Genomic DNA, 57,671 nt, shown 5'->3' on the forward strand with positions numbered 1-57,671 from the left:
CCGCAGCGGGACGTGGGCGGCAATGTCGCGTTCGGGCTGCGGATGCACGGCGCCGGTAGGGCCGAACAGCGGGGGCGAGTACAGGAGTTGCTCGACCTCGTCGGGCTGCCCGGCGCCGCCGAGCGGGCCGTCGGTGCGCTCTCCGGCGGTGAGCAGCAGCGCGTCGCGCTCGCCCGCGCGCTCGCGCCCCGGCCCCGCCTCCTCATGCTCGACGAGCCGCTCGGCCAGCTCGACCGGTCGCTGCGCGAGCGCCTCGTCGTCGAACTGCGCCAGTTGTTCGGTGAGTTGGGCACCACCGTGCTCGCCGTCACGCACGACCAGGGCGAGGCGTTCGCGCTCGCGGACCGGGTCGTCGTCATGCGGGACGGGCGCATCGCCCAGTCCGGCACGCCGCTCGACGTGTGGCGGCATCCGGCCGACGAGTTCGTGGCCCGTTTCCTCGGCTTCGACAATGTCGTCGAGGCGACCGTCTCGGTCTCGGGCGACGCCGCGGACACCCCGTGGGGCAAGGTGCCGGTCCCGCCGGGGGCGTCGCAGGGCCCCGGCAAGATCCTCGTACGGCCCACGGGCGTACGGCTTGTCGACGCCGCCGATGCCCAGTTGACCTGCACCGTCGCCGCCCGCACCTTCCGCGGGACGCACGTGGCGCTGCATCTTCAGCCCGAGGACGCGCCCCGGCTCGAGGCGGCGTGCGCGCTGCGGGAGGCGCCCGAGCAGGGTGCCGAGGTCGGGGTGGCCTTCGACGCCGCCGAAATTGTGGTGCTGGGCGGGGGACCGGCTACGTAGGGTCGGCGCATGACGACACCCGCGCGGACCCCTGAAAGCGCGCTCTCCCACGACCGCTTCTGCGCCGAGATCATCGCGCAGAGCGACCTGTTGAGGGGGCATCTGGACGGCGCCGACCTCGCCGTGACCGTACCGACCTGTCCCGACTGGACCCTGCGCGAGCTCGTCGGGCATGTGGGCCGCGCCCACCGCTGGGCCGAGGCGATGGTGCGCACCCGGGCGATCGAGGGGCTGGACGAGGACGACCTGCCGGACCGCGCCCCGGCCGACGACGACCCCGCGACGCTCGGCGCCTGGCTCGCCGACGGGGCCCGGCGCCTCGCGGACACCCTGCGCGCGGCGGGGCCCGACACCGCCTGCTGGAGCTGGGCCTGGCAGCATGATTCCGGTTTCTGGGCCCGCCGGATGGTGCACGAGACGGTGGTCCACCGGGCGGACGCGGCGCTCGCGGCCAAGGCCGACTACGACGTGGCGCCCGAGATCGCCGCCGACGCGATAGACGAATGGCTGCGGATCGTGCGCTACGTGCAGGACATAGACGCCCGGGACTCGGCACAGGAGCTGAAGGCCGGCGGCCGCACCCTGCATCTGCACGCGACCGACGCGGCACCGGAGTCGGCCGCCGAGTGGCTGATCGAGCTGGGCGACGAGGGGATCGTCTGGCGGCGCGAGCACGCCAGGGCCGATGTGGCCCTGCGCGGCCCGATGACCGATCTGCTGCTCGCGTTCTACCGGCGGCAGCCCCTGGACTCCGGGCGGGTCGAGGTGCTCGGTGACCGCGCGCTGCTCGACTTCTGGCTGGAGCGGGCCACGTTCGGCTGAGCCCGGGCACCGGCTCCCGGCATGCGGGAGGGGCCGTACGAGGCGCATGCCCCGTACGGCCCCTCCCGTACTGCTAGTTCTGGGCCGCGCCGCGCTTGCGCAGGGCGAAGACCACACCGCCACCGGCGACGACGAGCGCCGCCGCGATGCCGGCGAACAGGCCGGTGTTGCTGCTGGCGCCGGTCTCGGCGAGGTCCGAACCACCGGCCGGGGAGGCCGAGTTGTCCGGGGCCGGGGCCGCGGCGGACTCGGTCTCAGGGGCCGACGGGGCCGGCGTGGCGGACTCGACCGGTGTCGAGGTCTCCGGGGCCGGGGTCGGCTTCTCAGTGACCGGCGGGGTCGGCTTCTCGGTGACCGGCGGGGTCGGCTTCTCGGTGGCGCAGGCCGTCCCCGGGGTGGTGACGCCACCCTTGATGTCGTCGTCGACGTCGTACTTGTCGGTCTTCACGTGGACGCGGTACTGCGTGTTCGGCGCCCAGTTCTGCTCGAACGTGATGGTGGCGCCCTCGCGGGTGCCCTTCACGACCTGGCTGCCGAGGTCCTTGCCGGCCGCGTCGAAGAGCGTGACGGTCGCCGGCGTGCCGGAGGCGTCGACGTCCGTGACGGTGATGACGCCCTTGTCACCGACGCAAGAGGCCTTGGCGCTGAACTCGCTGATGTTGCACGCCGAAGCGGTACCGGCGACGCCCAGCGTCAGCGCGGTCGCGGCAGCCGCCACACCGGCGAAACGGGCGGCGCGTGCGGATATACGGGGGGTTACGGACACGGTTGTCCTTCACGGGATCAGTGCAGAAAAAGATGAGGTGCCGCGAGGGGAACGCGTAGCTCCCGCCTCAGCACCCTCACGGTCCCCTCACGTTTACAAGTGGGCATGACGCAGCGTCAATACGGCAAGAGGTTTAAGACGCCACTCTTGACCTGTACTTGACCTTACGTGGCTCAGACAAGGCCTGGTCGATCTTCATATGGCCCGGATCCGCTCCAGCGCCTCGCCCGCCTCCTCCACCGAGTCGACGAGCGCGATGCGCGACTCCATCGACCGGCCGCGCGCGAGCGCCCGCAACAGCGGCCAGGCGGGCAGGGTTTCGGTCCAGTGCTCGCGGTCGACCAGGACCATCGGGGTCGGCTCGCCGCGCGACTCGTAGTAGTTCGGTGTGGCGTTGTCGAAGATCTCCTGCACCGTGCCGGCCGCGCCGGGCAGGAAGATGACGCCCGTGTTCGAGCGGGCGAGCAGGCCGTCCTCGCGGGTGGCGTTGGCGAAGTACTTGGCGTGGTGCGTGGCGAACGCGTTGGGCGGCTCGTGCCCGTAGAACCACGTGGGAATGCCGACCGACGCGCCGCCCTCCGGCCGGCGTGAGCGCACCTCGAAGGCGGCCGCGGCCCAGTCCGTGACCGACGGCGTGAACGACGGGTGCTTGGCGAGGATCCGCAGCGACTCGTCGAGGACGTCGTCGGCGAGCGGGGCGGCGTACGCGCCCAGATTGGCCGCCTCCATCGCGCCCGGACCGCCGCCCGTCGCCACCGTGAGCCCGGCGCGCGCGAGGGTGCGGCCGAGCCGGGCCGCGCCCGCGTACTCCTCGGTGCCGCGCGCCATCGCGTGGCCGCCCATGACGCCCACCACGCTTGCACCGGCGAGGAGTTCGTCGAGGGCGTCGGAGACGGAGTCGTCGTGGACGGCGCGCAGCATGGACGCGAACACGTCACCGTCGGCCTTCGTCCGCTGGAACCAGGCGTACGCGCGCGCGTCCGGCGTGCCCTCGTACCCGTCGGGTCCGGACAGGCCGTCGAAGAGTTCGGCGGGCGTGTACAGATGGCCGCGGTACGGGTCGAACGGCAGCCCCCGGACCGGCGGGAAGACCAGCGCCCCCGCGGCCCTGAGACGGGCGTCCACCGCCGGGTCCATGGGGCAGCCGAGGAAGACGGCGTCCGCGACGTCGGCGGCGAGCAGCTGGTCCGTGCGCCGCGTCAGGTCGACGGCCTGCACCCGGTGCCCGGCGAGCGTGCCGCGGGCGGCGAGGACCGCGTCGAACTCGGCGAGCGTCTCGATCTCGCGGTCGGGGGTGACGGCGGCGCCGCGGGGGGCCGGTACGGATGACGGTGTTGCTGAGGTCGGCTGCACCCGCCCATCTAAGCACCGCGGCAACCGCCCCCCGGGGGCCGGTGGTTGCTCAGCTCTCGATGGCCGACGGGTCCATCCAGGCGACCTCGAAGGTGTGGCCGTCCAGGTCGTCGAAGGCGCGCCCGTACATGAAGCCGTGGTCCTGCTTCTCGCCGGACTCGGTGCCGCCCGCCGCGACGGCGCGGTCCACCAGCTCGTCGACCTTCTCCCGGCTCTCCGCGCTCAGGGCGAGCATGACCTCGCTGTGGCTGGTGGAGTCGATGATCGTCTTCTTGGTGAAGCCCGCGTACTTCTCCTTGGTCATCAGCATCAGCACGATGGTGTCGCTGATCTCCACGGCGGAGGCGGTCTCGTCCGTGAACTGCTTGTTGATGGTGTAGCCGAGCTCGGTGAAGAACTTCTTCGAGGCATCCAGGTCGTTCACGGCCAGGTTCGCGAAGATCATCTGCTGGTACATGGGGCCCGTCGCCTTCTGTGTGTCCGTCGGTGAGGTCTTGCGCGTCACGCAGGATTAGCGCGTTACGCAGGATTAGACGGACCCCGGGCCCAGAAATCATCGCCAAGTCATCAGGAAATCAGAGGAATGGCCGAAAGTTCCGCGACGGCCCAGGTCAGTGGCGTGAAGACGAGCAGCAGTGCGCCCGCGCGCAGGGCCGCGGCGGCGCGCAGGGACACCGCGGGAGCGCCGAGGCGCAGGAGCGCGGTGGTGGTGTGCCTGCGCGCCTGGCGGGCCTCGACGGCCGCGGTCAGCAGGGTGGCGAGCGTGCAGCCGATGACGAGCACCGCGCCGAGCGCCGTCAGCGGGCCGAGCCCGGGGGCCGACTCGGGGGCGTGCCCGTACAGCACGTTCGCCGCGTACGCGCCCGAGGCCACGGCGCACACGACGCCGACCGGGCGGCCGATGCGGTGTGCCTCCTGCTGGAGCACGCGCCCGGCGAGCAGCCGGACCGCGCCGGGGCGCACGGCCTGCAGCGCCCATCCGGTCAGGTAGGTGAGGCCGGGTCCGGCGAGCGCCAGGCCGAGCGCGGTCAGCGCCCAGCCGGCGAGGACCGCGCTGGGGCTGCCACCGAGGCCGCCCGGCATCCGCAGCCCGTCGCCCGCGCCGGCGCGCGCGGCGTACGTCTCCACGGCGAGCCCGGCGGCGAGCAGCGCGACGCCCCAGGGCAGCCCGGTCGGCGCGGGGACCGGTTCGGCGAACAGCTCCTCGGGCTCGGCCGGGGACGTCTCGGCCGCCCTGGCCGCTCCGCCGTACCGGCCGCCGCCCTTCGTGGGCGCCGCGGACCTCTGCGGGCGCAGCACGACCGCGCTGGCGCCGGACGCGAGCAGGGGGACGAAGGTGAGCAGCGTGAGCGTGGCGGGCAGTGGCAGAGGCCGGTCGGCCGCGAGCAGGCCGCGCGCCGCGCCGTCGAACGGGAGCCCCGAGAGGTCGCCGCGCAGATGCAGGAAGAACAGCAGGGCGAGGAGCGAGCCGAGCGTGCACGCGATCGCCGTGGAGATCGCGGCGAGCAGGGTGAGCCGGGCCGGTCCGAGGCCGACGGCGGAGAGGCCGGAGCGTGGCTTCGTGCCCGGGTCGGAGCGGGCGACGGCGACCGCGAAGTACACGGTGGCGGCGAGCGGCACGGCGCACCACAGGAGCCGGGCGGCGGCGCCGCCGGCGGCCTCGGGGTGGCCGAGGGCGTGGCCGAGCGTGCAGAGCAGCAGGAAGCCGGTGCCCGCGGAGGCGGCGGCCACCAGGAGTCTGCGGAGCTGCACCAGCGGCCGGCCGCCGCGTACTAGACGGAGAGCGAGCACTCGGTGAGCCCTTCCGGACCGGCGGCCGCGGTGGGCAGCTGCACGGTGGTGACGCGGCGCCCGTCGAGCAGCGGCACCGTGCGGTCGGCGTGCGCGCTGACCTCCGGGTCGTGCGTGGCCAGGACGACGGTGATGCCGTGCGAGCGGGCCGCCGCCGTCAGGGTGCGCAGGACATGGGCGCGGTCGGCGCGGTGCAGGGTCGCGGTCGGCTCGTCGGCGAAGACCACGTCGGGGGCGTGCACGAGGGCGCGGGCGATGGCTACGCGCTGGCGCTCGGCCATCCGCAGCGCGCCGGGCCGCTTGCGGGCGAGGTGTCCGACGTCGAGCCGCTCCAGCCACTCCTGGGCGGCGTTCTTCGCGGCGCGGCGGCCGGTGCCGCGCAGCATCAGCGCCAGGGCCGTGTTCTCCCAGGCGTTCAGCTCCGGGACCAGGGCGGGCTCGGGGTCGATCCAGCCGAACCGGTCGCGGCGCAGGCGTTCGCGTACGAGGGTGCCCATGGTGTGTACCGGGGTGCTGTTGAACCACACCTCGCCCTGTTGCGGCAGGAGCTGGCCCGACAGGCAGCGCAGCAGTGTCGTTTTGCCCGCGCCGCGCGGGCCGTTGACGGCCAGGGTCTCGCCCTCGCGGACCTCGATGGAGACGCCCGTGAGCGCGGGGGTGCCGTTGTGCGAGACGTGCAGCGTGCGTGCCCAGAGCACGTCGTTGTCCGGCGGGGCCACCATGGCGTACACCTCGGTTCGGATCAGTTGTGCCGGGAAGGGGTTCCCGTCCCCCGTACGTCCCGTTCCCCCGTACGGGGGAACGAAGGCGGGGCCGATCGGTTACAGGCACGTTAGGTATTCCGGACGATATGGCTGGAAAAGACGCGGCCCGGCCGCGCCCATCTCACTCGGATGGGCGCGGCCGGGCCGTGGAGCGGGGCTGATCAGATCTTCGTCCAGGCCTCCGTGAGCACCTGGCGGACGATCCCCTCGATCTCGTCGAACGTCGACTGGTCGGAGATCAGCGGCGGGGAGAGCTGGATGACCGGGTCGCCACGGTCGTCGGCGCGGCAGTACAGGCCGTACTCGAAGAGCTTCTTGGAGACGAAGCCGTACAGGACGCGCTCGGACTCCTCGTCCGTGAACGTCTCCTTGGTGGCCTTGTCCTTGACGAGCTCGATGCCGTAGAAGAAACCGTTGCCGCGGACGTCGCCGACGATCGGCAGGTCGTGCAGCTTCTGCAGCGTCGTCAGGAAGTTCGCCTCGTTGTCGAGCACGTGCTGGTTGAGGCCCTCGCGCTCGAACAGGTCGAGGTTGGCGAGGCCGACGGCCGCGGAGACCGGGTGGCCACCGAAGGTGTAGCCGTGCAGGAAGGTGTTGTCGCCCTTGTAGAACGGCTCGGCGACGCGGTCCGAGACGATCGCGGCGCCGATCGGGGAGTAGCCCGAGGTCATGCCCTTGGCGCAGGTGATGATGTCGGGGACGTAGCCGAACTTGTCGCAGGCGAACATCGTGCCGAGGCGGCCGAAGGCGCAGATGACCTCGTCCGATACGAGCAGCACGCCGTACTGGTCGCAGATCTCGCGCACGCGCTGGAAGTAGCCGGGCGGGGGCGGGAAGCAGCCGCCCGCGTTCTGCACCGGCTCCAGGAAGACGGCCGCGACCGTCTCCGGACCCTCGAACAGGATCTCCTGCTCGATCTGGTCGGCGGCCCAGCGGCCGAACGCCTCGGGGTCGTCGCCGTGGATCGAGGCACGGTAGATGTTGGTGTTCGGCACCTTGTGCGCGCCCGGGACGAGCGGCTCGAACGGGGCCTTCAGCGCCGGGAGCCCGGTGATGGACAGGGCGCCCTGCGGGGTGCCGTGGTAGGCCACCGCACGCGAGATGACCTTGTACTTCGTGTGGTTGCCGGTGAGCTTGTGGTACTGCTTCGCCAGCTTCCACGCGGTCTCGACGGCCTCGCCGCCACCGGTGGTGAAGAAGACCTTGTTGAGGTCGCCCGGCGCGTAGTGGGCCAGGCGCTCGGCCAGCTCCACCGCCTTGGGGTGGGCGTACGACCAGATGGGGAAGAAGGCCAGCTCGGCCGCCTGCTTGGCGGCGACCTCGGCCAGCTCGCGGCGGCCGTGCCCGGCCTGGACCACGAAGAGCCCGGCGAGACCGTCGAGGTACTTCTTGCCCTGGTCGTCCCAGATGTAGGTGCCCTCGCCACGCACGATGGTGGGAACGGGCGCGTTCTCGTACGACGACATGCGGGTGAAGTGCATCCACAGGTGGTCGTACGCGGTTCGGCTGAGGTCCTTGCTCACGGCTATCGGGTTCCCCACATATAGGTCTGCTTCTTGAGCTTGAGGTAGACGAAGCTCTCGGTGGAGCGCACTCCGGGCAGGGCCCGGATGCGTTGGTTGATGACCTCCAGGAGGTGGTCGTCGTCCTCGCAGACGACCTCCACCATCAGGTCGAACGAGCCCGCGGTCAGCACCACGTACTCGCACTCCGGCATGGCCGTCAGCGCGTCCGCCACGGGGTCGAGGTCGCCCTCGGCGTGGATGCCGACCATCGCCTGGCGCCGGAAACCCACGGTGAGCGGGTCGGTGACGGCGACGATCTGCATCACGCCCTGGTCGAGCAGTTTCTGCACGCGCTGGCGCACGGCCGCCTCGGAGAGGCCCACGGCCTTGCCGATGGCGGCGTACGGGCGCCTGCCGTCCTCCTGGAGCTGCTCGATGATGGCGAGGGAGACGGCGTCGAGAGGCGGGCTGCCGCCGCTCCTCGAACGGGGTCCCTTGGGGTCTGCGCTGCGACTGGCCACGGCCTCACTCTGCACGAGGACTCGACAGTTCCGCAAGCCCGAACCGAGGTAATCCGTTGTCTGCGGAGTTCATAGTCACGGATTTCGTAGGTGAGGGTGGGTGGGGGGTGTCGAATGCGTCGATGTACCGCTTAGGGTGGGTGTCTCAAGCAGTGGACATGTCTTCACCTGTCTGTCTTCACCCATCCGCAAGGAGGCCGGTCAGTGACCACCAGTGAGCTGCGTCGTCTGCGCAACTACATCGACGGGGAGTTCCGGGACGCCGCCGACGGCCGGACCACGGAAGTGGTCAACCCGGCCACCGGTGAGGCGTACGCGACCGCGCCGCTGTCCGGACCGGCCGACGTCGACGCCGCGATGGCGGCGGCCGCCGCCGCGTTCCCGGCCTGGCGCGACCTGACCCCGGCCGAGCGGCAGAAGGCCCTCCTCAAGATCGCCGACGCGTTCGAGGAGCGGGCCGAGGAGCTGATCGCGGCCGAGGTGGAGAACACGGGCAAGCCGATCGGGCTCACGCGGTCCGAGGAGATCCCGCCCATGGTCGACCAGATCCGCTTCTTCGCGGGCGCGGCCCGGATGCTGGAGGGCCGCGCGGCCGGCGAGTACATGGAGGGCCTCACCTCCATCGTCCGGCGCGAGCCGATCGGCGTCTGCGCGCAGGTCGCGCCGTGGAACTACCCGATGATGATGGGCGTGTGGAAGTTCGCCCCGGCGCTCGCCGCGGGCAACACCGTCGTCCTCAAGCCGTCCGACACCACCCCCGCCTCCACGGTCCTGATGGCCGAGATCATCGGCTCGATCGTCCCCAAGGGCGTCTTCAACGTCGTCTGCGGCGACCGCGACACCGGCCGCGCCATGGTCGAGCACAAGACCCCCGCGATGGCCTCCATCACGGGCTCCGTGCGCGCGGGCATGCAGGTCGCCGAGTCCGCCGCCAAGGACCTCAAGCGGGTCCATCTGGAGCTGGGCGGCAAGGCGCCGGTCGTCGTCTTCGAGGACACCGACATCGCCAAGGCCGTCGAGGACATCTCGGTCGCGGGCTTCTTCAACGCGGGCCAGGACTGTACGGCCGCCACCCGCGTCCTCGTCCAGGAGTCCATCCACGACGAGTTCGTCACCGCGCTCGCCAAGGCCGCCGCCGACACCAAGACCGGCATGCCGGACGACGAGGACGTGCTCTACGGCCCCCTCAACAACCCCGACCAGCTGGCGCAGGTCTCCGGGTTCGTCGAGCGGCTCCCCGCCCACGCCAAGGTCGAGGCGGGCGGCCACCGCGTCGGCGAGAAGGGCTTCTTCTACGCCCCGACCGTCGTCTCCGGCCTCAAGCAGGACGACGAGATCATCCAGAACGAGGTCTTCGGCCCCGTCATCACCGTCCAGTCCTTCACGGACGAGGCACAGGCCACCGAGTGGGCCAACGGCGTCGACTACGCCCTCGCCTCCTCGGTGTGGACCAAGGACCACGCGCGCGCGATGCGCATGTCCAAGGTCCTCGACTTCGGCTGCGTCTGGATCAACACCCACATCCCGCTCGTCGCCGAGATGCCGCACGGCGGCTTCAAGAAGTCCGGCTACGGCAAGGACCTGTCCGGCTACGGCTTCGACGACTACACGCGCATCAAGCACGTGATGACGTCGCTGGACGCGTGAACCTCACCTACCGCGAGGTGGGCGCGACCCTGGCGGAGGACACCGGACTCCCGCCGGGATACGCCCACTTGGACCGCCGCGTCCGGCTCGGCTCGGGGCAGGAATGCTTCGAGCGGGCGGGCGCGGCGGTCCTGTCGTGGGGAGCGCAGCGCGGCGCGGGCCTGTCGGTGACACCCGGCGACGACGTCCGTGAGGGCGCGGACGTCGTCCTGCGCCTGCTCGGGCTGCGCATCCCGTGCCGGGTGGTACGGGTCGTCCGCGACGCCACCCGCATCGGCTTCGCGTACGGCACCCTGCCCGGCCACCCGGAACGCGGCGAGGAGGCGTTCCTCGTGGTCCGGGACGCGGACGGTTCCGTATGGTTCCGCATCCGGGCGTTCTCGCGCCCTGGGCGCTGGTACACGCGGATGGCCGGACCGGTGGCGCGGCTCGTGCAGGGGTGGGCGACCCAGCGGTATCTGCGGGCGGTCGCGAAGGAGTGCCGGGGCGAGCGGTGAGGCGTGCGCGGCCTTGACCGCAGCGCGGCAGCGGCAGGGGGCCGGGGGCATGTGCCGCCCCGGCCCCCTGCCGCTGACGGCCTCGGACCTCGGACCCCGGCTCTCAGCCGAGGTACGTCAAGTCCTCCGCGGTCAGCTCCAGGCGCGCCGCCTCGGCCCAGTGCGTCATCTGCTCCGGGCCGCGGGCCCCCGCGATCGCCCCGGTCACCCCGCGCCGCGCCAGTGCCCAGGCGATGGCGGCGGAGCCCACGGCCACCCCGTGGCGGTCGGCGACCGTCCGCAGGCGCTCGGCGATCGTGAGGTTGCGGTCCAGGTCACGGGTGAAGTCAGGGTGACCGGCGCGCCAGTCGCCGGCGTCGAGCGAGGCGGCCCGCTCCTTGGTGAACGTGCCGGACAGCAGCCCGGAGTGCAGCGGCTGGTACACGATCACCCCCGTGCCGTGGTCCGCGGCCCAGTCGATCTCCGGCTCGGCGGAGCGGTTGATCAGCGACAGGGGCGGCTGGACCGCGTCGACCGGGGCGACGGCGGCGGCCGCCGCGAGCTGCGCCGGGTCGTGGTTGGACAGGCCGATGGCGCGGACCTTGCCCTCCTTCTTCAGATCGGCCATCGTCCGCCAGTACTCCTCAAGGGGCGTGACCGGCCAGGCGGCCGCGTCCTCCACCTCCTCGCCGTCGCCGTCCCAGTCGAGCCGCGCCCCCGTGTCCGGCCAGTGCACCTGGTAGAGGTCGATCGCCTCGACGCCGAGCCGGCGCAGCGAGTCCTCGACCTCGCGGCGCACGCTGTCGGGCCGCATCACGCGGCGCGGGGCGACGGCCGGGTTCTCCGGGTCCCAGACCAGGCCGACCTTGGTGAACACGTACGGCCGCTCGCTCGCGGGAAGTTGGGCGAGCGCCTTGCCGACGACCTCCTCCGAGTGGCCGAGCCCGTAGACCGCCGCCGTGTCGATCCAGTTGACGCCGAGCTCCACGGCGGCGTGCACCACGGAGATCGAGCGGGCGTCGTCCTGCCCGCCCCAGGAGAAGCGCCAGCCGTCGCCACCGAAGGACCAGCTGCCGAGACCGATGGTGGACAACCGCATTCCTGTGGAGCCGAGTTCACGGCGCGGGAAACCGTCGCCGACAGAGCCGGCAGTGTTGACAGTCATCGTCTTACGTCCTTAGTTCGCTCGTTCGTTCGTCCGTACTGTGCGGGGCGCTGTCTCCCCGCTGACGAGACGACTCTGCGCCCCGGGCGACACCCTCTGACAGGCACACCTGAGAGGGGGGAAAAAGTTGACCACCCTCGGTACGGCGCTAGCGGCGATACTCGGCACCATGGACGCAACCGTCGAACGCCGAACCGAACTCAGCCAGTTCCTGCGCAGCCGCAGGGCCCGTCTGCGCCCCGCCGACGTCGGCCTCGTCGCATACGGGCAGCGGCGCGTGCCGGGCCTGCGCCGCGAGGAGCTGGCGCAGCTCGCGGGGGTCAGCGTCGAGTACTACGTACGCCTGGAGCAGGGCCGCAACCCGCACGTGTCGGACACCGTCCTCGAAGCCGTCGGCCGCGCCCTGCGCCTGGACCCCGCCGAACAGGACCACCTGCGCAACCTCGCCCGGCCCGACCGCGCCCGCCCCATCGCCCAGGCCCACGCCGCCCCGCGCCCCGCGCCCGTACGCCCCGGCCTGCGGCGCCTGCTCGACAGTCAGGCGGGGCCCGCCTACCTGTGCGGCCCGCGCACCGAGGTGCTCGCGTGGAACGCCCAGGCCGCCGCGGTCTTCGGTGACTTCGGGCAACTCCCGGACGACCGGCGCACCTTCGCGTCCCTCGTCTTCCTCGACGACGCCTACCGCGACCTGTTCGCCGACAGCTGGCAGGAGAAGGCCGAGTCGACGGTCGCCTTCCTCCGGGCCGGTGTGGGCCGGTACCCCGACGATCCCGCGCTCGCGACGCTCCTCGGCACCCTCGCCATGAAGAGCGAGGAGTTCGGCGCACTGTGGGCCAGGCAGGACGTGGGCGACAAGGGGCCGGGACGGTACGGGCTCCGGCACCCGGTCGTCGGCCGGCTCGACCTCGACTTCGAGATCCTGCACCTGCCCGACGCCGGACAGGTCATGGTCAGCTATCTGCCCGCCCCCGGCACCGACGCCGCCGCCAATCTCGGGCTGCTCGCGAGCTGGACCGGCTGACCACCCGCATCGACAGGATGTCGGCTGGAACGCCTGCCGCTCGACGCAGCGTCCATTGCCCCGGGCCGTACCCCGGCGGCATTCTGCCTGCGTGCGAGCCGATCACTCCTCCTCCCGGGTCACCCGTCGTTCCCTGCTGCGCGCCCTGGGCGGGGGCGCCGGGGCCGCGGCCGTCGGCGCGTTCGCGGCCGGGTGCGGGGTGCCCGCGGCGTACGTCGAGCCGGGAGACCGGGCCGGCCAGGACCTGTCGTCCTCCGAGAAGCGGCTGACCTGGGCGAACTGGCCCCTGTACATCGACGTGGACGACGACGACACCGCGAAGCGGCCGACCCTGGAGGCGTTCGAGAAGCGGACCGGGCTCCAGGTCACGTACACGGAGGAGATCAACGACAACGACGAGTTCTTCGGCAAGCTCAGCCCGTCCCTGATGAACCATCAGAGGACCGGCCGGGACCTCGTCGTCATCTCCGACTGGATGTGCTCGCGCTTCGTGCGCCTCGGCTGGGTCCAGGAGATGGACCGGGCGCGGCAGCCCAACGTCGCCGAGTACCTCGACCCACTGCTGCGTTCGCCCGCCTTCGACCCGGGCCGCAAGTACACCGTGCCCTGGCAGTCCGGCATCACCGGGATCGCGTACAACAAGCGGCGACTCGGGCGGGAGATCCGGCAGGTCAGCGATTTGTGGGCCGACGACCTCAAGGGGCGCGTCACCCTGCTCTCCGGGCTCGACGAGTCCTTCGCGCTGCTCATGCAGGGCAACGGCGTCGACATCACCAAGTGGACCACCGGCGACTTCCACCGCGTCTGCGACCAGGTCGAGAAACTTGTCGAGGCCGAGCACATCCGCCGCTTCACCGGCAACGACTACATCAAGGACCTGTCCAGCGGCGACGTCCTCGCCTGTCAGGCCTACAGCGGTGACGTCATCCAGCTCCAGGCCGACGACCCGGACATCGAGTTCGTCGTCCCCGAGGAGGGCGCCGAACTCTGGGCCGAGTCCCTGATGATCCCCAATCTCGCCGACCACAAGGCCAACGCCGAGCGGCTCGTCGACTATTACTACGAGCCCGAGGTCGCAGCCGAACTCGCGGCCTGGGTCAACTACGTCTGCCCGGTCCCGGCCGCCAGGGACGTCCTCGCCGCCGCCAAGGACCGGGAGACCGCCGAACTCGCCGAGGACCCGCTGATCTTCCCCGACGACGCGATGCGGTCCCGGCTCGCCGTCGCGCGGGACATCAGGCCGTCGGAGCGGACGGAGTTCGCCAAGCGGTGGAACGCGATCGCGGGGCTGTGACCTGCGTCCTTCAGCCGAGGTTCCCGCTCACTCGTCGCGCAGCGGGGTCAGGAGGTCGACGCGGTTCGTCGTGACGGAGTCGGCGCCCGCGTCGAGCAGCCGCCGCATCGACCTCCGCGTGTCGGGCGTCCAGGCGGAGACCAGGCAGCCGTCGCGGTGGACGCGGGCCGCGAGCTCCCGGGTCACCAGCGGGAAGCGGTAGTTGAGCCAGCGCGGGCGGACCGCGTCGAGCAGGGTGGGGCGCGGCGGGGCCAGGGATGTCCAGGTCAGGGCGATCTCGGCGGCCGGGTCGGCGGCCCGCACCATGAGCATCGCGCGGGCGCCCGCGCAGTAGTACACGCGCTCCTCGGCGCCGGCGTCCCGGACGACGCCGAGGACCGCACGGACCGTCGTGGCGTCCGCTCCGGGCAGGTCGATCATCAGCCGTCCCGCCACGCTCTGTCCGAGCGCGTCGACGAGCGTGGGCACGCCGCCCGCCGTCAGGCCGCGTACCTCGTCGGCGGAGAGCGCGGAGAGCGGGCGGTCGTGCTGCCACAGGCGTTTGAGCGTGGCGTCGTGGAGGAGGACGGGGACGCCGTCGCGGGTCAGGCGGACGTCGACCTCCACCGCGTCCGCGCCAAGGGCGAGCGCCGAACGCAGGGACGGCAGGGTGTTCTCGCGGACGCGGTAGGGGTCGCCCCGGTGGGCCACGGCGGTAACGGTGCGCATGGCCCCCATTGTGTGGCGGAACCCGCGGTTACGCGTCGGCCAGCCAGTTGTCCGTGTACGTGTCGATCTCCGCGGCGATCCGGGTCTTGCCGGGCTCGTCGAGGAAGGAGGCGCGCACGGCGTTCTTCGCGAGTTCGGCCAGGCCCCGCTCGTCGAGGTCGAGGAGGCGGGCGGCGACCGCGTACTCGTTGTTGAGGTCCGTGGAGAACATCGGAGGGTCGTCCGAGTTGATGGTGACGGTGACGCCCGCGTCCACGAACCGCCGCAGCGGGTGCTCGTCGAGGGTGGCGACCGCGCGCGTCGCGATGTTCGAGGTCGGGCACACCTCGAGCGGGATTCCGCGCTCGGCGAGGTGCGCGAGCAGCTTCGGGTCCTGGGCGCTGGAGGTGCCGTGGCCGATGCGCTCGGCGCCGAGGTAGGTCAGGGCGTCCCACACCGTGCCGGGGCCGGTCGTCTCGCCCGCGTGCGGTACGGAGTGCAGGCCGGCCGCGATGGCGCGGTCGAAGTACGGCTTGAACTGCGGGCGGGGCACGCCGATCTCGGGGCCGCCGAGGCCGAACGAGACGAGGCCCTCCGGGCGCAGCGCGTCGTCCGTCGCCAGCCGCGCCGTCTCCTCGGCCGACTCCAGGCCCGCCTCGCCGGGGATGTCGAAGCACCAGCGCAGCACCGTGCCGAACTCCGACTCGGCGGCCTTGCGGGCGTCCTCGATGGCGTCCATGAAGCCGCGGGCGTCGATGCCGCGCCGGGTGGAGGAGAAGGGGGTGAGGGTCAGCTCGGCGTAGCGCACGTTCTGCCGGGCCATGTCGCGGGCGACCTCGAACGTGAGGAGGCGGACGTCCTCCGGTGTCCGGATCAGGTCGACCACGGACAGGTACACCTTGATGAAGTGCGCGAAGTCCCGGAACGTGAAGAAGTCCGCGAGCGCCTCGGGGTCGGTGGGCACGGCCGAGTCGGGGTGCCGGGCGGCGAGCGTCGAGACGATCCTGGGGGAGGCGGAGCCCACGTGGTGCACGTGAAGTTCGGCTTTCGGCAGTCCGGCGATGAAGGTCTGCAGACTCTGGCTCACGGATTCCTCCCCAGGAACGTGGATGATCGGCTGATCGGGGTCACGGGCATCGTATGCGGGCGGCTCCGCCGGGGAGCGGGAGCCTGGCGCAACCACGCTGCCACCGACTGGCTGATGCCCGGCGACCCGGTGCCGGGCGTGCTGGGCGGCTGCCTGTGTGCGGGCCGGTCGTGTCGCCGGATGAGGCCCCTGCGGGCGCCGGGACGTTTCTGTTCGCTGCCCCGTAGCATGTCGGGACCGACACGACGAAGGGGGCGCTTCACATGGGAGGCGGAACCACACCGCAGGGCAATGATCCCTGGGCAGCGCCGCAGGGCGCGCCGGCAGGGCAGCCGGACGGTTCCCGGGACTCCGGGGGTCCGCAGGCTCCCGGTGGCCCGGCGGGTGCCGGGGGCCCGGACCCCCGCGGTATCCATGAGAGCCAGACGGTGACCGCGATGCCGGCGCATCAGATGGCCAAGCCGCCGCAGGCACCGCAAGCGCCTCAGCCGCAGCAACCGCCGTACTCCGCACAGGCCCCCCAGCCTCCGCAGGTACCGCAGCAGCCGCAGCAGCCGCACGCGGCGCATAACCCGTACGCCCCCCAGCCCCCGGCCTCCCCCTACGCGGCCCCTCCCCAGAGCGGCAGCGCACCCGTGCCGCCCCCGCCCGTCTCGCCCGCCGGGCCCGGTATGCCGGCCTACGGCGGCTACCAGGGCGGGCCGCAGTACGGGTACCCGGTGCAGCAGCCCGCCCCGTACGGCGTGCCGCAGTACGGGTGGCCGGGTGGGATGCCGCCGCAGCCGAGCAACGGCATCGGCGTCACCGCGATGGTGACCGGCATCGTCTCCGCCGTGATGTGCATGGCGTGGTTCATCTCGCCGATCCTCGGCATTCTCGGCATCGTCTTCGGCATCATCGGCCGGGGCAAGGCCAAGCGCGGCGAGGCGACCAACCCCGGGCAGGCGCTGACCGGGATCATCTGCGGCTCGTTCGGCCTCGTCGTCGGGATCGGGTTCTTCACGCTGCTGATCGTGTTCAGCAGCAGGTGACCCGCCGGGCCCGCCTCAGCGCAGGCGGGCCCGCGCCTCCATCAGCGCGAACCCCAGCAGGTTCGGGCCTCTCCATGCCTCGGGGTTCTCCGCGTCCGCGTCGTCCGCCGCCAGGCCGATGCCCCAGATCCGGTCCAGCGGGCTCGCCTCCACCAGCACGCGCTCGCCCGTGCGGAGCAGGTACTCCCGCAGCTGAGGATCCGACGCGAACTTGTGGGCGCTGCCCTCGACGACGACGCCGTAGCGCTCCCGCCGCCACACCGCGTCGTCGAAGCCCCGCACCAGGCGGCCCTCCTTCTTGGCCTGCGACGGATGCCCGGCCGCGAGCACGCGCCGCTCGGCCTCCGCGTCGTCGAACAGCCGCGCCTTCGCCGCCATCATCCAGTGCTCCGCCGTCGCGTACTCCACCCCGTCCACGGTGAACGGCGACGGCCACCACTGACTCAGGCAACTCGGGCCGAGGGTCCCGTCCTTGCGCGGCTCATGGCCCCAGAAGTGCACGTACTTCACCCGCGCGCCCGCAGCCAGGGCCGCCACCAGCGATTCCCTGCTGTTGATCTCCATGCACGCGAGTCTGGCACGCACCACTGACACTCCGTCCTGCCTTTTCCGGGGCGACTCGACACCTGGTCGACAGATTCCGTCGCGTAACCAAAAGGCAACAACGGAATCACTTGTTGGAGTACAAGTGCTCTGCCAGGATCGGCACTCAAATCGAGCTGGAGCCACGCCGGTGCCCGCGGGACGGGAGAACCGGCGGCGAAGAGCGAGAGCGAGAGCGAGCACTCATGCACAACTCCACCCCGGCCCACCCCCGCACCGCCGCGTCGGTCGCCGCCGAGGCCCGGAACCGCTTCGTGGACGGGGCGAACTTCGTAGCCGGACGCCTGGTCAAGGGCGCATCAGGCCGCACCCACGCCGTCGTGGACCCGGCCACCGGCGAGGACGTGTACGTGTACGAACTCGCGGGCCCGGACGATGTGGACGCCGCCGTCGGCGCCGCCCGCGCCGCCTTCCCCGAGTGGTCGGGGGCGACGCCGGGCGAGCGGTCCGACGCGATGCACAAGTTCGCCGGGGTCCTTGCCGAGCGCGCCGAGGAGCTCGCGGTCCTGGAGTCGCTCCAGTGCGGCAAGCCGCTCAAGCTGAGCCGCGAGTTCGACGTCCCGGGGACCGTCGACAACACGGCGTTCTTCGCGGGCGCCGCCCGGCATCTGCAAGGGCAGTCGGCGGGGGAGTACAGCGGCGACCACACCTCGTACGTACGCCGTGAGCCGATCGGTGTCGTCGGGTCCATCGCCCCCTGGAACTACCCGCTGCAAATGGCCGCCTGGAAGGTGCTGCCCGCCATCGCCGCAGGGAACACGATCGTCCTGAAGCCCGCCGAGCTGACGCCGTTCACCTCGCTGCTGTTCGCGCAGGCCGCGACCGAGGCGGGCATCCCGGACGGCGTCGTCAACGTCGTCACGGGCGCGGGCCGCGACGCCGGTGAGCACCTCGTCGGGCACCCGGACGTCGCCATGACCTCCTTCACCGGCTCCACCGGGGTCGGCAAGCGCGTCGCCGAGATCGCCACCTCCACCGTGAAACGGCTCCACCTGGAGCTGGGCGGCAAGGCCCCCTTCGTCGTCTTCGACGACGCCGACCTGGAGGCCGCCGTGCACGGCGCCGTCGCGGGCGCCCTCATCAACACGGGCCAGGACTGCACAGCCGCCACGCGCGCGTACGTGCAACGCCCGCTCCACGACGCCTTCGTGAGCGGGGTCGCCGACCTGATGGCGACGGTTCGGCTCGGCGACCCGTTCGCCGACGGCACCGACCTCGGGCCGCTCATCTCGCACGCGCAGCGCGACCGCGTCGCCGGTTTCGTCGACCGTGCGCGCGGCTACGCGCGCGTGGTCACCGGCGGCAGGGCCCCGCAGGGCGACCTCGCCCGCGGCGCCTACTACGAGCCCACCCTCATCGCCGGCGCCGCGCAGGACAGCGAGGCCGTGCAGTCCGAGATCTTCGGGCCGGTCCTCGTCGTGCTGCCCTTCGACAGCGACGAGGAAGGCATCCGGCTCGCCAACGACACCCCGTACGGGCTCGCCGCCTCCGCCTGGACCCGTGACGTGTTCCGCGCGAACCGCGCGACGCGCGCCATCAGGGCCGGCTGCGTCTGGATCAACGACCACATCCCGATCCTCAGCGAGATGCCGCACGGCGGCTACAAGGCGTCCGGCTTCGGCAAGGACATGTCCGCGTACTCCTTCGAGGAGTACACCCAGATCAAGCACGTCATGTTCGACAACACCGCGACCGCGAGGAAGGACTGGCACCGCACGATCTTCGGGGACCGCTGAGCGCTCCGCGGGAAGTGCCGCGACAGGTGTGCGGCCGGCCGCGGCGCCGTCATGGCCGACCGCGCGGTTCCCCGCGCCCCTTCGGGGCGCTGGCGAACCGCAACGTACCGCGACCGACCCGCTCAGCACGCGACAGGGCCGCCCGACCAGCGGCCGCCACACCTCATACGAAGACCTCCCGTAAGGGCCTCCCGAAAGGCACCACGCGCATGGAGCAGTACGAGCCCGACCGCCTGTCGTCGGCCCAAGTGGCCGCTGTCCGCCGCAGCCTCGCCCACAGCCGCGCCCGGGCGGCGCTCTCCCGCCGCTCCTTGCTGCGCGGTTCGGCGGGCGGCGCGCTCGCCGTCGGCGGGCTCGGGGCGCTGACCGCCTGCGGCATCCCCGCCGCGAGCAAGTCCCAGGGCGGCATCTCGTCCGAGGACCACTCGGCGAAGGAGAAGGAGGTCGCCTTCTCCAACTGGACCGAGTACATCGACATGAGCGACGACGAGAAGCACCGGCCGAGCCTGGAGGCGTTCACCGAGCGCACCGGGATCAAGGTCAAGTACACCGAGGACATCAACGACAACGTCGAGTTCTTCGGCAAGATCAAGCCGCAGCTCGCGGCGGGCCAGGACACCGGCCGCGACATCCTCGTCCTCACCGACTGGCTCGCCGCCCGCCTCATCCGCTTCGGCTGGGTGCAGAAGCTCGACCCGGCCCACCTGCCGCACGCGTACACCAACCTGGCCGGCCAGTTCCGCAACCCCGACTGGGACCCGGGCCGCGCCTACTCCTACCCCTGGCAGGGCATCGCGACGGTCATCGCGTACAACACGAAGGCGACGGACGGGAAGAAGGTCACCTCGGTCTCGCAGCTCCTGGACGACCCGAAGCTGAAAGGGCGGGTCGGGCTGCTCTCCGAGATGCGCGACACCGTCGGCATGACCCTGCTCGACCTCGGCAAGGACCCCGCCGACTTCACGGCGGACGACTTCGACGCGGCGATCGCCCGCCTCCAGAAGGCCGTCGACAGCAAACAGGTCCGCCGCTTCACCGGCAACGACTACATAGCCGACCTCAGCAAGGGCGACCTGGCGGCCTGTCTCGCCTGGGCCGGTGACGTCGTACAGCTCCAGGCGGACAACCCGCACGTCCAGTTCGCGATCCCGGACGCCGGCTACATCTCCTCGACCGACAACATGCTGGTCCCGAACAAGGCGCGGCACAAAACCAACGCCGAGCGGCTCATGGACTACTACTACGAGCCCGCCGTCGGCGCAGAGCTCGCCGCCTGGATCAACTACGTCACGCCGCTCGACAGCGCTGTCGTCAAGCCGGAGCTCCTCAAGATCGACAAGGATGTCGCCAACGACCCGCTCATCGTCCCCGACAAGGCGATGGCGGCCAAGGCGCACAGCTTCCGCTCGCTGACCGCGAAGGAAGAGACGGCGTTCGAGGAGAAGTTCGCCCAGCTCACCGGCGGCTGAGCCGAAACGGTCCGCCCCGCAACAGAAGCCCCTGGAAAGCCCCGGAAAGCCTCGGAAAGCCCCAGAAAGCCCCCAGACCTCCTTGGACTCACCATGACGACCGACCACGGCGGCGACGTCCGTCTCACCGGGATCAGCAAGACGTACGACAACGGGTTCACCGCCGTCCGGCCGCTGGACCTCACCGTGCCGCAGGGCTCGTTCTTCGCGCTGCTCGGCGCCTCAGGATGCGGCAAGACGACCACCCTGCGCATGATCGCGGGCCTGGAGGAACCGACCGCGGGAACGGTTCACCTCGGCGATCAGGACGTCACCGGGCTGCCGCCCTACAAGCGCCCGGTCAACACCGTCTTCCAGTCCTACGCGCTCTTCCCGCACCTCGACGTCTTCGAGAACGTCGCCTTCGGCCTGCGCCGCCGCGGCATCAAGTCGGTGAGGAAGCAGGTCGAGGAGATGCTCGACCTGGTGCAGCTCGGCGAGCACATCCGCAAGAAGCCGCAGCAGCTCTCCGGCGGCCAGCAGCAGCGCGTCGCCGTGGCCCGCGCCCTCATCAACCACCCCAAGGTGCTCCTGCTCGACGAGCCGCTCGGCGCCCTGGACCTCAAGCTGCGCCGCCAGATGCAGCTGGAGCTGAAGCGCATCCAGACCGAGGTCGGCATCACCTTCATCCACGTCACGCACGACCAGGAGGAGGCCATGACGATGGCCGACACGGTCGCCGTGATGAACCAGGGCCGCGTCGAACAACTCGGCGCCCCCACGGAGCTCTACGAGAACCCGGCCTCCACCTTCGTCGCCAACTTCCTCGGCACCTCGAACTTCATCGAGGCCGAGATCGCCGGGCGCGACGGCGACGACCTCACGCTCAAGGCGGGCGACGCCAAGCTCGTCCTGCCCGCCGCGCGCTGTTCCGCCGCCACCGCCACGGGCGGCAAGGTCCTGCTCGGCGTACGCCCCGAGAAGATCTCGCTCACCCACGCCGACGACGCGGGCACGGTCCCGGCCGGCCGCAACCGGATCACCGGCCGCATCGCGGACAGCAGCTTCATCGGCGTCTCCACCCAGTACGTCGTCGACAGCCCGCTCTGCGACGCCTTCGAGGTCTACGCCCAGAACATCGAGCGCGACGCACGGCTCGTGCCCGGCGCCGAGGTCGTCCTGCACTGGAACCCGGCGCACACGTTCGGGCTCGACGCGGGCCAGGACGCCGAGGCGGGCGTGGAGAAGGTCGCGGAGGAGACCGCCGCATGAGTACGAGTGTGATCACCGACGCGCCCCCGGCGCCCACCGAGACCCCGCGCAAGCCTCGCCGGCGCGGCCGCCTGGTCCCGTACTGGCTGCTGCTGCCCGGCATCCTCTGGCTGGTCGTCTTCTTCGCCCTGCCGATGGTCTACCAGGCCTCCACCTCCGTACAGGAGGGCTCCCTGGAGGACGGCTTCAAGGTCACCTGGCACTTCGCCACGTACTGGGACGCGCTGACCGACTACTACCCGCAGTTCCTGCGCTCGGTCCTGTACGCGGGCTGCGCCACACTCCTGTGCCTGCTGCTCGGCTACCCGCTCGCCTACCTGATCGCGTTCCGCGCGGGCCGCTGGCGCAACGTCGTCCTGGTCCTGGTCATCGCGCCGTTCTTCACCAGCTTCCTCATCCGTACGCTCGCCTGGAAGACGATCCTCGCGGACGGCGGCCCGGTCGTCGGCGCCCTCAACAGCCTCCACCTGCTCGACGTCACGGCCTGGCTCGGCATGACCGAGGGGGACCGGGTGCTCGCCACACCACTCGCGGTGGTGTGCGGCCTCACCTACAACTTCCTGCCGTTCATGATCCTCCCGCTCTACACGTCGCTCGAACGCATCGACGGCCGGCTGCACGAGGCGGCCGGTGACCTCTACGCCTCGCCCGCGACCACCTTCCGCAAGGTGACCTTCCCGCTGTCGATGCCGGGCGTCGTCTCCGGCACCCTGCTCACCTTCATCCCGGCGGCCGGCGACTACGTCAACGCGGACCTGCTCGGCTCCACCGACACCCGCATGGTCGGCAACGTCATCCAGACGCAGTTCCTGCGCGTTCTCGACTACCCGACCGCCGCCGCCCTCTCCTTCATCCTCATGGCGGCCATCCTCCTCATGGTCACCTTCTACATCCGCCGGGCCGGAACGGAGGATCTCGTCTGATGCGCTGGCTCCGGAAGAATCTCGTGGTCATAGCGGGCCTCGTCACACTCGCCTATCTGCTCCTGCCGAACGTCGTCGTCACGGTCTTCTCCTTCAACAAACCCAAAGGCCGCTTCAATTACGAATGGCAGCAGTTCTCGCTCGACGCCTGGAAGAATCCGTGCGGCGTCGCCGACATGTGCGGCTCGCTCTCGCTGAGCCTCCGGATCGCCTTGTGGGCGACCATCGGCGCGACCGTCCTCGGCACGATGATCGCCTTCGCGCTCGTCCGCTACCGGTTCCGGGCGCGCGGCGCGGTCAACTCGCTGATCTTCCTGCCGATGGCGATGCCCGAGGTCGTGATGGCGGCCTCGCTGCTCACCCTGTTCCTCAACATGGGTGCTCAGCTGGGGTTCTGGACCGTCCTCATCGCCCACATCATGTTCTGCCTCAGCTTCGTGGTGACGGCGGTGAAGGCGCGCGTGATGTCGATGGACCCGCGCCTGGAGCAGGCCGCGCAGGACCTGTACGCGGGCCCCGTCCAGACCTTCGTCCGCGTCACCCTGCCGATCGCGGCGCCCGGGATCGCGGCGGGCGCGCTGCTCGCCTTCGCGCTCTCCTTCGACGATTTCATCATCACGAACTTCAACGCGGGCTCGACCGTGACCTTCCCCATGTTCGTCTGGGGTTCGGCGCAGCGCGGGACGCCCGTACAGATCAATGTCATCGGTACGGCGATGTTCCTCGTCGCCGTGCTGTGTGTGCTTGCCGGAATGATGGCCGGCAGGCGAAAGAACAAAACAGTCAACTGATTTCTGTCTCTGTCCCGACATTCCGAGGGAGTTGGAATCATGGCCGCTGGAGCCATGAATCGCGGAAACCGTACGCACCGCTCGACCGCGTCGCTCGCCGACGCCAAGCCCGTCCCGTACTGGCTGGACGACCCCGGCAGGCCCGGGGCGCGCCCCGCCCTCACCGGCGACGAGAGCTGCGACCTGCTGGTCGTCGGCGGCGGGTACAGCGGCCTGTGGACGGCGCTGCTCGCCAAGGAGCGCGACCCCGGCCGTGACGTGGTCCTCGTCGAGGCGAAGGAGACCGGCTGGGCCGCCTCCGGTCGCAACGGCGGGTTCTGCGCCGCCTCCCTCACGCACGGCACGGCCAACGGGCTCGCGCGCTGGCCCGCCGAGATCAAGAAGCTGGAGGAGCTCGGCGCCGCCAACCTCGACGCCATCGAGGACGCGGTCGCCCGCTACTCCATCGACTGCGACTTCGAGCGCACAGGCGAGCTGGACGTGGCGACCCAGCCGCACCAGATGGCGGAACTGCGCGCATTTCACGCGCAGTTGACCGAGGCGGGCCTGGCCGACGGCCTCGAACTCCTCGACGCCGACCAGGTACGGGAACAGGTCGCGTCCCCGGCCTTCCTCGGCGCCCTGTACGACCGCGACGGCGTCGCCATGCTCCACCCGGCGAAGCTCGCGTGGGGCCTGAAGCGGGCCTGCCTCGACCTCGGCGTACGCGTCTACGAGCACACCCCGGCCACCCAGCTCGCCTCCCGTCCCACCGGCGTGGCCGTCCGCACCCCGTACGGCCGCGTCTTCGCCCGGCACGCCGCCCTCGGTACGAACGTCTTCCCGTCGCTGGTCAGGCGGGTCCGCGCGTACACGGTCCCGGTGTACGACTACGCGCTGACGACCGAGCCCCTGACCGAGGCCCAGCTGGAGTCGGTCGGCTGGAAGAACCGCCAGGGCCTCGGCGACTCGGCCAACCAGTTCCACTACTTCCGCCTCACGGCGGACAACCGGATCCTGTGGGGCGGCTACGACGCGGTCTACCCGTTCGGCGGCCGGGTCCGCGCAGAGCTGGACCACCGCCCCGAGACGTACGCGCGCCTCGCCGACCACTTCTTCACCTGCTTCCCGCAGCTGGCGGGGGTGCGCTTCACGCACGCGTGGGGCGGCGCCATCGACACGTGCTCGCGCTTCTCGGCGTTCTTCGGCACCGCGCACGGCGGGCGCGTCGCGTACGCCGCCGGGTACACGGGGCTCGGCGTCGGCGCGACCCGGTTCGGCGCGGACGTGATGCTCGACCTGCTGTCGGGGGAGCGCACGGACCGCACCGAGCTGGAGATGGTCCGCACGAAGCCGCTCCCGTTCCCGCCGGAACCCTTGGCCTACACGGGCATCGCCCTCACGAAATGGTCCCTGGCGCGGGCCGACGCCCACGGCGGTCACCGCAACCTCTGGCTCCGCACGATGGACCGGCTGGGCCTGGGCTTCGACAGCTGATCGCTGACGGGGCCGTGGAACGAGTGCGTCCGCCGGGTCGCTGGGGGCTCCTGGCCGTGGCGTCGTCGTGGCCGGGCGCGCAGTTCCCCACGTCCACGGGGGCGCTTCGGTCAAGCCGCCGGAAATCAGTTGCCCCGAGCCGCGTAATGCCACCCCCTCCAGCCCCTCTCCCTCTTGTGCCTCCGCGCAGGAGCGGAGGCGGACTTGAGAGGGAGGCTTCGCATGGCTGGGTCGTCGAGGGCTGTCGCGGCGGTCGAATGGCTCGTGGGGGTGGCGCCCGATCCGGTGGCGTGCCGGGAGGAGTGGGAGCGCGATCCGCTCGGGGTGGCGCTGCTGCCCGCCGGGAAGCAGTGGGACGTACTGATCCTGCCGGGCGAGCTCGGCACGTCCACGCTCGACGTGCTGAGCCGGGTCATCGACCGGCCGGGACCGGTACTCGCGGACTTCGGTGACGCCCGGATGGGCTTCTTCGTGCCCGAGGGGACCGTGGCCCGCTGGCTCGGCACCGGTGTGCGCGGCGCCGGGATCGGCACCTGGATCGTCGTGCCGTACCCGGGCCGCACCATCGGCGGCGTCCGCTGGGTGGTGCCGCCGGACGGCTCGGGGACGCTCACCGATCCGGGCCTGCTCGAACTGGCGATGCACGAGGCGGCCGCCCGACTCGCCCAACTCGCCCGGGAAACGGAGGAGTAGAGACGCGCGAACCCTTGACAACCGAATTGGTCTGGACCAAGTTGAGCGCACCTCGCTCCGCCCCGCCCCGGAGGCCCCCATGGACCGACCCAGACCCCGCGCCCGTATACGCGGACGCGTGCTCACCGCCTTCACGGCCACCGCGCTCGCCGCGACCGGCCTCACCGCGCTGTCCGCCACCTCGGCCACCGCGGCCGACACCGACCTGGCCAGGAACGGCGGCTTCGAGTCGTCGCTCGACGGCTGGAGCTGCGGCGCGAACACCGGTGCCGCCGTCACCTCACCCGTACGGACGGGCACTTCGTCGCTGCGCGCCACCCCGACCGCCGCCGACAACGCCCAGTGCGCGCAGACCGTGAACGTCAAGCCGGACTCGGCCTACACCCTGTCCGGCTACGTCCGCGGCAGCTACGTCTACCTCGGCGCGAGCGGCACCGGCACCACCGACGTCTCCACGTGGACCGCGTCGGCCCCGGACTGGCAGAAGCTGACGACGACGTTCCGCACCGGCCCGTCCACGACGAAGGTCACGATCTACACCCACGGCTGGTACGGCACCCCGGCCTACAACGCCGACGACATCAGCCTCGTCGGCCCCGGCACGCAGGCCCCGACCCCGCCGACCGCACCCGCCGGCCTCAGGACGGGCACGGTGACCTCCACGAGCGTCGCCCTGTCCTGGACCGCCGTCCCGGGCGCGACGAGCTACGCGCTCTACGCCAACGGCACCAAGTCCCGCACGGTCGACGGCACGTCGACCACCGTCACCGGCCTCACCCCCGCCACCGCCTACAGCTACCAGGTCACGGCGGTCAACGACGCGGGCGAGTCCCCGAAGTCCGCGGCGGTCACGGCGACCACCTCCCCGGGCTCCGACAACGGCGGCGGCTCCTCCGACCTGCCCGCCCACGCCCTGGTCGGCTACCTGCACGCGAGCTTCGCCAACGGCGCCGGCTACACCCGCCTCGCCGACGTCCCCGACAGCTGGGACGTCATCGACCTCGCCTTCGGCGAGCCCACCTCCACCACCTCCGGCGACATCCGCTTCAACCGCTGCCCGGTCACCGAGTGCCCCTCGGTCGAGTCGGACGCCGAGTTCAAGGCGGCGATCAAGGCCAAGCAGGCGGCGGGCAAGAAGGTGCTCATCTCGATCGGCGGCCAGAACGGGCAGGTCCAGCTGACCACCACCGCCGCCCGCGACACCTTCGTCTCCTCCGTCTCCAGGATCATCGACCAGTACGGGCTCGACGGCCTCGACGTCGACTTCGAGGGCCACTCCCTCTCCTTGAACACCGGCGACACGGACTTCAAGAACCCGACCACCCCGGTCGTCGTCAACCTGATCTCCGCGCTCAAGACCCTCAAGGCCAGGTACGGCGCCGAGTTCGTCCTGTCGATGGCCCCGGAGACGTTCTTCGTCCAGAACGGCTACCAGTTCTACGGCAGCGGCAAATGGGGCGGCCAGGACCCGCGCTGCGGCGCCTACCTCCCGGTCATCCACGCACTCCGGGACGACCTGACGCTCCTGCACGTCCAGGACTACAACTCGGGCCCGATCATGGGCCTCGACAACCAGTACCACTCCATGGGCGGCGCCGACTTCCACATCGCCATGACCGACATGCTCCTCACGGGCTTCCCGGTCGCCGGTGACGCGAACAACGTCTTCCCGCCGCTGCGCCCCGACCAGATCGCCATCGGCATGCCCGCCTCGACCAACGCGGGCAACGGCTACGTCTCCCCGGCCGAGACGAGGAAGGCGCTCAACTGCCTCACCAAGAAGACGGACTGCGGCTCCTACACCACCCACGGCACCTGGCCGGCGCTGCGCGGCCTGATGACGTGGTCGGTGAACTGGGACCGCTTCAACAACTGGGAGTTCCAGAAGAACTTCGACGCGTACTTCGGGTGATGGCACAGGCGGCGGCGCACAGCAGGACCGCCGCCAGACACCAGCTCCCCACCACGTCGACCGGCCAGTGGTACCCCTGCCGGACGAGCCCGAGGCCCACGGCCGCGTTCACCAGGACGCAGCCGTGGGCCGCCGCGCGCACCCGGTGCACCTCGCGAAGGAGCAGGACGCAGAGCCCGTACGCGACCGTCGCCGTCGCCGTGTGGCCCGACGGGAAGAACCCGGTCTCCGGCGCCATCGGCGGCGGCCCGGGGCGGGCGAGCCAGGACTGGACCGGGGCGACCAGGGCCGGGACCAGGGCCATCGTGACGAGCGCCGTGAGTACGGGGACGATGCGCCGCACGCGCCAGGTGACGTACGCGAGGGTCAGGGCCAGGACCGGCAGCGCCATGGACGGATTGCCCAGGTCGGCGCAGAGTTCGGCCGGACCGGCGGGGATGCCGCTCGTGCGGATCGCGTCGCCGAGGCGCTGATCGGGGGAGAGGAGCGGGCCGTCCACCGCGACCTGCCGTGCGAGGGCGACGAAGCCGAGCAGCGCGGGCAGCGCGAGAAGGAGGAAAACGGTCGGCCGGCCCGGAACAGGGGGGGTGGTTCCGGGCCGGCCGAACTGACCGGTGTGCCGCACGCCCCGGGGGGTTTGGGGCGGGCGGCCGTCCGATCGGTGAGGAGTTCCGGAGCCGGAAGCTCCGGGTGTGTGCGCGGAGGCACGACCAGGGCGGGGCTGGGGAGGCTCCGACCCGGTTTCGCCCACAGTCCCCTGTGGGCGGGGTGTTTCTCTCATCTGCAGAAACCGTACGGCAGGGGACGGGGGACACAACAGCGGCTTGGCCGATCTGCCATCGGCCCCCCACACCTTCTTCACACGGTCCGACCTTCGCGCGGCCTCACGGAATGGACGCCGGTGCGACGGGCGCGCACCGGCGGCCCGGGGTCACAGCGCGGCGAGGGCGGCCTCGATGATGTCGAGACCCTCGTTGAGCAGGTCCTGGCCGATCACCAGCGGGGGCAGGAAGCGCAGGACGTTGCCGTAGGTGCCGCAGGTGAGGACGAGGAGACCCTCGGCGTGGCAGGCCTTGGCGAGCGCCGCCGTGGCCTCCGGGTGCGCCTCCTTGGTGGCGCGGTCCTTCACCAGTTCGATGGCGATCATCCCGCCGCGCCCGCGCACGTCGCCGATGACGGAGAACTTCTCCGCCATGGACGACAGCCGCGCCTTCATCGTCTGCTCGATCTCCTTCGCGCGGGCGTTGAGGTCGAGCTCCTTCATCGTCTCGATGGCACCGAGCGCACCCGCGCACGCCACCGGGTTCCCGCCGTAGGTGCCGCCGAGACCGCCCGCGTGCGCGGCGTCCATGATCTCGGCGCGGCCCGTGACGGCGGCGAGCGGCAGACCGCCCGCGATGCCCTTGGCCGTGGTGATCAGGTCCGGGACGATGGACTCGTCCTCGCAGGCGAACCACTGTCCCGTACGGCAGAAGCCGGACTGGATCTCGTCCGCGACGAAGACGATGCCGTGGTCGGCGGCGTACTGGCGGATCGCGGGCAGGAAGCCCTTGGCCGGCTCGATGAAGCCGCCTTCGCCGAGCACCGGCTCGATGATGATCGCGGCGACGTTCTCCGCGCCGACCTGCTTGGAGATCTGGTCGATGGCCTGGGCGGCGGCCTCCGGACCGGCGTTCTCGGCGCCGGTCGGCCAGCGGTAGCCGTACGCCACCGGGACGCGGTAGACCTCGGGCGCGAACGGGCCGAAGCCGTGCTTGTACGGCATGTTCTTCGCGGTCAGCGCCATCGTCAGGTTGGTGCGGCCGTGGTAGCCGTGGTCGAAGACGACGACCGCCTGGCGCCTGGTGTACGCGCGGGCGATCTTGACGGCGTTCTCGACGGCCTCGGCGCCCGAGTTGAACAGCGCCGACTTCTTGGCGTGGTCGCCCGGGGTCAGCTCGGCGAGCGCCTCGGCGACGGCCACGTAGCCCTCGTACGGCGTGACCATGAAACAGGTGTGGGTGAAGTCCTGGAGCTGGGCGGAGGCGCGGCGCACGACGGCCTCGGCGCTCGCGCCGACCGAGGTGACCGCGATGCCGGAGCCGAAGTCGATCAGGCGGTTGCCGTCGACGTCCTCGATGATGCCGCGGTCCACCCTGGCGGTGAACACGGGCAGCGTGGAGCCCACGCCGGCCGCGACGGCCGCCACGCGGCGGGCCTGCAGCTCCTGCGACTTCGGGCCGGGGATGGCGGTGACGACGCGGCGCTCCTGCGGGATGTCGCTCATGCGGGGCTCCTGGTTCTGGATCTGGCGGGTCCGGGGGTTTCTCCGCAGGTTAGGTGCGGGATGAGTGGGGGGTCTTGCTCCATCGGGGTGAGATTGCGCGGGGGTGTTGTCCGCCTTGGACACATACCCGTGGCGGCGCGCGGAACCCGGTGAGGCGCTCAAACAGTGAACTCCCCAGGCACGGGCACTACATTGAGCCCGGATTCACGCGCGGAGCACAGACGGACCGGCAGGTCAGGGGGCAAGGCCATGAACAGCGAGGGCACGCAGGGCACGGACGGCGTCGCCGGGGAGCGCGGGCTTCCCCCCGGCGGCGCGGTACCGCCGCCGCGCCCCGCCCACGCACCGGGAGAGCAGGCTTCCCCCTCCTCTTCCGCGGGCGCCACCTTCCTGACCTGGCTGCGCACACCGCGGCCCGCCGCCGCGCCCGGCGTGTGGCGGTTCGGGCACCGGCCGCGCGCGGCGCAGGAGCCCGAGCGGACCCCGACCCGGCAACTGCTCAGCGGCGCCCTCATCGCGTTCCTGGTGGGCTGGCTCGTCTGGTCGCTGCTGTGGAACGGCTACCTGGGCGGCTGGTGGCTGCTCCCGCTGTACGCGATGATCCCGGACTCCTGGGTCGACCCGCACTCGTTCACCTCGGTGATCGTCGTCTACATCTACTACGGGGTGTTCGCGGTCGGCATCGCGGTCGGCGTCGGCCGACTCGGCCGGTGGGGCGAGGTCTGGCGGCGCTTCGGCTGGCCCGCCTGGCGCACCGCCGCCCCGGTGCAGGCGGAGCGCCCGCCCGCCCCGGACGAGGACCCGGCCCAGTGGCCGCAGCTGCGTGAGGCCGGGGCCGTCGAGGCCGCCGAGCGGCTCGGGGCCGACGCCCGCGCCGGGCTCATGCGCGACGTCGACCACGCCCGCATCGCCCGCGCCTGGCAGGGCGTCAAGCGCGGACGGCACAGCCTCGCCTCGTTCGCCGCAGCCGTCACCAAGGACGGCGCCGCCGCCTGCCCGCACCCCTCGGGCACCCGCGACCTGCCCGCCCGCGCCGCCCGCCACGACCTCGCCACCGCCCAGGTCCGGATCGGCACGGCCGCCGACGACGCCCGCAACCCGTACGCCTACCGGGGCGTCGGCCTCGCCCTCGGCCCCGACCTGCTCGGCACGTCCCTGCTCGCCGTCGGCCCGCCCGGCGCGGGCAAGACCGGCAGCGTCGTCTGGCCCCTCACCGAGTCCCTGTGCCTGGGCGCGCTCGCCGGACGGGCCGCCGTGGTCGTCGTCGGGGCGGCGGGATCGGGCCTCGGCTCGCCGGACACGTACGACGTCGTCGTCCGCGTCGGCCGGCCCGACTCCGTCTACGACCTCGATCTCTACGGCGGCAGCACGGACCCCGACGAGGCCGCCGCCGTGCTCGCCGAGGCGCTCGTCGGCGACCTCGCCGACCCGCACCCCGGCGGGGACAGCCGCCGCTCCACGACCGTCCTCGCCCAGCTCCTCGGCCCGTACCACACGGTCCACGGCCGCTTCCCCTCCGTGCCCGAGCTGCGGCAGCTCCTCGACGGTTCACCGGTCGCGCTCGGCGCGCTGCGGACCGCGCTCACCGAGACGGGCCACCAGGCGATGCTCCGCGAGCTCGACGCGCGCGAGCGGCAGCTGTCCCATCCGGGTGACGTCGGTGCCGTGCTCGCGGACCGGATCGCGCTGCTCGACCGCCCGGCCTTCGCCCCGTTCTTCGACACGTCGGGGGCCACGCGCCCGTTCTCGCTGCGCGCCCTCGACCATCCTGTCCGCGTCCGCATCGACCTGCCCGAACGCGGGCACGCGGACGCCTCCCGGGTCCTCGCGCGGCTGATCCTGGCCCAGTTCATGTCGAGCGTCGCCGTCCGCGAGGACCGCTCCCTCTTCGCCTGCCTCGTCCTCGACGACGCCACCGGGGTCGTCACACCGCAGGCCGTCCGCGGCCTCCAGCGGCTGCGCTCCGCCAACGCGGGCGCCGTCCTCACCCTGCGCACCCTCGACGACGTGCCGCGCCCGCTGCGCTCCCCGCTGCTCGGCTCGGTCGGCTGCCGCATGGCCCTGTCCGGGCTCACCCCCTGGGACGGCCAGGACTTCGCCGAGGTCTGGGGCAAGGAGTGGACCGAGGCCCGTGACGTCACCGACCGGCAGATCATCGCCGAGACCCCGGCGGGCAAGGCGCTGCACGCCGTGCGGCGGGTGATCACCGGGCGGGCGCCGACCGCCCGCGCCGTCACCGTCCGCCAGGTCGAACGCGAACGCTGGTCCGCCTCCGACCTCGCGCACGCCGTCCCGCCGGGCCACGCCGTGCTCTCGCTCACCACCGTGCGCGGCGAGCACGCGCCGCCGCTGCTCGTGGAGCTACGGACCTGAGAGCGGCCTGAGAGCCACGGGGGCGGCCATCCGTGGTACGTACGGTGAGGCAGAATCGGCACTGGTCGTTCATACGGAGCGGCCAAAAGCTTCACAAGCCCGGTGCTTCCCCCCATGTATCTCCAGCACACCACCTGAAGGCCCCATGCCGCCCACGCTCGCCTCGCTCGTCCACCACTCGTCGCTCAAACTCACCGTGCGCGCGGGCGAGGGCCATCTGGACACCGCCGTCCGCTGGGCCCACGTGAGCGAACTCGCCGACCCCGTCCCCTACATGGAGGGCGGCGAACTGCTCCTGATCACCGCCCTCAAGCTGGACGCCGACGACCCCGAGGCGATGCGCCGGTACGTGAAACGGCTGACCGGCGCGGGCGTCGTCGGCCTCGGCTTCGCGGTCGGCGTCAACTACGACGCCGTACCCGATCCACTCGTCCGGGCGGCCGAGGAAGAGGGCCTGCCCCTGCTCGAAGTGCCGCCGCGCACCCCTTTCATCGCCATCAGCAAAGCCGTCTCCGCCGCCATCGCCGCCGACCAGTACCGGGCCGTCACCACCGGGTTCGCCGCGCAGCGCGAGCTGACCAAACAGGCGCTGAGCGAAGGCCCCGAGGGGCTGCTCGCCGTGCTCGCGGGCCAGGTGAACGGGTGGGCGGCGCTCTACGACGCCTCCGGCGCCGTCGTCGCCACCGCTCCCGAGTGGGCGGGGCGCCGCGCCGCCCGGCTCACCGCCGACGTCGAACGGCTGCGGGAGCGGCCCGCGCCCGCCAGCGCCGTCGTCGCGGGCGGCACCGACGACCGCGTCGAACTCCACTCCATCGGTACCGGACGACGGGCCCGCGCCGCCCTCGCCGTCGGCACCGCCGCCGCCCTCGGCACCGCCGAGCGCTACGCCCTGCACTCCGCCATCGCCCTGCTCACCCTCGTCACCGAACGCTCGCGGGCGCTGTACGCCGCCGAGCAGCGGATCGGGGCGGCGGTGCTGCGCATGCTCCTCGCGGGGGAGCCCGATCATGCTCGGGCCGTCGCCGGTGACCTGTACGGGGCTCTGCTCGACGCCCCCTTCCGGATGGTGGCGGCGGAGGCCGCGGCGCCGCCGCCGAACGGGGTGGCCGCGCCCACGGGTGCCTCGGCGGCGCCGGGGAGGGCGTCGCTGCTCGGGGAGGCGATGACCGGGGCGTCCGGGGATCCGCTCTCCGTACTCGCGGATGTGGTGGAGTCGGCGGCGGCGCGCGCGGGTGAGGCGGTTCTCGTCGTCCCGGACGGGGCGCGGACCGTGCTGCTCGTCGTCGACGGGGGTGCGGCGGCCGAGGCGTGTGTCCAGTACGCCGAGGTCCTCGAGGCGACCCGGGCGGACGGCTCCGCCGCGGACGAGCTGGTGATCGGCTTCTCGGCGCCGTCCGGGCCGATCGCGGCGGTGTCCGCGTTCAAGCAGGCGGAACAGGCGCTGTCCGTCGCGCGGCGGCGGGGGCGGGTTCTTGTGGAGCACGAGGACGTGGTCGCCGGGTCGGTGTTGCCGTTGCTGGCGGACGATGCGGTGCGGGCGTTCGCGGACGGCTTGCTGCGGGCGCTCCGGGACCATGACGCGACGGGGCGCGGGGACCTTGTGGCGTCCTTGCGGGCGTGGTTGTCGCGGCACGGGCAGTGGGACGCGGCGGCGGCGGATCTTGGGGTGCACCGGCATACGCTGCGGTACCGGATGCGCAGGGTCGAGGAGATCCTGGGCCGTTCTCTGGACGACCCGGATGTCCGGATGGAGCTTTGGCTGGCGCTGAAGGCGACCGGGGTGTGACAGTTCCCTCGCGGGTGCGGGCGGATCCGGAGCCGGCCGCGCATTGCCTGCGGCGCAGCCCGTCCGTCTTTCGGGTGCGGGTTTCGTCGTGGCTGGTCGCGCAGTTCCCCGCGCCCCTGGAATGCGCACTGCGTGCGGCATTCTCCTGTCCGTCATCGGGTGCGGGTTTCGTCGTGGTTGCTCGCGCAGTTCCCCGCGCCCCTGAGATGCGCACTGCGTGCGGCATCTCAGGGGCGCGTTCGGGTGGGGGGCTTCCCCGTGGGGGCGTCATTGCTGGAGGCGGGGCGAAGCCGCAGGTCTGCAGGGGCGCGGGGAGCTGTGTGAGTGGGCACGATGAGATGCGTGCTCGGTGACAAACCGCCGCTCGCTAGGCCGATCCGGCGAAGAAGGGGCGTTGACCGCTCCATACCGGCCAACTCATCACCCGCCCGGCCACGCCTAACGTGAGGGCACGGAAACCCTCGCATCGCGAAAGGCCGGTACACGACATGACCGCCGCCCACACCCCCTTCTGGCTCGCCGGCCGCCAGGCCACCGGGGACGCCGCCTTCGACGTCACCAACTCCTACGACGGGCGGCTCGTCGGCACCGTCAGCGTCCCGACGCAGGCCCAGGTCGAGGAGGCCGTGAACGCCGCGCACGCGATCCGCGAGGAGTTCGCCGCGACCCCGGCCCACGTCCGCGCCAAGGCGCTGAACCACGTCGCCGACCGGCTCGCCGAGCGGACGGAGGAGATCGCGCGGCTGATCTCCGCGGAGAACGGCAAGCCGATCAAGTGGGCCAGGGGCGAAGTGGGCCGCGCGGTCAGCGTGTTCCGGTTCGCGGCCGAGGAGGCCCGGCGCTGGAACAGCGGTGACGCCCAGCGCCTCGACACCGACCAGGGCGGCACGGGCCGCCTCGCCCTGACCCGCCGTATCCCCAAGGGCGTCGTCCTCGGCATCGCGCCGTTCAACTTCCCGCTCAACCTGAGCGCCCACAAGGTCGCCCCGGCCATCGCGGTCGGCGCCCCGATCATCCTCAAGCCCGCCCCGGCGACCCCGCTCTCCTCCCTGCTCCTCGGCGAACTGCTCGCCGAGACGGACCTGCCCGCGGGATCCTGGTCGGTGCTGCCGGTCCCGAACGACCGGATGCCCGCCCTCGTCCAGGACGAGCGCCTCCCGGTCATCTCCTTCACCGGCTCAGGACCCGTCGGTTACGCGATCATGGACAGCGTCCCGCGCAAGCACTGCACGCTCGAACTGGGCGGCAACGGCGCGGCGGTCGTCCTCGCCGACTACGCCTCCGAGGCGGACCTCGACTGGGCGGCGGGCCGCATCGCCACCTTCTCCAACTACCAGGGCGGCCAGTCCTGCATCTCCGTGCAGCGGGTCATCGCGGACGCCGCCGTGTACGACCGGCTGCTCCCGAAGATCGTCGCCGCCGTCGAGGCGCAGGTCACCGGAGACCCGGCCGACGACGCCACGGACGTGGGCCCGCTCGTGAGCGAGGACGCCGCCAAGCGCGTAGAAGCATGGGTGAGCGAGGCCGTGGACGCCGGCGCGGCCCTCCTCGCGGGCGGCAAGCGCGACGGCGCAAGCTACGCGCCGACCGTCCTGACCGACGTACCGGAGAACGTGAAGATCTCCTGCGAGGAGGTCTTCGGGCCGGTCCTGACCGTCACGAAGGTCAACGGCGAGGACGAAGCGTTCGCCGCCGTCAACGACTCCAAGTACGGCCTCCAGGCCGGCGTCTTCACGCACGACCTCCAGGCCGCGTTCCGCGCCCACCGCGCCCTCGAGGTCGGCGGCGTCGTCATCGGCGACGCCCCGTCCTACCGCGCCGACCAGATGCCGTACGGCGGCGCCAAGCAGTCCGGCGTCGGCCGCGAGGGCGTCCGCTACGCGATGGACGACTACACCTACGAGCGCGTCCTCGTCCTGACCGGCCTCGCGCTGTAAGGACGATCCACTTGGAACGGCCCGAGCCCGCTGTGCGGGGGCTCGGGCCGTTCCACGCCGCGCGAGGGCTGGCCGACCTGGACCGGATCGGGTACATACGATCCAGTAGCACCAGCCGGTAACGGACCGGCCCGGTGCCCCCGACGCGCGGCGAGGTGAACCTCATGTCCGCAACACCACAGCCCCGGGCCAAGGTCTCCGAACGGGAGGCGCGGCAGGTCGCCGAGGCCGCCCGCGAACAGGACTGGCGCAAGCCCAGCTTCGCCAAGGAGCTGTTCCTCGGCCGGTTCCGGCTCGGCCTCATCCATCCGCACCCGCTCCCGGCCGACGCGGACGCACGGCGCGGCGAGGCGTTCCTCGCCCAGCTCAGGGACTTCTGCGAGACGAAGATCGACGCGGCCCGTATCGAGCGCGAGGCGAAGATCCCGGACGAGACGATCAACGGGCTCAAGGAGCTCGGCGCGTTCGGCATGAAGATCGACACGGCGTACGGCGGTCTCGGCCTGACGCAGGTGTACTACAACAAGGCGCTCGCCCTGGTCGGCTCCGCGAACCCGGCGATCGGCGCCCTGCTCTCGGCGCATCAGTCGATCGGCGTACCGCAGCCGCTGAAGATGTTCGGCACCCAGGAGCAGAAGGAGGCGTTCCTGCCGCGCTGCGCGCGCACGGACATCAGCGCGTTCCTGCTCACCGAGCCCGACGTCGGCTCCGACCCCGCGCGCCTCGCCACCACCGCCGTGCCCGACGGCGACGACTACGTCCTCGACGGCGTCAAGCTGTGGACCACGAACGGCGTCGTCGCGGACCTCCTCGTCGTCATGGCGCGCGTCCCGAAGTCCGAGGGGCACCGGGGCGGCATCACCGCGTTCGTCGTCGAGGCCGCCGCCGAGGGCGTCACCGTCGAGAACCGCAACGCCTTCATGGGGCTGCGCGGCCTGGAGAACGGGGTCACCCGCTTCCACCAGGTACGGGTTCCGGCCGCCAACCGGATAGGGCCCGAGGGCGCGGGGCTGAAGATCGCCCTCACCACGCTCAACACCGGGCGCCTGTCGCTGCCCGCGATGTGCGTCGGCGCCGGGAAATGGTGCCTGAAGATCGCCCGTGAGTGGTCGGCGGCGCGTGAACAGTGGGGCAAACCGGTCGCGTTCCACGAGGCGGTCGGCGCGAAGATCTCCTTCATCGCCGCCACCACCTTCGCCCTGGAGGCGGTCCTCGACCTCTCCTCCCAGATGGCCGACGAGGACCGCAACGACATCCGCATCGAAGCCGCCCTCGCCAAGCTGTACGGCTCCGAGATGGCCTGCCTGATGGCCGACGAACTAGTCCAGATCCGCGGCGGGCGCGGCTTCGAGACGGCCGAGTCCCTCGCGGCGCGCGGCGAACGCGCCGTCCCCGCCGAACAGGTCCTGCGCGATCTGCGCATCAACCGCATCTTCGAGGGCTCGACGGAGATCATGCACCTGCTGATCGCCCGCGAGGCCGTCGACGCGCACCTCTCCGTGGCCGGCGACCTGATCGACCCGGAGAAGTCCCTCACCGACAAGGCGAAGGCGGGCGCGAAGGCGGGCGGCTTCTACGCCAAGTGGCTGCCGAAGCTCGTCGCGGGTCCGGGTCAACTCCCGCGCTCGTACGCCGAGTTCCACCCCGAGGGCCACCCGGACCTCTCCACGCACCTGCGCTACGTCGAACGCTCCGCCCGCAAGCTCGCCCGCTCCACCTTCTACGCCATGTCCCGCTGGCAGGGCCGCATGGAGACCAAGCAGGGCTTCCTGGGACGCATCGTCGACATCGGCGCCGAACTGTTCGCCATGAGCGCGGCGTGCGTCCGCGCCGAACTCCTGCGCACCACCGAGGGCCACGGCCGCGAGGCCTACCAGCTCGCCGACGCCTTCTGCCACCAGGCCCGCGTCCGCGCCGACGAACTCTTCGAACGCCTGTGGACCAACACCGACGACCTGGACCGCAAGGTCGTCAAGGGCGTCCTCGGCGGTACGTACACCTGGCTGGAGAGCGGTGTCGTCGACCCCAGTGGCGAAGGCCCGTGGATCGCCGACGCGGCCCCCGGCCCGACGAAGCGGGAGAACGTCCACCGTCCGATCCGCTGACGGGTACTTCCCGGGTACTCCCCGGGTACTCCCGTGTCGCGTGTGACGGATGCGCCGGTACAGTCCGGCGATCCGTCACCACGACACCAGGGGCCTCGTGCGCGACGGGACACGCCCTCGCGGCCTCGGTCCCGGTCCTGGTCACGGGCGCCGCCCTCTACGTACGCGGCATGGTGGCGGCCGTACGGGCGCATCCTGGGGACACCCTGTCAACGTCACAGGAACGCGGGGCGACAATAGGGCAATGACCGACAGCCCATCGCCGCTCGCCGATCCGCACCTCGTCTTCGACCCCGCGCCCGGCGACGCCCCCAGGGACATCGCCGTGCTCGGCTCGACGGGATCGATCGGCACACAGGCCATCGACCTCGTGCTGCGCAACCCGGACCGCTTCCGCGTCACCGCCCTCAGCGCCGCGGGCGGCCGGGTCGACCTCCTCGCCGAGCAGGCACACCAGCTGCGCGTACGCACCGTCGCCGTCGCCCGCGAGGACGTCGTCGACGCGCTGCGCGAGGCGCTGACCAAGCGGTACGGGACCGGGGAGCCGCTCCCCGAGATCCTCGCCGGGCCCGACGCGGCCACCGAGGTCGCCGGACGCGGCGACTGTCACACGGTCCTGAACGGCATCACCGGATCGATCGGGCTCGCGCCGACGCTCGCCGCCCTCGAAGCGGGCCGCACCCTCGCCCTCGCCAACAAGGAGTCGCTGATCGTCGGCGGCCCGCTGGTCAAGGCGCTCGCCAAGCCGGGCCAGATCATCCCGGTCGACTCCGAGCACGCCGCCCTCTTCCAGGCGCTGGCCGCCGGAACCCGCGCCGACGTGCGCAAACTCGTCGTCACCGCGTCCGGCGGCCCGTTCCGCGGCCGAACGAAGGCGGAGCTGGCGGACGTCACCGTCGAGGACGCGCTCGCCCACCCCACCTGGGCGATGGGCCCGGTCATCACGGTCAACTCCGCGACCCTCGTCAACAAGGGTCTGGAGGTCATCGAGGCGCACCTGCTCTACGACATCCCCTTCGACCGCATCGAGGTCGTCGTCCACCCGCAGTCCTACGTGCACTCCATGGTCGAGTACACCGACGGCTCCTCGATCCTCCAGGCGACCCCGCCCGACATGCGCGGCCCCATCGCCATCGGCCTCGGCTGGCCCGAGCGGATCCCCGACGCGGCGCCCGCCTTCGACTGGACGAAGGCGTCGAGCTGGGAGTTCCACCCGCTCGACAACGACGCGTTCCCGTCGGTCGGCCTGGCCCGCCACGTCGGGCAGCTCGCGGGCACGGCCCCGGCGGTGTTCAATGCCGCCAACGAGGAGTGCGTGGACGCCTTCCTGAAGGGCGCCCTGCCGTTCAACGGGATCATGGAGACCGTCACCCGGGTCGTCGAGGAACACGGCACACCCGCCACGGGAACTTCCCTGACCGTCGCGGACGTCCTCGAAGCGGAGACCTGGGCGCGCGCCCGGGCCCGTGAACTGACCGACCGGGACGAGGCAGCCGTGGAGGCTCGTGCATGACGACCTTGATGATCATCCTCGGTGTACTCGTCTTCGTGGTGGGCCTGCTCATCTCCATCGCCTGGCACGAGCTGGGCCACCTGTCGACGGCGAAGATGTTCGGCATCCGCGTCCCGCAGTACATGGTGGGCTTCGGACCCACCCTCTTCTCGAGGAAGAAGGGCGAGACCGAGTACGGCGTCAAGGCGATCCCGCTCGGCGGCTACATCCGCATGATCGGCATGTTCCCGCCCGGCGCGGACGGCCGGATCGAGGCCCGCTCGACCTCCCCGTTCCGCTCGATGATCGAGGACGCGCGCGAAGCCGCCTTCGAGGAGGTGCGGCCCGGCGACGAGACCCGCCTCTTCTACACGCGCAAGCCCTGGAAGCGCGTCATCGTGATGTTCGCGGGCCCGTTCATGAACCTGATCCTCGCGGTCGGCCTGTTCTTCACGGTCCTGATGGGCTTCGGCATCACCCAGCAGACGACCGCGGTCGAGTCCGTCTCGAAGTGCGTCATCCAGGCCAGCGCCCAGCGTGACACCTGCAAGGCGTCCGACCCCGAGTCCCCGGCCGCGGCCGCGGGCCTGAAGGCCAAGGACAAGATCGTCTCCTTCGACGGGGTCACCACGGACAAGTGGAACGTCCTGTCCGACAAGATCCGCGAGAGCGCCGGCAAGACCGTCCCGATCGTCGTCGAGCGCGACGGACAGCAACAGACGCTGACCGCGAGGATCGCCACCAACACGGTCGCGAAGAAGGACGCCAGCGGCCAGATCACCGACGGATACGTCCAGGCCGGCTTCCTCGGCTTCACCGCCGCCACCGGCGTCGTCCACCAGGACTTCGGTGACTCCGTGACCTGGATGGGCGACCGGGTCGGCGACGCCGTCGACTCCATCATCGCCCTCCCGGCGAAGATCCCGGCCCTGTGGGACGCCGCGTTCGGCGACGGCCCGCGCGACCAGGACTCCCCGATGGGCGTGGTCGGCGCGGCCCGCGTGGGCGGCGACATCGCGGCGCTCGACATCCCGGCGACCCAGAAGGTCGCGATGTCCTTGATGCTGGTGGCGGGCTTCAACCTGTCGCTGTTCCTGTTCAACATGCTGCCGCTGCTCCCGCTCGACGGCGGCCACATCGCGGGCGCCCTGTGGGAGGCGCTGCGGCGCAACCTCGCCCGCGTCTTCCGCCGCCCCGACCCGGGCCCCTTCGATGTGGCGAAGCTCATGCCCGTCGCGTACGTGGTGGCCGGGATCTTCGTCTGCTTCACCATCCTCGTCCTCATCGCGGACGTGGTGAATCCGGTGAAAATCTCCTGATCCCGTGGGACATGAGGCGGCCGGGCACTCTATGTGCCCGGCCGCCCCTCTTTGGGTGGATGTACGGGGCGCAGTGTGCTCGGGCGTGCGCCGGTGACGTAATCTCGGAAGCCTCTGGACTCGATCCTCGATCCATACCTTGGGGTTGCACAGCAGATGACTGCGATTTCACTCGGCATGCCGGATGTACCGCTCAAGCTCGCCGAGCGGCGCAAGAGCCGGCAGATCCAGGTCGGCACGGTCGCCGTCGGCGGTGACGCCCCGGTCTCCGTGCAGTCGATGACGACGACGCGTACGTCCGACATCGGAGCCACCCTCCAGCAGATCGCCGAGCTGACTGCCTCCGGCTGCCAGATCGTGCGCGTCGCCTGCCCGACGCAGGACGACGCCGACGCGCTGCCGATCATCGCCAAGAAGTCGCAGATCCCGGTCATCGCCGACATCCACTTCCAGCCGAAGTACGTCTTCGCCGCCATCGAGGCGGGCTGCGCGGCCGTCCGGGTCAACCCGGGCAACATCAAGCAGTTCGACGACAAGGTCAAGGAGATCGCCAAGGCGGCCCGCGACCACGGCACCCCCATCCGCATCGGGGTCAACGCGGGCTCGCTCGACCGGCGCCTGCTCCAGAAGTACGGCAAGGCGACCCCCGAGGCGCTCGCCGAGTCGGCCCTGTGGGAGGCGTCCCTCTTCGAGGAGCACGACTTCCGCGACATCAAGATCTCGGTCAAGCACAACGACCCCGTCGTCATGGTCAACGCGTACCGGCTCCTCGCCGAGCAGTGCGACTACCCGCTCCACCTCGGCGTGACGGAGGCGGGCCCCGCCTTCCAGGGCACCATCAAGTCGGCCGTCGCTTTCGGCGCGCTGCTCTCCGAGGGGATCGGCGACACGATCCGCGTCTCGCTCTCGGCGCCGCCGGTCGAGGAGATCAAGGTCGGCAACCAGATCCTCGAATCCCTGGGCCTGCGCCCGCGACGCCTGGAGATCGTCTCCTGCCCGTCCTGCGGGCGCGCGCAGGTGGACGTCTACAAGCTGGCGGAGGAGGTCACCGCCGGTCTGGACGGCATGGAGGTCCCCCTCCGCGTGGCCGTCATGGGCTGCGTCGTGAACGGCCCGGGCGAGGCTCGCGAAGCGGACCTGGGTGTCGCCTCGGGCAACGGCAAGGGCCAGATCTTCGTCAAGGGTGAGGTCATCAAGACCGTCCCCGAGTCGAAGATCGTGGAGACGCTGATCGAGGAGGCGATGAAGATCGCCGAGCAGATGGAGAAGGACGGGGTGGCCTCCGGCGAGCCGTCTGTGGCCGTCGCGGGCTGACACCGGCCTCCTGGTGGCCGGCAGCGGCTGTCCCGGGCTGTCATCGGCTCGGGCCGCTTCGGCTTTGCGCGCGCTCGTCCACGGGGTCCGTCCCGTCGGGCGGGCGCGGCTCTCGTTGTGGCCGGTCGCGCAGTTCCCCGCGCCCCTGGAATGCGCACTGCGTGCGGCATTCCTCCCGGTTCATGGGCGCGGCTCTCGTCGTGGTTGCTCGCGCCGTTCCCCGCGCCCCTGAGATGCACACTCCGTGCGCAACCTCAGGGCCAGGTCCGCCTACAGCGCCTCCCCGAGCCGACGCCGCAGTCGTAAGAAGACGCCCCAAGAGGCGCGAGGAACGGCGCGAGCAACCACGACGGCGCCGCAGCCGCAAAAGGCCCGCATGGGGCAGACGCCCCCGAGGGGCGCGAGGAACGGCGCGAGCAACCACGACGGCGCCGCGGTCGCAAAAGGCCCGCATGGGGCAGACGCCCCCGAGGGGCGCGGGGAACTGCGCGACCAGCCACGATGGTGGCGCGGTCGCGAGAGGTCCGCATGGGGCAGACGCCCCCGAGGGGCGCGGGGAACTGCGCGAGCGGCCACGATGGCGCCGCGGTCGCGAGAGGTCCGCATGGGGCAGATGCCCCGAGGGGCGCGAGCGGCGGGCGCCGCCGTCGCGAGGGCCGGTCGCAGCGCACTCGCAGGCGTGGGACGACGTCGAACGGGCACACGGGTGCGGGCCACCCCCGGGGCCCCGGCCGAGGCAGAGGCGGCTCAAATCACCGACAGGTACAGTGCGGAGATCACCGGCCCCCACCGGAAGCCACATCAGAGCCACACCAGAAGCCCCGGCCAGGGCCCCGCCAGCAGCCCAGCCGAACACACCTCCAGCCCCATAAGTAGGCCCCGCCCGTGTTGACTCAGACCACCACCCGGGTCCTCGAACCGAGTGACCTGGACGCCGCGCTCGCCGTGCTCGACCGCGAGCCCGTCGCCAACGCCTTCGTGACGGCCCGCGTCCGCATCGCGGGCCTGGACCCGTGGCGGCTCGGCGGCGAGATGTGGGGCTGGTACGAGGACGGCATGCTGGAGTCGCTCTGCTACGCGGGCGCCAACCTCGTCCCGATCTGCGCGACGGACCGCGCCGTACGCGGCTTCGCCGACCGGGCGCGCAGGGCGGGCCGCCGCTGCTCGTCGATCGTCGGCCCGGCGGAGCCGACCGCCCTGCTGTGGCGGCTCCTGGAGCACAGCTGGGGCCCGGCCCGCGACGTCCGGCCTCACCAGCCGCTCATGGTGACCGACCGGATGCCCGCCGACATCACCCCGGACCCGTACGTCCGCAGGATCCGCAAGGACGAGATGGACGCGATCATGCCCGCGTGCGTGGCGATGTTCACGGAGGAGGTCGGCGTCTCCCCGATGGCCGGCGACGGCGGCCTGCTCTACCAGGCGCGGGTCGCCGAACTGGTCGGCTCGGGCCGCTCCTTCGCCCGCCTCGACGAACGCGGCCGGGTCATATTCAAGGCGGAGATCGGCGCCGCGACCGACCAGGCGTGCCAGATCCAGGGCGTCTGGGTCGCCCCGGAGCACCGCGGCCGCGGCCTCGCCGCCCCCGGCATGGCAGCCGTCCTGCGCTACGCCCTCGCCGACGTCGCCCCCGTCGTCAGCCTCTACGTCAACGACTTCAACACCCCGGCCCGTGCCGCGTACCGCCGGGTGGGGTTCGAAGAGGTCGGCGAGTTCATGAGCGTCCTGTTCTGAAGCGCCCGGGGCTGTCGCCCCGGCCAGGCCCCTCCGGGGTACCCTCCGGGCATGCCGCACCGGAACCGTACGGACGACACCGCCGTCACCATCGGCCCCCTCGATCTGCAGGCCCGCGTCGACGAGGCGCTCGCCGTCCAGGCGCACGCGTTCGGCCTGAGCGACGAGGAGATCGCCGTACGCCGCCAGATCGTGCTGCGCCACATCACCTACGCGGGCGCCCGCGCGCTCGGCGCGACCACGGAGACCGGCCGCCTGGTCGGCTTCGTCTACGGCATGCCGAACGACCGCGCGCACTGGTGGTCCACGGTCGTCGAGCCCTACCTGCGCGCCCGCGGCCACGACCAGTGGCTCGACGACTCCTTCGTCATCACCGAGCTGCATGTGCACCCCGGCTACCAGAACCGCGGCGTCGGCCGCCGCCTCATCACCACCATCACCGACGGCGCCACCGAGCCCCGCTCGATCCTCTCCGCGATCGACTTCGACAGCCCGGCCCGCGGCCTCTACCACTCCCTCGGCTACGACGACCTCGCCCGCCAGGTCCTCTTCCCGAGCGCCCCGAGGCCGTACGCGGTGATGGGCGCCCCGCTGCCGCTGCGCCGCTGAACACCGGGGCCGTACCGGAACCGATTTCCGGCGGCGCCACCCGCCCGGCTAACCTCCTGGGCACAACCCTTTCGTCGCAGGAGTCAAGAATCATGGCCAAGGTCCAGGTCCAGCGCATGTCCCGGTTGATGGTGAAGACACTGCGCGACGACCCGGCGGACGCCGAGGTGCTGAGCCACAAGCTCCTGGTCCGCGCCGGTTTCGTGCGCCGCACCGCCGCCGGTGTCTGGTCCTGGCTGCCGCTCGGCCGCAGGGTCTACGCCAACGTGGAGCGCGTCGTCCGCGAGGAGATGGACGCCATCGGCGCCCAGGAGGTCCTTCTCCCCGCCCTCCTGCCCAAGGAGCCCTACGAGGCGACCGGCCGCTGGACGGAGTACGGCGCCGAGCTGTTCCGTCTCAACGACCGCAAGGGCGGCGACTACCTCCTCGGCCCGACGCACGAGGAGATCTTCACCCAGCTGGTCAAGGACCAGTGCACGTCCTACAAGGACCTGCCGGTGATCCTCTACCAGATCCAGACGAAGTACCGCGACGAGGCGCGCCCCCGCGCCGGCATCCTGCGCGGCCGCGAGTTCCAGATGAAGGACTCGTACTCCTTCGATCTGACCGACGAGGGCCTCGCCGAGTCCTACGCCCTGCACCGCGCCGCCTACCAGCGCATCTTCGAGCGCCTCGGCCTCGACTACCGCATCTGCGCCGCCACCGCGGGCGCCATGGGCGGCTCGAAGTCCGAGGAGTTCCTCGCCCCGGCCGGCGCCGGTGAGGACACCTTCGCCGACTGCCCGCACTGCGACTACGCGGCCAACACCGAGGCCGTCACGTATCCGCTGAAGCCGGTCGACGCCACCGACGCGCCCGCGCTCGAAGAGATCCCCACGCCCGACACCCCGACCATCGAGACGCTCGCCGCGCACCTCGACGTCCCGGCGTCGGCCACGCTCAAGAACCTCCTGGTCAAGGTGGACGGCGAGATCGTCGCCGTCGGCGTCCCCGGCGACCGCGAGGTCGACATGGACAAGGTCGAGGCGCACTTCTCCCCGGCCGCCGTCGAGCTCGTCACGGCCGAGGACTTCGAGGGCCGCGACGACCTCGTCCGCGGCTACGTCGGCCCGCAGGGCCTGGAGAAGGTCACCTACCTCGCCGACCCCCGCGTCGCCCCCGGCACCGCCTGGATCACCGGCGCCAACAAGTCCGGCGTCCACGCGAAGAACGTCGTCGCGGGCCGTGACTTCGAGGTCTCCGAGTACGTCGACGTCGTCGTGGTGCAGGAGGGCGACCCCTGCCCCAACTGCGGTACGGGCCTCAAGCTCGACCGCGCCATCGAGATCGGCCACATCTTCCAGCTCGGCCGCAAGTACGCCGACGCCTTCCAGCTCGACGTGCTCGGCCAGAACGGCAAGCCGGTCCGCGTCACCATGGGCTCCTACGGCATCGGCGTCTCGCGCGCCGTCGCCGCCCTCGCCGAGCAGCACGCCGACGACAAGGGCCTCATCTGGCCCGAAGAGATCGCCCCGGCCGACGTCCACGTCGTCGCGGCGGGCAAGGCGCTCCAGACGGAGCTGGCTCTGGAGGTCTCCGACAAGCTGGCCGCCGCCGGTGTCCGCGTCCTGGTCGACGACCGTCCCGGCATCTCGCCCGGCGTGAAGTTCACCGACTCCGAGCTGATCGGCGTGCCGAAGATCCTGGTCGCGGGCCGCCGCAGCGCCGACGGCGTCGTGGAGCTGAAGGACCGCCGCACCGGCGAGCGCGAGGAGCTGACGGTCGAGGAGGCCGTCGCCCGCCTCACCGCGTAAGCACGAGCGACACGACGGCGCCCCGGACCCTCAGGTCCGGGGCGCCGTCGCATGCCGGAAAGTCTCAGAGCCAGCCCGCGAACTCCAACAGGTTCTCCCCGTCCCGCTCACGCCCCACGCGCAGCGCCCGCACCCCGGACTCCACCGCCCGGAACAGCGTCCAGCCGCGCAGCCGCTCCTGGTCCACGTCCAACGACTCGGCGAGACGCTTCACCCGGCGGCGCGTGATCGCGGGCCCCGACGGCGAGCCGATCAGGTCCTCGACGCGGTCGCGCACGAGCCGCGCCAGATCGAAGGCCCGCTCGCCGACGACCGGGTCCGGCCCGATGGCCAGCCACGGCATCCGCTCCCCGGACAGCACCTTGGACTGCCGGAACGTACCGTGGAGGAGCCGCACCTCGGGCGGCTCCTCCACCAGCCCCGCGCGGGCCTCCAGCGCCGCTTCCACCAGCGGCGCGACCTCGGGGAACGCGGCCACGCCCGCCTGCATCGCCGTCGCCTGGCGGCCCGTGCGCTCGGGCACCGTCTCGCAGTTGCGCCCGGCCGGCGGCTCCGTCCACAGGCGGCGCAGCGTCCCCGCCGCCTCCAGGAGCGCCTTCGCCTCCGGCAGCGTCCGTACGGAGACCTCGGGGTGCAGCCGCTCCAGGAGCAGCGCCCCGTCGGTGAACCCGGGGTCCAGGAGGCGTACCGCGCCGAAGCCGTCCCACTGGGTCAGCGCCGCGCGCTCCGCCTCGGGCCGGAACCGCTCCGGGGCCAGCTTCAGTACCGCGGGCGAACCGTCCGCCGTACGGACCTGGGCGACCATACTGCTGCGCCCGCCGGGCAGATGCACCCGCTCGACGGTCACCTCACGCCGGGCCGCGGCCTCGGCCAGCAGGGCCTCGACCCGGCCGAGCCAGGCCGTCGCCCCGTCGTCGCGCACCTCGCCGAGCGCGTTCACCAGCCGCTGCGGAGGTTCGAAAGCCATGCGCGAGAGATCCCTTCCACACCGACTGCCCGGCCGCTGAAGTGCAGCGACCGCTTACGTACGGGGCGCCGCCGAGGGGGACGCGGAGGGCACCGCGGCCCGTTCGGCGAGCCCAGGGAAGGCTACGCTCCCGCCGCGCCAGCGCACCGCACGGACCGCCGCCTCGCGCAGCGCGTCCGCCGCGGCCCTGCGCCGCCGGCCGCTCGCCGCGCGGACGAGGTCCGAGTAGGCCCCGGCGACCTTGTCCTCGATGTCGGCGGCGAGCCGGGCCGCCCCGGCCGCGTCAGGCACCGGGAACGGCAGCGCGTACGCGCCCGCGGACTCCTCGGGCGTGCCGTCCAGGTCCCGTACGGTGCGCCGCAGCTCGTCCCTGCGCGCGCGGTGCGCGTCGTACGCGGCCCGCGCCTCCGTGCGCCGGCCCTCGCGGATCCGGCCGCCGACGACCCCGTACCCGTACACCGCCGCGTGCTCGGCGCGCAGGGCCGCCTGCACCGCCGCGAGCAGATCCTTGTCGCTCTCCGTGTCGCTCATCCCCGTCAGCCTTCCGTCAGCAGGTACGCGTGCCCGGCCCCGGCCGCCGCCACCGAGGCGAGCAGCCGCGCCTGTTCGGCGGGTGTGCCGGAGTCGGCGAGCGCCGTCATCCGGCGGTCCGACAGCGCCCGCTCGGCCGCCGCGAGCGCCTTCAGTACGTCCTTCTCGGCGACCGGGGGAGTGGTGGCGGAGGGCTTGAGAGCCTTGGGCTTCGCGGCGCCGCCGAACGCCTGGACGTGCCGCTCGACCTCCGCGCGCAGCGGGCCGAGCCGCGCCGCGAGCGAGGGGTGGGCGGCGAGCGCCTGGTCGTACTGGCCGAGGAGGTCGGCGCTCTCCCGGGCCGCACGCGCGCGTACCCGCTTCTCCTGCGAGACGGAGGGGGCGCCCTGGGCGCCGTCGTCTCCGCCGCTCGAACAGCCGGTCAGGAGCGCGGCCCCGGCGAGGGAGGTGAGCAGGGTCCTGCGGCGTGGCCCCCGTGGGGCCTGCGTGATGAGCGGCACGGGCGGTCGTCCTCGGCAGACTGGCGGCGGTTCGGGCACGACCGGGACGGCGTGGCCGGTGATCACCGTACCGTCGCCCCCCGCCCGGTGGACCGCAACACCCCCCTGGACCGGATACCCTTTGACCTGACGCGCATGGAATGCCGACACACCACAACAGCACACGCGGCCGAGGAGTCACCCGGATGAGCACGACCCAGAACGAGAGGCTGCGGGAACTACTGGAACCGCTCGTCAGCTCACAGGGGCTCGACCTCGAAGAGATCGAGATCGCCTCGGTAGGACGCAAGCGGGTGCTGCGCGTCGTCGTCGACTCCTTCGAAGGGGCCGACCTCGACAAGGTCGCCGATGTGAGCCGCGCGCTCTCGGCGAAGCTCGACGAGACGGACGCCATGGGCGACGGCGAGTACGAGCTGGAGGTCGGGACACCGGGCGCCGAGCGCGCCCTCACCGAGCACCGCCACTACGTCCGCGCGACGGACCGCCTCGTCAGGTTCCAGCTCACCGACGAGTCCGAGCTGGTGGCGCGCGTTCTCGAGGTCGACGACGACGGCCTCGACCTCGAAGTACCGGGCGTGAAGGGCCGCAAGGCCACCGCCCGACGGCTCGGCTTCGGTGACATCGCCAAGGCGCGGGTCCAGGTCGAGTTCAACCGCAAGAACAAGAACGACGCATCAGAAGCAGAGGAGGCGTAGCCGTGGACATCGACATGAGTGCCCTGCGGGGTCTGGTCCGGGAGAAGGAGATCTCCTTCGATCTGCTGGTCGAGGCGATCGAGTCGGCCCTCCTCATCGCCTACCACCGCACCGACGGCAGCTTCCGCCGCGCGCGCGTGAAGCTGGACCGCGAGAGCGGCCACGTCACGGTGTGGGCGACGGAGGACCCGGCGGACCTCGAAGAGGGCCAGGAGGCCAAGGAGTTCGACGACACCCCGTCCGACTTCGGCCGGATCGCCGCGACCACCGCCAAGCAGGTCATCCTGCAGCGGCTGCGCGACGCCCAGGACGACGCGACGCTCGGCGAGTACGCGGGGCGCGAGGGCGACATCGTGATGGGCGTGGTCCAGCAGGGCCGCGACCCGAAGAACGTCCTGGTCGACATCGGCAAGCTGGAAGCGATCCTGCCGGTGCAGGAGCAGGTGCCGGGCGAGGAGTACCAGCACGGCATGCGCCTGCGCTCGTACGTCGTCCGCGTCGCGAAGGGTGTGCGCGGCCCGTCCGTGACGCTGTCGCGTACGCACCCCAGCCTGGTGAAGAAGCTCTTCGCCCTGGAGGTGCCGGAGATCGCCGACGGCTCCGTCGAGATCTCGGCCATCGCCCGCGAGGCCGGCCACCGTACGAAGATCGCCGTGCGTTCGACGCGCAGCGGGCTCAACGCCAAGGGCGCCTGCATCGGCCCGATGGGCGGCCGCGTGCGCAACGTGATGGGCGAGCTGAACGGCGAGAAGATCGACATCGTCGACTGGTCGGACGACCCGGCGGAGATGGTCGCCAACGCGCTCTCCCCGGCCCGGGTCTCCAAGGTCGAGATCGTCGACCTCGGTGCCCGCTCCGCGCGCGTGACGGTCCCCGACTACCAGCTCTCCCTCGCCATCGGCAAGGAGGGGCAGAACGCCCGTCTCGCGGCCCGGCTCACCGGCTGGCGCATCGACATCCGCCCCGACACCGAGCAGGGCGCGGAATAAAACCTGGCGCTCCGCGCTTGGATCACGACAGCATGTGACGTCAGTGGATGACGCCGCCTGTGACAAGAAACAGCCGTTCGATTCTTGCCCCGGAAGGGGTGAGGTCGGTACGGGGAGGTAGACTTAACCGTGTCTGGCCGGACGCATGCCCGCGCATGCCCTGAGCGAACCTGTGTGGGATGCCGGGAGCGAGCGGCCAAGAGCGATCTGCTGCGGATCGTGGTGATCGAGGGCCGGTGTGTCCCCGATGATCGCGGTACGCTGCCCGGCCGGGGTGCCTATGTGCACCCCGCCCTGGTCTGTCTCGACCTGGCGGTCCGCCGCCGGGCGTTCCAGCGGGCGTACAAAGCCGCTGGACCGTTCGACACGGAGGCGCTGCGCCACCGAGTCGAGCAGGCAACACCGTAAGAAGCGCCGCACGGAGCCCCTGTGCGGCCCTGGTACCCCGCGAGTTGGAAGTAGGTCGAGATTGCGATGAGCACTCGATGAGCACGCGATGAGTACGCCCATGAAGTAGCGACGGTCCGGCGTAACCCGGACCTAAAAGGAGCGAAGTGGCTAAGGTCCGGGTATACGAACTCGCCAAGGAGTTCGGCGTAGAGAGCAAGGTCGTCATGGCCAAGCTCCAAGAACTCGGTGAATTCGTACGTTCTGCGTCCTCGACGATCGAGGCGCCGGTAGTACGCAAATTGACTGACGCCCTCCAGCAGGGCAACGGCGGCAAGCCCGCCGCGAAGAAGGCGCCCGCGAAGCCCGCGGCGCCGCGTCCCACCCCCTCGCCCGCGCAGGCCGCCAAGCCTGCCGCGCCGCGTCCGCCGGCCCCGAAGCCGGCCGCCGCCGAGCAGGCTCCGGCCGCTCCGGCAGCCCCCGCGGCGTCCCCCGCGTCCCCGGGTCCGCGCCCCGGCCCGAAGCCGGCTCCCAAGCCCGCTTCGCCGGCTCCGGCCGCGCCCGAGTTCACGGCGCCTCCCGCGGCTCCCGCCGCCCCGGCCGCTTCGTCGGCCCCGGCGCAGAGCGGCCCGCGTCCCGGCGCCCGTCCCGGTGCCCCCAAGCCCGGCGCCCGTCCGGCGCCCGGCCAGGGCCAGGGCGGCCAGGGCCGCGACAACCGCGGTGAGCGCGGCGAGCGCGGCGGCGACCGTCAGGGCGCCCCGCGCCAGGGCGGTCAGGGCGGCGCGCCCCGTCCCGGTGGTGCCCGTCCCGCGGGTCCCCGTCCGGGCAACAACCCCTTCACCTCTGGTGGCTCCACCGGCATGGCGCGCCCGCAGGCGCCCCGTCCGGGCGGCGCGCCCCGTCCCGGTGGCCAGGGCGCCCCGGGCGGTCCGCGTCCGCAGGGCGGCGGCCAGGGTGGTCCCCGTCCGCAGGGCCAGGGCGGCGCCCGTCCGACCCCGGGCGGCATGCCTCGTCCGCAGGGCGGCGCGGCCGGTCCGCGTCCCGGCGGCGGCCCCGGTGGCAACCGTCCGAACCCGGGCATGATGCCGCAGCGTCCTGCCGCGGGCCCGCGTCCCGGTGGTGGCCCCGGCGGTGGCCGTGGTCCCGGCGGCGGCGGTCGTCCGGGTGGCGGCGGCGGTCGTCCCGGTGGCGGCGGCTTCGCCGGTCGTCCCGGTGGCGGTGGCGGCGGCGGCTTCGCCGGTCGTCCCGGCGGTCCCGGTGGCGGTGGCGGCGGTTTCGCCGGTCGTCCCGGTGGCGGCGGTGGCCGTCCCGGCTTCGGTGGCCGTCCCGGTGGCCCCGGTGCCCGTGGTGGCACGCAGGGTGCGTTCGGCCGTCCCGGCGGGCCCGCCCGTCGCGGTCGCAAGTCGAAGCGGCAGAGGCGCCAGGAGTACGAGGCCATGCAGGCCCCGTCGGTCGGCGGCGTCATGCTGCCTCGCGGCAACGGACAGACCGTCCGCCTGTCGCGCGGTGCCTCGCTCACCGACTTCGCCGAGAAGATCAACGCCAACCCGGCGTCGCTCGTCGGCGTGATGATGAACCTCGGCGAGATGGTCACTGCCACGCAGTCCGTCTCCGACGAGACGCTGAAGCTCCTCGCGGACGAGATGAACTTCGTCCTCGAGATCGTCAGCCCCGAGGAGGAGGACCGCGAGCTGCTCGAGTCCTTCGACATCGAGTTCGGCGAGGACGAGGGCGGCGAGGAGATGCTCGTCTCGCGTCCGCCGGTCGTCACCGTCATGGGCCACGTCGACCACGGTAAGACCCGCCTGCTCGACACCATCCGCAAGACGAACGTCATCGCGGGCGAGGCCGGCGGCATCACGCAGCACATCGGTGCGTACCAGGTCACGACGGAGGTGAACGAGGAGGAGCGCAGGATCACCTTCATCGACACCCCCGGTCACGAGGCCTTCACCGCCATGCGTGCCCGTGGTGCGAAGTCGACCGACATCGCGATCCTCGTGGTCGCGGCCAACGACGGCGTCATGCCGCAGACGGTCGAGGCGCTGAACCACGCCAAGGCCGCCGAGGTCCCGATCGTCGTCGCGGTCAACAAGATCGACGTCGAGGGTGCCGACCCGACCAAGGTGCGCGGTCAGCTGACCGAGTACGGCCTCGTGGCCGAGGAGTACGGCGGCGACACCATGTTCGTCGACATCTCCGCCAAGCAGGGTCTGAACATCGACTCCCTGCTCGAGGCCGTGGTCCTGACCGCGGACGCCTCGCTCGACCTGCGGGCCAACCCGGAGCAGGACGCGCAGGGTATTGCGATCGAGTCGCACCTCGACAAGGGCCGCGGTGCCGTCTCGACGGTCCTGGTCCAGCGAGGCACGCTGCGCATCGGCGACACGATGGTGGTCGGCGACGCCTACGGCCGTGTCCGCGCCATGCTCGACGACAACGGGAACAACGTCGAGGAAGCGGGTCCCTCGACCCCCGTCCTCGTGCTCGGTCTCACCAACGTCCCGGGCGCCGGCGACAACTTCCTGGTGGTCGACGAGGACCGTACGGCCCGTCAGATCGCCGAGAAGCGTGCCGCCCGCGAGCGCAACGCCAACTTCGCGCGCCGCGGCGTCCGGTTCTCCCTGGAGAACCTGGACGAGGCCCTCAAGGCCGGTCTGGTGCAGGAGCTCAACCTCATCATCAAGGGCGACGCGTCCGGTTCGGTGGAGGCTCTCGAGTCCTCGCTGCTCCAGCTCGACGTCGGTGAAGAGGTCGACATCCGCGTCCTGCACCGCGGTGTGGGTGCGGTCACCGAGTCCGACATCAACCTGGCGACCGGCTCCGACGCCATCGTCATCGGCTTCAACGTCCGGGCAGCCGGCCGTGCGCAGCAGATGGCGGAGCGCGAGGGTGTCGACGTCCGGTACTACTCGGTGATCTACCAGGCCATCGAGGAGATCGAGGCGGCCCTCAAGGGCATGCTCAAGCCGGAGTACGAGGAGGTCGAGCTCGGCACGGCGGAGATCCGCGAGGTCTTCAAGTCGTCCAAGCTGGGCAACATCGCCGGTGTGCTCGTCCGGTCCGGCGAGGTCAAGCGCAACACCAAGGCGCGCCTGCTTCGCGATGGCAAGGTCATCGCGGAGAACCTCAACATCTCCGGTCTGCGTCGCTTCAAGGACGACGTCACCGAGATCCGCGAAGGGTTCGAGGGCGGTATCAACCTCGGCAACTTCAACGACATCAAGGTCGACGACGTCATCGCGACGTACGAGATGCGCGAGAAGCCGCGCGCCTGATCCTCACGGATCCACGCGGCAAGCAGGTTCGGGGCCGGTCGGCGGAGCTTATTTCCGTCGATCGGCCCCGGCCGTTGCGTGTACGGTTCCTGTATCGGGCGTCGCGTCAGCCACGCCCATACGAACCCGAACCGGCGGGACATCCGGACACACATGTATGTGGGGACTCTGTCCTTCGACCTGCTCCTCGGCGACGTCCACTCGCTGAAGGAGAAACGCTCCCTGGTCCGCCCGATCGTGGCCGAGCTCCAGCGCAAGTACGCGGTGAGTGCGGCGGAGACGGGGAACCAGGACCTCCACCGCAGGGCCGAGATCGGGCTCGCGGTGGTCTCCGGGGACACGGGACACCTCTCCGACGTACTGGACCGCTGCGAGCGGCTGGTCGCCGGACGGCCCGAGGTGGAACTGCTCTCGGTTCGACGCAGGCTCCACAGCGACGAAGACTGAAGCAACAAGCGAGACAGTTACTAAGGAGACGGACCAGTGGCCGACAACGCGCGCGCCAAGAGGCTGGCGGACCTCATCCGAGAGGTGGTGGCCAAGAAGCTGCAGCGCGGCATCAAGGACCCGCGGCTCGGCACCCACGTCACCATCACGGACACCCGCGTCACGGGTGACCTGCGGGAAGCGACCGTCTTCTACACCGTGTACGGGGACGACGAGGAGCGCGCCGAGGCGGCCGCCGGGCTGGAGAGCGCCAAGGGCGTCCTGCGGTCCGCGGTCGGGGCGGCGGCCGGGGTGAAGTTCACGCCGACCCTGACCTTCGTCGCGGACGCCCTGCCGGACAACGCCAAGACGATCGAGGACCTCCTCAACCGGGCGCGGCAGTCCGACGAGAAGGTGCGCGAGACGTCCGCGGGCGCCACGTTCGCCGGCGGCGCCGACCCGTACCGCAAGCCGGAGGCCGACGACGCCTCCGACGACGATGACACGGACGGCGACGCCTGAGCATGTCCGACCGCACCCCTCCGCCCGACGGCCTTGTCATCGTCGACAAGCCGTCGGGCTTCACTTCGCACGACGTCGTGGCCAAGATGCGCGGGATCGCCAGGACCCGCCGCGTCGGCCACGCGGGCACCCTCGACCCGATGGCGACCGGCGTGCTCGTGCTCGGCGTCGAGCGCGCCACCAAGCTCCTCGGCCACCTCGCGCTGACCGAGAAGGAGTACCTGGGCACCATCCGCCTGGGCCAGAACACCCTCACCGACGACGCCGAGGGCGAGCTGACCTCGTCCACCGACGCCTCCGGGGTCCGGCGCGAGGCGATCGACGCGGGCGTCGCCAAGCTGACCGGCGCCATCATGCAGGTGCCGTCGAAGGTCAGCGCCATCAAGATCAACGGCGTACGCAGCTACAAGCGGGCCCGGGACGGCGAGGACTTCGAGATCCCGGCGCGCCCGGTCACGGTCTCGTCGTTCACGGTCTACGACATCCGGGACGCGGTCGCCGAGGACGGGACCCCCGTCCTGGACCTGGTCGTCTCCGTGGTCTGCTCCTCCGGCACCTACATCCGGGCGCTCGCCCGCGACCTGGGCGCCGGCCTCGGCGTCGGCGGGCACCTGACCGCGCTGCGCCGCACCCGCGTGGGCCCGTACAAGCTGGATGCGGCGCACACCCTCGACCAGCACCAGCAGGAGCTGTCCGTGCTGCCGGTGGCCGACGCCGCCACTGCCGCGTTCCCCCGCTGGGACGTCGACGAGCGCCGCGCGAAGCTGCTGCTCAACGGCGTGCGTCTGGACATGCCCGAGGAGTACGCGGGCCGGGGGCCGGTCGGCGTGTACGACGCGGCCGGGCGCTTCCTCGCCCTCGTCGAAGAGGTGAAGGGCAAGGCCAAGAGCCTCGCCGTGTTCGGCTGAGCGGCTCGCGCACAGGTGGTGTCGCGTGGAGCGGCGGTCGTCCGGTTCCCGGGTGGCCGCCGCTCCACGTTCCCCCTTGCTCCCCTTCACAGGGTCCATCCACCGCGCCCATCGGTTCACCCCTTCGAGCAGGCGCTCGGAGTGATTCGGGGGAGTGCAAGGGGGCGCGTTCGCTCCGCGTCCTGTCCAGCTGATCACCGCGCGCCTACCGTGCAGGACATACGGGGCGTAACGGTAGGCGGCAGGAGGGGCGCGGCATGGTGGATCCGCCTCTGGTACGGATCTGTGACCCGGCCGGGCGGCCCCGCGGGACGGGGTTCGTCGCGGACGCCGACGGGACCGTCGTCACCAGCCACGAGGCGGTGGCCGGGGGCGGGGGTGTGGTGGTCCACGCGCCGGACGGGGCCACGTGGGCGGTGGACCCGGCATCGGTCGTCGAGCTGCCCGCGGTGGATCTGGCGCTGGTGCGCACCGAAGGGCTCGGGGTGGCGCCGCTGCCCGTCGGGGCGGACCCGCGCAGGGACCCCGGGACGTATCTGCGGATCGCCGCGGGCGGCTGGCGCGAGGCGCGGATCCTCGGCCACGTTGACGCCACCTACACCGTCGCCGGCCGCTGCCATCTGCTGCGCGGCGCCATGGAGCTGGCCGTGGGGACCGCCGGGGCCGACGCGCTGCGCCCCGGCGGCGGCGGCGCGGGCGGGCCCGTCCTCGACGCCGCCACCGGCGCGGTCGTCGCCGTCCTCGCCACCGCCCCGGACGCCGGGCACCCGGCGGCGGGGCTCGCGGTACCGCTGCGCACGGCCGCCGCCGCCGAGCCACGGCTCGCGCAGCTCCTGGCCCACGCCGACGCCACGGTCCCCGCGTACGGGGCCGAACTCAATCTGGCCGGGGTCCTGCAGCTGACGGCGGTCTCGGTGGGGAGCGACGGGCCGGGACGCCCGCCGGTCGACCCGGTCGAACGCCCGGACGTGGCAGGAGAGCTGGCGGAGTTCGCATCGGGCGGCGCGTCCGTCCTCGCGCTCGTCGGCGCCCCCGGGTCCGGCCGTACGACGGAGCTGGCGGCGTTCGCCGCGCGGCGGGCCGGGGGCGCTCATGCCGCACCGACCCTGTGGCTGCGCGGCGCCGACCTGGCGGGCGCCGACACCTCGGTGGACAACGCCGTGGCCCGAGCCCTGGAGCGGGCGGGCCGCATCGTCGCGGCGTCCATCGGGGCGGAGCCCGGCGCACTGGGGCAGCTGACCCTCGGGCGCGTCGCCGGGACCGCCCGCGCGGCCGGACAGCCGCTCGTGCTGCTGCTCGACGGGCCCGAGGAGATGCCGCCCGTCCTCGCGCACCGGCTCGCCGCGTGGTCCCGGGCGACCCAGGAATGCCTGGCGGCGACAGGAGCACGGCTCGTCATCGCCTGCCGCGCGGAGTACTGGGAACAGGCCGGGCCGCTGTTCGGCGCCGACGTGCTGCACGGGCGCGCGGGGCTGCTGCCCGCCTGCGTACGCCTCGGCGGCCTGGCGCCCGTACAGGCGCGGGAGGCCCGCGAACGGTACGGCGTCCCCGAGGACGCCCTGCCGCCCGAGGACGCGGGGCACCCGCTCGCGCTGCGGCTGCTCGCCGAGGTGCGGGCGGCGCTGCCCGCGGGGGCGGCCGGGCGCCCGGACCGCGACGAGGTGTTCGCGGCCCACCTCGACCTGCTGTGCCTGCGGGTCGCCGTACGGCTCGCCGCCGGCGGTCCCGTACGCGGGAACGCGGTACGCCGCCTGGCCGCCCGGGTCTCCGGACGACTGCACGAGGCGGCGCGGCGCAGCCTCGGCCCCGGGCAGGGAGACCTCGACCGCGCCACGTTCGAGGAGCTGTTCCCGTGGGGCGCGCGGGACGGGGTGACCGGCTGGGCGTCCGCCGTCCTCACGGAAGGCGTCCTCGTCCCCGCGGGCGGCGGCTACCGCTTCGCCCACGAGGAGCTGGCCGACTGGCTCCAGGGCATGCACCTGGACGTGGACGCGGCCCTCGACGCGCTCGTGTTCCGGCGGCGCGGCGACGGCTCGGTGCCGGTGCCGCGCCATCGGGCGGGCCCCGTGGTGCGGGCGCTGTTGCTGGTGGAGCGCCAGGAGGGCACGGAGGAGCTGGTACGGCGGCTGGGACAGTTGTGCGCCTGGGCCGAACCGTCCGCGGCCCCGGC

49 protein-coding genes (2 of these 49 only partly in view) are annotated in these 57,671 nt (G+C 72.0%); 33 read left to right on the forward strand and 16 right to left on the reverse strand.

The features are described from left to right. Together ACH4RC_RS32330 and ACH4RC_RS32335 are read left to right on the forward strand one after the other, a co-directional pair. Positions 1–786, forward strand: partial view of an ABC transporter ATP-binding protein gene (locus ACH4RC_RS32330; RefSeq protein WP_398207195.1) — the 3' portion only. 264 nt of this gene lie to the left of the window's left edge; the window shows 786 of its 1,050 coding nt (coding positions 265–1,050); the start codon falls outside the window, past its left edge; it ends in the stop codon at positions 784–786. A gap of 9 nt (positions 787–795) precedes the next feature. After that, positions 796–1,608: a maleylpyruvate isomerase N-terminal domain-containing protein gene (locus tag ACH4RC_RS32335; RefSeq protein ID WP_398207197.1), complete on the forward strand. Its 813-nt coding sequence runs from the start codon at positions 796–798 to the stop codon at positions 1,606–1,608. Between the two features lie 73 nt (positions 1,609–1,681). On the opposite strand, the gene ACH4RC_RS32340 is transcribed toward ACH4RC_RS32335, so the two are convergent. The 7 genes from ACH4RC_RS32340 to ACH4RC_RS32370 form a co-directional block, all read right to left on the reverse strand. Beyond that, on the reverse strand, positions 1,682–2,374 hold the full coding sequence (locus ACH4RC_RS32340) for an LAETG motif-containing sortase-dependent surface protein (protein ID WP_398207198.1): 693 nt from the start codon (positions 2,372–2,374) through the stop codon (positions 1,682–1,684). A 195-nt stretch (positions 2,375–2,569) separates the two neighbouring features. Next, positions 2,570–3,727 (reverse strand): LOG family protein, encoded by a 1,158-nt coding sequence (locus ACH4RC_RS32345; protein ID WP_398207199.1) that lies wholly within the window; start codon positions 3,725–3,727, stop codon positions 2,570–2,572. A 49-nt stretch (positions 3,728–3,776) separates the two neighbouring features. After that, a complete protein-coding gene (locus tag ACH4RC_RS32350) occupies positions 3,777–4,184 on the reverse strand; it encodes a VOC family protein (RefSeq protein WP_398207200.1) in 408 nt (135 codons plus the stop codon). A gap of 110 nt (positions 4,185–4,294) precedes the next feature. Beyond that, entirely contained in the window at positions 4,295–5,518 is a 1,224-nt protein-coding gene (locus ACH4RC_RS32355; RefSeq protein ID WP_398207201.1) for a hypothetical protein, read from the reverse strand. After that, on the reverse strand, positions 5,500–6,240 hold the full coding sequence (locus ACH4RC_RS32360; protein WP_398207202.1) for an ABC transporter ATP-binding protein: 741 nt from the start codon (positions 6,238–6,240) through the stop codon (positions 5,500–5,502). Before ACH4RC_RS32360 ends, ACH4RC_RS32355 begins: the two co-directional genes overlap by 19 nt. Before the next feature lie 203 nt (positions 6,241–6,443). Further along, complete coding sequence (locus ACH4RC_RS32365) at positions 6,444–7,823, reverse strand: aspartate aminotransferase family protein (RefSeq protein WP_398207203.1); 1,380 nt, start codon at positions 7,821–7,823, stop codon at positions 6,444–6,446. Next, positions 7,808–8,323: an Lrp/AsnC family transcriptional regulator gene (locus ACH4RC_RS32370; RefSeq protein ID WP_398207204.1), complete on the reverse strand. Its 516-nt coding sequence runs from the start codon at positions 8,321–8,323 to the stop codon at positions 7,808–7,810. The genes ACH4RC_RS32365 and ACH4RC_RS32370 overlap by 16 nt, the downstream gene beginning before the upstream one ends. Before the next feature lie 189 nt (positions 8,324–8,512). Between ACH4RC_RS32370 and ACH4RC_RS32375 the strand changes: the two genes are divergently transcribed. Next, positions 8,513–9,955, forward strand: a complete 1,443-nt coding sequence (locus ACH4RC_RS32375; protein WP_398207205.1) for a gamma-aminobutyraldehyde dehydrogenase — start codon at positions 8,513–8,515, stop codon at positions 9,953–9,955. After that, positions 9,952–10,452, forward strand: coding sequence for a DUF1990 family protein (locus ACH4RC_RS32380; RefSeq protein WP_398207207.1), 501 nt, complete (start codon positions 9,952–9,954; stop codon positions 10,450–10,452). The genes ACH4RC_RS32375 and ACH4RC_RS32380 overlap by 4 nt, the downstream gene beginning before the upstream one ends. A gap of 103 nt (positions 10,453–10,555) precedes the next feature. On the opposite strand, the gene ACH4RC_RS32385 is transcribed toward ACH4RC_RS32380, so the two are convergent. Next, positions 10,556–11,596, reverse strand: a complete 1,041-nt coding sequence (locus ACH4RC_RS32385) for an aldo/keto reductase (protein WP_398207209.1) — start codon at positions 11,594–11,596, stop codon at positions 10,556–10,558. Between the two features lie 169 nt (positions 11,597–11,765). On the opposite strand from ACH4RC_RS32385, the gene ACH4RC_RS32390 reads away from it, so the two are divergent. Both ACH4RC_RS32390 and ACH4RC_RS32395 read left to right on the forward strand, forming a co-directional pair. Next, positions 11,766–12,617, forward strand: a complete 852-nt coding sequence (locus tag ACH4RC_RS32390) for a helix-turn-helix transcriptional regulator (protein WP_398207211.1) — start codon at positions 11,766–11,768, stop codon at positions 12,615–12,617. Between the two features lie 91 nt (positions 12,618–12,708). Next, positions 12,709–13,911, forward strand: a complete 1,203-nt coding sequence (locus ACH4RC_RS32395; RefSeq protein WP_398207213.1) for a spermidine/putrescine ABC transporter substrate-binding protein — start codon at positions 12,709–12,711, stop codon at positions 13,909–13,911. A gap of 27 nt (positions 13,912–13,938) precedes the next feature. Here ACH4RC_RS32395 and ACH4RC_RS32400 read toward each other — a convergent pair whose 3' ends face one another. Further along, complete coding sequence (locus ACH4RC_RS32400; protein WP_398207214.1) at positions 13,939–14,619, reverse strand: glycerophosphodiester phosphodiesterase; 681 nt, start codon at positions 14,617–14,619, stop codon at positions 13,939–13,941. A gap of 28 nt (positions 14,620–14,647) precedes the next feature. After that, entirely contained in the window at positions 14,648–15,712 is a 1,065-nt protein-coding gene (locus ACH4RC_RS32405) for an adenosine deaminase (protein WP_398207286.1), read from the reverse strand. A gap of 410 nt (positions 15,713–16,122) precedes the next feature. Between ACH4RC_RS32405 and ACH4RC_RS32410 the strand changes: the two genes are divergently transcribed. Then, positions 16,123–16,716 (forward strand): DUF4190 domain-containing protein, encoded by a 594-nt coding sequence (locus ACH4RC_RS32410; protein WP_398207216.1) that lies wholly within the window; start codon positions 16,123–16,125, stop codon positions 16,714–16,716. Between the two features lie 15 nt (positions 16,717–16,731). On the opposite strand, the gene ACH4RC_RS32415 is transcribed toward ACH4RC_RS32410, so the two are convergent. Then, positions 16,732–17,280 carry an NADAR family protein gene (locus ACH4RC_RS32415; RefSeq protein ID WP_398207218.1) on the reverse strand — a complete coding sequence of 183 codons (549 nt, stop codon included), beginning with the start codon at positions 17,278–17,280 and terminating at the stop codon, positions 16,732–16,734. A 224-nt stretch (positions 17,281–17,504) separates the two neighbouring features. Between ACH4RC_RS32415 and ACH4RC_RS32420 the strand changes: the two genes are divergently transcribed. From ACH4RC_RS32420 to ACH4RC_RS32455, 8 genes are all read left to right on the forward strand, one after another. Continuing rightward, positions 17,505–19,055, forward strand: coding sequence for a gamma-aminobutyraldehyde dehydrogenase (locus tag ACH4RC_RS32420; RefSeq protein WP_398207220.1), 1,551 nt, complete (start codon positions 17,505–17,507; stop codon positions 19,053–19,055). Between the two features lie 209 nt (positions 19,056–19,264). Then, the gene (locus ACH4RC_RS32425; protein WP_398207222.1) at positions 19,265–20,524 is read left to right on the forward strand and encodes a spermidine/putrescine ABC transporter substrate-binding protein; all 1,260 of its coding nucleotides are present in this window, start codon (positions 19,265–19,267) and stop codon (positions 20,522–20,524) included. Between the two features lie 93 nt (positions 20,525–20,617). Next, on the forward strand, positions 20,618–21,775 hold the full coding sequence (locus ACH4RC_RS32430; protein WP_398207223.1) for an ABC transporter ATP-binding protein: 1,158 nt from the start codon (positions 20,618–20,620) through the stop codon (positions 21,773–21,775). Next, positions 21,772–22,698, forward strand: a complete 927-nt coding sequence (locus tag ACH4RC_RS32435) for an ABC transporter permease (protein ID WP_398207225.1) — start codon at positions 21,772–21,774, stop codon at positions 22,696–22,698. Before ACH4RC_RS32430 ends, ACH4RC_RS32435 begins: the two co-directional genes overlap by 4 nt. Further along, positions 22,698–23,489, forward strand: coding sequence for an ABC transporter permease (locus tag ACH4RC_RS32440; RefSeq protein WP_398207227.1), 792 nt, complete (start codon positions 22,698–22,700; stop codon positions 23,487–23,489). Before ACH4RC_RS32435 ends, ACH4RC_RS32440 begins: the two co-directional genes overlap by 1 nt. A gap of 39 nt (positions 23,490–23,528) precedes the next feature. Further along, positions 23,529–24,965, forward strand: a complete 1,437-nt coding sequence (locus ACH4RC_RS32445) for an NAD(P)/FAD-dependent oxidoreductase (protein ID WP_398207228.1) — start codon at positions 23,529–23,531, stop codon at positions 24,963–24,965. Between the two features lie 222 nt (positions 24,966–25,187). Further along, positions 25,188–25,658, forward strand: coding sequence for a hypothetical protein (locus ACH4RC_RS32450; protein WP_398207230.1), 471 nt, complete (start codon positions 25,188–25,190; stop codon positions 25,656–25,658). A gap of 79 nt (positions 25,659–25,737) precedes the next feature. Further along, positions 25,738–27,570, forward strand: coding sequence for a chitinase (locus ACH4RC_RS32455; RefSeq protein ID WP_398207232.1), 1,833 nt, complete (start codon positions 25,738–25,740; stop codon positions 27,568–27,570). On the opposite strand, the gene ACH4RC_RS32460 is transcribed toward ACH4RC_RS32455, so the two are convergent. After that, positions 27,524–28,195 carry a phosphatase PAP2 family protein gene (locus tag ACH4RC_RS32460; RefSeq protein ID WP_398207234.1) on the reverse strand — a complete coding sequence of 224 codons (672 nt, stop codon included), beginning with the start codon at positions 28,193–28,195 and terminating at the stop codon, positions 27,524–27,526. The two genes, ACH4RC_RS32455 and ACH4RC_RS32460, sit on opposite strands and share 47 nt — an antisense overlap. A gap of 306 nt (positions 28,196–28,501) precedes the next feature. Next, positions 28,502–29,836 (reverse strand): 4-aminobutyrate--2-oxoglutarate transaminase, encoded by a 1,335-nt coding sequence (gene gabT, locus ACH4RC_RS32465; RefSeq protein ID WP_398207236.1) that lies wholly within the window; start codon positions 29,834–29,836, stop codon positions 28,502–28,504. Positions 29,837–30,085: 249 nt separating this feature from the next. Here gabT and ACH4RC_RS32470 point away from each other — a divergent pair, with 249 nt between their 5' ends. The 10 genes from ACH4RC_RS32470 (at position 30,086) to ACH4RC_RS32515 (ending at position 46,298) form a co-directional block, all read left to right on the forward strand. Beyond that, entirely contained in the window at positions 30,086–32,209 is a 2,124-nt protein-coding gene (locus ACH4RC_RS32470) for an ATP-binding protein (RefSeq protein WP_398207238.1), read from the forward strand. A 145-nt stretch (positions 32,210–32,354) separates the two neighbouring features. Continuing rightward, positions 32,355–33,995 carry a PucR family transcriptional regulator gene (locus tag ACH4RC_RS32475; protein ID WP_398207240.1) on the forward strand — a complete coding sequence of 547 codons (1,641 nt, stop codon included), beginning with the start codon at positions 32,355–32,357 and terminating at the stop codon, positions 33,993–33,995. A 488-nt stretch (positions 33,996–34,483) separates the two neighbouring features. Next, positions 34,484–35,932 (forward strand): aldehyde dehydrogenase family protein, encoded by a 1,449-nt coding sequence (locus ACH4RC_RS32480; protein ID WP_398207242.1) that lies wholly within the window; start codon positions 34,484–34,486, stop codon positions 35,930–35,932. Positions 35,933–36,096: 164 nt separating this feature from the next. Continuing rightward, positions 36,097–38,037 (forward strand): acyl-CoA dehydrogenase family protein, encoded by a 1,941-nt coding sequence (locus ACH4RC_RS32485; RefSeq protein WP_398207244.1) that lies wholly within the window; start codon positions 36,097–36,099, stop codon positions 38,035–38,037. A gap of 244 nt (positions 38,038–38,281) precedes the next feature. Beyond that, positions 38,282–39,550: a 1-deoxy-D-xylulose-5-phosphate reductoisomerase gene (gene dxr / locus ACH4RC_RS32490; RefSeq protein WP_398207246.1), complete on the forward strand. Its 1,269-nt coding sequence runs from the start codon at positions 38,282–38,284 to the stop codon at positions 39,548–39,550. Then, the gene (locus ACH4RC_RS32495; protein ID WP_398207248.1) at positions 39,547–40,848 is read left to right on the forward strand and encodes a M50 family metallopeptidase; all 1,302 of its coding nucleotides are present in this window, start codon (positions 39,547–39,549) and stop codon (positions 40,846–40,848) included. The genes dxr and ACH4RC_RS32495 overlap by 4 nt, the downstream gene beginning before the upstream one ends. A 156-nt stretch (positions 40,849–41,004) precedes the next feature. After that, a complete protein-coding gene (gene ispG, locus ACH4RC_RS32500; protein WP_398207250.1) occupies positions 41,005–42,162 on the forward strand; it encodes a flavodoxin-dependent (E)-4-hydroxy-3-methylbut-2-enyl-diphosphate synthase in 1,158 nt (385 codons plus the stop codon). An 885-nt stretch (positions 42,163–43,047) separates the two neighbouring features. Continuing rightward, positions 43,048–43,896, forward strand: coding sequence for a GNAT family N-acetyltransferase (locus ACH4RC_RS32505; RefSeq protein WP_398207252.1), 849 nt, complete (start codon positions 43,048–43,050; stop codon positions 43,894–43,896). A gap of 51 nt (positions 43,897–43,947) precedes the next feature. Continuing rightward, entirely contained in the window at positions 43,948–44,505 is a 558-nt protein-coding gene (locus ACH4RC_RS32510; protein ID WP_398207253.1) for a GNAT family N-acetyltransferase, read from the forward strand. A 92-nt stretch (positions 44,506–44,597) separates the two neighbouring features. Next, entirely contained in the window at positions 44,598–46,298 is a 1,701-nt protein-coding gene (locus ACH4RC_RS32515) for a proline--tRNA ligase (protein ID WP_398207255.1), read from the forward strand. A gap of 64 nt (positions 46,299–46,362) precedes the next feature. Here ACH4RC_RS32515 and ACH4RC_RS32520 read toward each other — a convergent pair whose 3' ends face one another. Genes ACH4RC_RS32520 through ACH4RC_RS32530 form a run of 3 tightly spaced genes read right to left on the reverse strand, consistent with a single transcriptional unit; the run spans position 46,363 to position 48,296 of the window. Beyond that, complete coding sequence (locus ACH4RC_RS32520; RefSeq protein ID WP_398207257.1) at positions 46,363–47,265, reverse strand: aminoglycoside phosphotransferase family protein; 903 nt, start codon at positions 47,263–47,265, stop codon at positions 46,363–46,365. A gap of 54 nt (positions 47,266–47,319) precedes the next feature. Next, on the reverse strand, positions 47,320–47,796 hold the full coding sequence (locus ACH4RC_RS32525) for a ferritin-like domain-containing protein (protein ID WP_398207259.1): 477 nt from the start codon (positions 47,794–47,796) through the stop codon (positions 47,320–47,322). Between the two features lie 5 nt (positions 47,797–47,801). Continuing rightward, complete coding sequence (locus tag ACH4RC_RS32530) at positions 47,802–48,296, reverse strand: hypothetical protein (RefSeq protein ID WP_398207261.1); 495 nt, start codon at positions 48,294–48,296, stop codon at positions 47,802–47,804. Between the two features lie 185 nt (positions 48,297–48,481). Between ACH4RC_RS32530 and rimP the strand changes: the two genes are divergently transcribed. From rimP to ACH4RC_RS32570, 8 genes are all read left to right on the forward strand, one after another. After that, a complete protein-coding gene (gene rimP / locus ACH4RC_RS32535) occupies positions 48,482–48,991 on the forward strand; it encodes a ribosome maturation factor RimP (protein ID WP_398207262.1) in 510 nt (169 codons plus the stop codon). 2 nt (positions 48,992–48,993) lie between these two features. Continuing rightward, complete coding sequence (gene nusA, locus ACH4RC_RS32540) at positions 48,994–49,980, forward strand: transcription termination factor NusA (protein ID WP_398207264.1); 987 nt, start codon at positions 48,994–48,996, stop codon at positions 49,978–49,980. Between the two features lie 129 nt (positions 49,981–50,109). After that, positions 50,110–50,388 (forward strand): YlxR family protein, encoded by a 279-nt coding sequence (locus ACH4RC_RS32545; protein ID WP_398207266.1) that lies wholly within the window; start codon positions 50,110–50,112, stop codon positions 50,386–50,388. Positions 50,389–50,534: 146 nt separating this feature from the next. Further along, entirely contained in the window at positions 50,535–53,645 is a 3,111-nt protein-coding gene (gene infB, locus ACH4RC_RS32550) for a translation initiation factor IF-2 (RefSeq protein WP_398207268.1), read from the forward strand. A 153-nt stretch (positions 53,646–53,798) separates the two neighbouring features. After that, positions 53,799–54,092, forward strand: a complete 294-nt coding sequence (locus ACH4RC_RS32555; protein ID WP_037626190.1) for a DUF503 domain-containing protein — start codon at positions 53,799–53,801, stop codon at positions 54,090–54,092. A 36-nt stretch (positions 54,093–54,128) separates the two neighbouring features. Then, positions 54,129–54,593: a 30S ribosome-binding factor RbfA gene (rbfA, locus tag ACH4RC_RS32560; protein ID WP_398207270.1), complete on the forward strand. Its 465-nt coding sequence runs from the start codon at positions 54,129–54,131 to the stop codon at positions 54,591–54,593. 2 nt (positions 54,594–54,595) lie between these two features. Then, entirely contained in the window at positions 54,596–55,501 is a 906-nt protein-coding gene (gene truB / locus ACH4RC_RS32565; protein ID WP_398207272.1) for a tRNA pseudouridine(55) synthase TruB, read from the forward strand. Positions 55,502–55,758: 257 nt separating this feature from the next. Then, on the forward strand, positions 55,759–57,671 hold the 5' portion of the coding sequence (locus tag ACH4RC_RS32570) for a trypsin-like peptidase domain-containing protein (protein WP_398207273.1). It continues 754 nt past the right edge of the window; 1,913 of the gene's 2,667 nt are visible here — the first part of the coding sequence; it begins with the start codon at positions 55,759–55,761; its stop codon lies off the right edge, out of view.

Source organism: Streptomyces sp. NPDC016845, assembly GCF_044332585.1.
Classification (GTDB): domain Bacteria; phylum Actinomycetota; class Actinomycetes; order Streptomycetales; family Streptomycetaceae; genus Streptomyces.

Bases quoted from the DNA above. Each gene is read 5' to 3' on its own strand.
- ACH4RC_RS32385 (WP_398207209.1), bottom strand. From the start codon at position 11,596: ATGACTGTCAACACTGCCGGCTCTGTCGGCGACGGTTTCCCGCGCCGT.
- rimP (WP_398207262.1), top strand. From the start codon at position 48,482: ATGAGCACGACCCAGAACGAGAGGCTGCGGGAACTACTGGAACCGCTC.
- ACH4RC_RS32510 (WP_398207253.1), top strand. From the start codon at position 43,948: ATGCCGCACCGGAACCGTACGGACGACACCGCCGTCACCATCGGCCCC.
- ACH4RC_RS32470 (WP_398207238.1), top strand. From the start codon at position 30,086: ATGAACAGCGAGGGCACGCAGGGCACGGACGGCGTCGCCGGGGAGCGC.
- ACH4RC_RS32555 (WP_037626190.1), top strand. From the start codon at position 53,799: ATGTATGTGGGGACTCTGTCCTTCGACCTGCTCCTCGGCGACGTCCAC.
- ACH4RC_RS32440 (WP_398207227.1), top strand. From the start codon at position 22,698: ATGCGCTGGCTCCGGAAGAATCTCGTGGTCATAGCGGGCCTCGTCACA.
- ACH4RC_RS32495 (WP_398207248.1), top strand. From the start codon at position 39,547: ATGACGACCTTGATGATCATCCTCGGTGTACTCGTCTTCGTGGTGGGC.
- ACH4RC_RS32445 (WP_398207228.1), top strand. From the start codon at position 23,529: ATGGCCGCTGGAGCCATGAATCGCGGAAACCGTACGCACCGCTCGACC.
- ACH4RC_RS32335 (WP_398207197.1), top strand. From the start codon at position 796: ATGACGACACCCGCGCGGACCCCTGAAAGCGCGCTCTCCCACGACCGC.
- ACH4RC_RS32450 (WP_398207230.1), top strand. From the start codon at position 25,188: ATGGCTGGGTCGTCGAGGGCTGTCGCGGCGGTCGAATGGCTCGTGGGG.
- ACH4RC_RS32435 (WP_398207225.1), top strand. From the start codon at position 21,772: ATGAGTACGAGTGTGATCACCGACGCGCCCCCGGCGCCCACCGAGACC.
- ACH4RC_RS32390 (WP_398207211.1), top strand. From the start codon at position 11,766: ATGGACGCAACCGTCGAACGCCGAACCGAACTCAGCCAGTTCCTGCGC.
- ACH4RC_RS32480 (WP_398207242.1), top strand. From the start codon at position 34,484: ATGACCGCCGCCCACACCCCCTTCTGGCTCGCCGGCCGCCAGGCCACC.
- ispG (WP_398207250.1), top strand. From the start codon at position 41,005: ATGACTGCGATTTCACTCGGCATGCCGGATGTACCGCTCAAGCTCGCC.
- ACH4RC_RS32515 (WP_398207255.1), top strand. From the start codon at position 44,598: ATGGCCAAGGTCCAGGTCCAGCGCATGTCCCGGTTGATGGTGAAGACA.
- ACH4RC_RS32525 (WP_398207259.1), bottom strand. From the start codon at position 47,796: ATGAGCGACACGGAGAGCGACAAGGATCTGCTCGCGGCGGTGCAGGCG.
- gabT (WP_398207236.1), bottom strand. From the start codon at position 29,836: ATGAGCGACATCCCGCAGGAGCGCCGCGTCGTCACCGCCATCCCCGGC.
- ACH4RC_RS32520 (WP_398207257.1), bottom strand. From the start codon at position 47,265: ATGGCTTTCGAACCTCCGCAGCGGCTGGTGAACGCGCTCGGCGAGGTG.
- ACH4RC_RS32430 (WP_398207223.1), top strand. From the start codon at position 20,618: ATGACGACCGACCACGGCGGCGACGTCCGTCTCACCGGGATCAGCAAG.
- dxr (WP_398207246.1), top strand. From the start codon at position 38,282: ATGACCGACAGCCCATCGCCGCTCGCCGATCCGCACCTCGTCTTCGAC.
- ACH4RC_RS32360 (WP_398207202.1), bottom strand. From the start codon at position 6,240: ATGGTGGCCCCGCCGGACAACGACGTGCTCTGGGCACGCACGCTGCAC.
- ACH4RC_RS32415 (WP_398207218.1), bottom strand. From the start codon at position 17,280: ATGGAGATCAACAGCAGGGAATCGCTGGTGGCGGCCCTGGCTGCGGGC.
- ACH4RC_RS32475 (WP_398207240.1), top strand. From the start codon at position 32,355: ATGCCGCCCACGCTCGCCTCGCTCGTCCACCACTCGTCGCTCAAACTC.
- ACH4RC_RS32400 (WP_398207214.1), bottom strand. From the start codon at position 14,619: ATGCGCACCGTTACCGCCGTGGCCCACCGGGGCGACCCCTACCGCGTC.
- truB (WP_398207272.1), top strand. From the start codon at position 54,596: ATGTCCGACCGCACCCCTCCGCCCGACGGCCTTGTCATCGTCGACAAG.
- ACH4RC_RS32350 (WP_398207200.1), bottom strand. From the start codon at position 4,184: ATGTACCAGCAGATGATCTTCGCGAACCTGGCCGTGAACGACCTGGAT.
- ACH4RC_RS32420 (WP_398207220.1), top strand. From the start codon at position 17,505: ATGCACAACTCCACCCCGGCCCACCCCCGCACCGCCGCGTCGGTCGCC.
- ACH4RC_RS32410 (WP_398207216.1), top strand. From the start codon at position 16,123: ATGCCGGCGCATCAGATGGCCAAGCCGCCGCAGGCACCGCAAGCGCCT.
- ACH4RC_RS32485 (WP_398207244.1), top strand. From the start codon at position 36,097: ATGTCCGCAACACCACAGCCCCGGGCCAAGGTCTCCGAACGGGAGGCG.
- ACH4RC_RS32455 (WP_398207232.1), top strand. From the start codon at position 25,738: ATGGACCGACCCAGACCCCGCGCCCGTATACGCGGACGCGTGCTCACC.
- ACH4RC_RS32425 (WP_398207222.1), top strand. From the start codon at position 19,265: ATGGAGCAGTACGAGCCCGACCGCCTGTCGTCGGCCCAAGTGGCCGCT.